General features: G+C 62.3%; 35 protein-coding genes, 1 tRNA gene and 1 riboswitch (1 of these 37 cut by a window edge). Of the genes, 25 read left to right on the top strand and 11 right to left on the bottom strand.

The genetic code is table 11. The annotated features are described in order from the left end of the window. From RUH75_RS03570 to gltB, 10 genes are all read left to right on the top strand, one after another. A partial coding sequence (locus tag RUH75_RS03570; protein WP_313802236.1) for a S41 family peptidase occupies nt 1–590 on the top strand: 590 nt, incomplete at its 5' end. Between the two features lie 78 nt (nt 591–668). Further along, nucleotides 669–1,154: a disulfide bond formation protein B gene (locus RUH75_RS03565; RefSeq protein ID WP_313802234.1), complete on the top strand. Its 486-nt coding sequence runs from the start codon at nt 669–671 to the stop codon at nt 1,152–1,154. After that, entirely contained in the window at nt 1,151–1,720 is a 570-nt protein-coding gene (locus RUH75_RS03560) for a demethoxyubiquinone hydroxylase family protein (protein WP_313802232.1), read from the top strand. The genes RUH75_RS03565 and RUH75_RS03560 overlap by 4 nt, the downstream gene beginning before the upstream one ends. Nucleotides 1,721–1,728: 8 nt before the next feature. Next, nucleotides 1,729–2,334 carry a hypothetical protein gene (locus RUH75_RS03555; RefSeq protein WP_313802230.1) on the top strand — a complete coding sequence of 202 codons (606 nt, stop codon included), beginning with the start codon at nt 1,729–1,731 and terminating at the stop codon, nt 2,332–2,334. 93 nt (nt 2,335–2,427) lie between these two features. Next, on the top strand, nt 2,428–2,820 hold the full coding sequence (locus RUH75_RS03550) for a hypothetical protein (RefSeq protein ID WP_313802228.1): 393 nt from the start codon (nt 2,428–2,430) through the stop codon (nt 2,818–2,820). Between the two features lie 32 nt (nt 2,821–2,852). Next, nucleotides 2,853–2,966, top strand: a riboswitch (yybP-ykoY riboswitch). Nucleotides 2,967–3,062: 96 nt separating this feature from the next. Next, a complete protein-coding gene (locus tag RUH75_RS03545) occupies nt 3,063–3,641 on the top strand; it encodes a TMEM165/GDT1 family protein (protein WP_313802227.1) in 579 nt (192 codons plus the stop codon). Between the two features lie 78 nt (nt 3,642–3,719). Next, nucleotides 3,720–4,658, top strand: coding sequence for a complex I NDUFA9 subunit family protein (locus RUH75_RS03540; RefSeq protein WP_313802226.1), 939 nt, complete (start codon nt 3,720–3,722; stop codon nt 4,656–4,658). 146 nt (nt 4,659–4,804) lie between these two features. Next, a complete protein-coding gene (locus tag RUH75_RS03535) occupies nt 4,805–5,614 on the top strand; it encodes an undecaprenyl-diphosphate phosphatase (RefSeq protein ID WP_313802225.1) in 810 nt (269 codons plus the stop codon). Nucleotides 5,615–5,779: 165 nt separating this feature from the next. After that, nucleotides 5,780–7,225 carry an NAD(P)-dependent oxidoreductase gene (locus tag RUH75_RS03530; RefSeq protein ID WP_313802224.1) on the top strand — a complete coding sequence of 482 codons (1,446 nt, stop codon included), beginning with the start codon at nt 5,780–5,782 and terminating at the stop codon, nt 7,223–7,225. A 96-nt stretch (nt 7,226–7,321) separates the two neighbouring features. Next, on the top strand, nt 7,322–11,860 hold the full coding sequence (gene gltB / locus RUH75_RS03525) for a glutamate synthase large subunit (RefSeq protein ID WP_313802223.1): 4,539 nt from the start codon (nt 7,322–7,324) through the stop codon (nt 11,858–11,860). A 9-nt stretch (nt 11,861–11,869) separates the two neighbouring features. On the opposite strand, the gene RUH75_RS03520 is transcribed toward gltB, so the two are convergent. Beyond that, nucleotides 11,870–12,358, bottom strand: coding sequence for a hypothetical protein (locus RUH75_RS03520; protein ID WP_313802221.1), 489 nt, complete (start codon nt 12,356–12,358; stop codon nt 11,870–11,872). Between the two features lie 146 nt (nt 12,359–12,504). On the opposite strand from RUH75_RS03520, the gene RUH75_RS03515 reads away from it, so the two are divergent. Next, nucleotides 12,505–12,591, top strand: a tRNA-Leu gene (locus tag RUH75_RS03515). 207 nt (nt 12,592–12,798) lie between these two features. Here the strand turns inward: RUH75_RS03515 and RUH75_RS03510 are convergent. Then, nucleotides 12,799–14,409, bottom strand: coding sequence for an acyl-CoA dehydrogenase (locus RUH75_RS03510; RefSeq protein ID WP_409592312.1), 1,611 nt, complete (start codon nt 14,407–14,409; stop codon nt 12,799–12,801). Between the two features lie 302 nt (nt 14,410–14,711). Between RUH75_RS03510 and RUH75_RS03500 the strand changes: the two genes are divergently transcribed. From RUH75_RS03500 to RUH75_RS03475, 6 genes are read left to right on the top strand one after another with little or no spacing between them, the layout of a single operon-like run. Continuing rightward, nucleotides 14,712–16,880: an acetate--CoA ligase family protein gene (locus RUH75_RS03500; RefSeq protein WP_313802215.1), complete on the top strand. Its 2,169-nt coding sequence runs from the start codon at nt 14,712–14,714 to the stop codon at nt 16,878–16,880. A 51-nt stretch (nt 16,881–16,931) separates the two neighbouring features. Further along, entirely contained in the window at nt 16,932–17,708 is a 777-nt protein-coding gene (locus tag RUH75_RS03495; protein WP_313802213.1) for a crotonase/enoyl-CoA hydratase family protein, read from the top strand. Nucleotides 17,709–17,742: 34 nt separating this feature from the next. Then, nucleotides 17,743–18,828: an aromatic ring-hydroxylating dioxygenase subunit alpha gene (locus RUH75_RS03490; RefSeq protein ID WP_313802211.1), complete on the top strand. Its 1,086-nt coding sequence runs from the start codon at nt 17,743–17,745 to the stop codon at nt 18,826–18,828. Beyond that, the gene (locus RUH75_RS03485) at nt 18,825–19,868 is read left to right on the top strand and encodes an aromatic ring-hydroxylating dioxygenase subunit alpha (RefSeq protein ID WP_313802209.1); all 1,044 of its coding nucleotides are present in this window, start codon (nt 18,825–18,827) and stop codon (nt 19,866–19,868) included. The genes RUH75_RS03490 and RUH75_RS03485 overlap by 4 nt, the downstream gene beginning before the upstream one ends. Nucleotides 19,869–19,904: 36 nt before the next feature. After that, nucleotides 19,905–21,503 (top strand): acyl-CoA synthetase, encoded by a 1,599-nt coding sequence (locus tag RUH75_RS03480; protein ID WP_313802207.1) that lies wholly within the window; start codon nt 19,905–19,907, stop codon nt 21,501–21,503. Continuing rightward, a complete protein-coding gene (locus tag RUH75_RS03475; protein ID WP_313802205.1) occupies nt 21,484–22,440 on the top strand; it encodes an NmrA family NAD(P)-binding protein in 957 nt (318 codons plus the stop codon). The genes RUH75_RS03480 and RUH75_RS03475 overlap by 20 nt, the downstream gene beginning before the upstream one ends. A gap of 61 nt (nt 22,441–22,501) precedes the next feature. Here the strand turns inward: RUH75_RS03475 and RUH75_RS03470 are convergent, their stop codons facing one another. Further along, nucleotides 22,502–23,254 carry a TetR/AcrR family transcriptional regulator gene (locus RUH75_RS03470; RefSeq protein ID WP_313802203.1) on the bottom strand — a complete coding sequence of 251 codons (753 nt, stop codon included), beginning with the start codon at nt 23,252–23,254 and terminating at the stop codon, nt 22,502–22,504. 411 nt (nt 23,255–23,665) lie between these two features. On the opposite strand from RUH75_RS03470, the gene RUH75_RS03465 reads away from it, so the two are divergent. The 4 genes from RUH75_RS03465 (at nt 23,666) to RUH75_RS03450 (ending at nt 29,647) form a co-directional block, all read left to right on the top strand. Further along, the gene (locus RUH75_RS03465; protein WP_313802201.1) at nt 23,666–24,829 is read left to right on the top strand and encodes an acyl-CoA dehydrogenase family protein; all 1,164 of its coding nucleotides are present in this window, start codon (nt 23,666–23,668) and stop codon (nt 24,827–24,829) included. A gap of 199 nt (nt 24,830–25,028) precedes the next feature. After that, on the top strand, nt 25,029–27,182 hold the full coding sequence (locus RUH75_RS03460; RefSeq protein ID WP_313802199.1) for a 3-hydroxyacyl-CoA dehydrogenase NAD-binding domain-containing protein: 2,154 nt from the start codon (nt 25,029–25,031) through the stop codon (nt 27,180–27,182). After that, the gene (locus tag RUH75_RS03455) at nt 27,182–28,066 is read left to right on the top strand and encodes a crotonase/enoyl-CoA hydratase family protein (protein ID WP_313802244.1); all 885 of its coding nucleotides are present in this window, start codon (nt 27,182–27,184) and stop codon (nt 28,064–28,066) included. The genes RUH75_RS03460 and RUH75_RS03455 overlap by 1 nt, the downstream gene beginning before the upstream one ends. Nucleotides 28,067–28,132: 66 nt before the next feature. Beyond that, complete coding sequence (locus RUH75_RS03450; RefSeq protein ID WP_313802197.1) at nt 28,133–29,647, top strand: class I adenylate-forming enzyme family protein; 1,515 nt, start codon at nt 28,133–28,135, stop codon at nt 29,645–29,647. An 83-nt stretch (nt 29,648–29,730) separates the two neighbouring features. Here RUH75_RS03450 and RUH75_RS03445 read toward each other — a convergent pair whose 3' ends face one another. The 4 genes from RUH75_RS03445 to RUH75_RS03430 form a co-directional block, all read right to left on the bottom strand. Beyond that, nucleotides 29,731–30,702: an NmrA family NAD(P)-binding protein gene (locus tag RUH75_RS03445; RefSeq protein ID WP_313802195.1), complete on the bottom strand. Its 972-nt coding sequence runs from the start codon at nt 30,700–30,702 to the stop codon at nt 29,731–29,733. Nucleotides 30,703–30,769: 67 nt separating this feature from the next. Further along, nucleotides 30,770–32,227, bottom strand: coding sequence for an aldehyde dehydrogenase family protein (locus tag RUH75_RS03440; RefSeq protein WP_313802193.1), 1,458 nt, complete (start codon nt 32,225–32,227; stop codon nt 30,770–30,772). Between the two features lie 130 nt (nt 32,228–32,357). Beyond that, nucleotides 32,358–33,182 (bottom strand): EthD domain-containing protein, encoded by an 825-nt coding sequence (locus RUH75_RS03435; RefSeq protein WP_313802192.1) that lies wholly within the window; start codon nt 33,180–33,182, stop codon nt 32,358–32,360. Between the two features lie 68 nt (nt 33,183–33,250). Further along, a complete protein-coding gene (locus RUH75_RS03430) occupies nt 33,251–35,578 on the bottom strand; it encodes a TonB-dependent receptor (RefSeq protein WP_313802191.1) in 2,328 nt (775 codons plus the stop codon). Nucleotides 35,579–35,982: 404 nt separating this feature from the next. Between RUH75_RS03430 and RUH75_RS03425 the strand changes: the two genes are divergently transcribed. After that, nucleotides 35,983–36,876 (top strand): alpha/beta hydrolase, encoded by an 894-nt coding sequence (locus RUH75_RS03425; protein ID WP_313802190.1) that lies wholly within the window; start codon nt 35,983–35,985, stop codon nt 36,874–36,876. A gap of 73 nt (nt 36,877–36,949) precedes the next feature. On the opposite strand, the gene RUH75_RS03420 is transcribed toward RUH75_RS03425, so the two are convergent. After that, nucleotides 36,950–38,083 carry an FAD-dependent monooxygenase gene (locus RUH75_RS03420; protein WP_313802189.1) on the bottom strand — a complete coding sequence of 378 codons (1,134 nt, stop codon included), beginning with the start codon at nt 38,081–38,083 and terminating at the stop codon, nt 36,950–36,952. Between the two features lie 144 nt (nt 38,084–38,227). Here RUH75_RS03420 and RUH75_RS03415 point away from each other — a divergent pair, with 144 nt between their 5' ends. Further along, nucleotides 38,228–38,755, top strand: coding sequence for a MarR family transcriptional regulator (locus tag RUH75_RS03415; RefSeq protein WP_313802188.1), 528 nt, complete (start codon nt 38,228–38,230; stop codon nt 38,753–38,755). Nucleotides 38,756–38,900: 145 nt separating this feature from the next. Here RUH75_RS03415 and RUH75_RS03410 read toward each other — a convergent pair whose 3' ends face one another. From RUH75_RS03410 to RUH75_RS03400, 3 genes are all read right to left on the bottom strand, one after another. Continuing rightward, on the bottom strand, nt 38,901–39,905 hold the full coding sequence (locus RUH75_RS03410) for a fumarylacetoacetate hydrolase family protein (RefSeq protein WP_313802186.1): 1,005 nt from the start codon (nt 39,903–39,905) through the stop codon (nt 38,901–38,903). A gap of 37 nt (nt 39,906–39,942) precedes the next feature. Then, a complete protein-coding gene (locus RUH75_RS03405; protein WP_313802184.1) occupies nt 39,943–41,142 on the bottom strand; it encodes a cytochrome P450 in 1,200 nt (399 codons plus the stop codon). A 101-nt stretch (nt 41,143–41,243) separates the two neighbouring features. Continuing rightward, nucleotides 41,244–41,768, bottom strand: a complete 525-nt coding sequence (locus RUH75_RS03400; protein WP_313802183.1) for a cupin domain-containing protein — start codon at nt 41,766–41,768, stop codon at nt 41,244–41,246. 272 nt (nt 41,769–42,040) lie between these two features. On the opposite strand from RUH75_RS03400, the gene RUH75_RS03395 reads away from it, so the two are divergent. Both RUH75_RS03395 and RUH75_RS03390 read left to right on the top strand, forming a co-directional pair. Then, complete coding sequence (locus RUH75_RS03395; RefSeq protein WP_313802182.1) at nt 42,041–42,694, top strand: TetR/AcrR family transcriptional regulator; 654 nt, start codon at nt 42,041–42,043, stop codon at nt 42,692–42,694. A 341-nt stretch (nt 42,695–43,035) separates the two neighbouring features. Further along, a protein-coding gene (locus RUH75_RS03390) for a VOC family protein (protein ID WP_313802180.1) crosses the window boundary here: on the top strand, nt 43,036–43,597 show its 5' portion. Its footprint extends 371 nt past the window's final position; the window shows 562 of its 933 coding nt (coding positions 1–562); it begins with the start codon at nt 43,036–43,038; the stop codon falls past the right edge of the window.

Raw genomic sequence — 43,597 nt, 5'->3', positions numbered from 1 at the left:
TCGTGTCGCAGCGCGGCCGCAACAAGGGCGATGTCGAGCGCTATTATGCCAAGCCCGGCGACGACGCCAAGGGGCTGCCGATGATCGTGCTGGTCGATGCGGGGTCTGCTTCGGCATCGGAAATCGTCGCGGGCGCGCTTCAGGACCAGCATCGCGCGCTGGTGATGGGCGAGCGCAGCTTCGGCAAGGGCAGCGTGCAGACCATGCTGCCGCTCTCCAACACCACGGCGCTCAAGCTGACCACGGCGCGCTATTACACCCCCTCCGGCCGATCCGTGCAGGAAGGCGGGATCGAACCGGATGTGAAGGTGCCGCAGCTTAGCGATCCCGATTACAAGAATCGCCCGAAATTCCGTGAAAGCGACCTGCGCCGGCACCTGATTAATGAGATCAAGACGGACAATGCCGCGCTGGAAGAGGACAGCAAGGACGATCCCCGGTTCGCCGCCACGGCAGAGGATCTGAAGAAGAAGGGGATTGAGGACTTCCAGCTCGACTATGCGCTGAAGACCCTGTCCCGTCTCGCCGCAAGGCCGGGGGCGGCTGTCGCGCAGACGCAGCCTGCCGGGCACAAGCCTGCATCGCGTTAGGACTGATCGACATTCAGCGCAGCCAGATCATGACAAGTTCAGCATGACGAAAGCCATGGGACGGTTTAAGCGAGCGCTATGAAGAGCCTGCCCCTTGCCCGCGCGCTCGCGCTGATCGTTCCCCTGGCCATGCTGGGGGGCGCCTACGCCTTTCAGTTCATCGGCGGGCTGCATCCCTGCGAAATGTGCTGGTGGCAACGTTATGCGCATATGGCGGCGATCCCGCTGGCGCTGATCGCCTATGCGACGCGGGGCAAAGCCTGCGTGAGCGCGCTGTTCACCGGACTGGCGGGACTGGCCATCGGCATCAGTGGCGGCATCGGCCTGTTCCATGCCGGGGTCGAATATGGCTGGTGGCAGGGGCTGACGGCCTGCTCGACCAGCCCCACCGGCGGTAGCTCAGCGGACATCCTCAACCAGATCATGGCGACCCCGATCACCCGCTGCGATGTCGCGCCGTGGAGCCTGTTCGGCATTTCGATGGCGGGCTATAACGGCCTCTTGTCGGGCGCGGCCGCGCTCGCCATCTTGGCCCTGTTGCTCGGCAGAGGAAGCAAGGCATGAGCGCGCCCAAGGATTTCCCCCGGCCCAATTTCCCCCAGCCCGGCCGCCGGGTTACCGACAGGCAGCGCGCGTCCATGCTGCGCGTCGACCAGGCGGGCGAGTTCGGCGCGACGCGCATCTATGCCGGGCAGCTCGCCGTGATGGGCGATCGCCATCCCGATTCCCGTCTGATCGCTGGCATGGCCGCGCAGGAAGAACGCCACCGCAAGCATTTCGACGCGATGATCGCGCGTCGGGGCGTGCGGCCGACGGCGCTGCAACCGATTTGGAATGTCGCGGGCTTTGCGCTCGGCGCGGTGACCGCGGCGATCGGCCCGCGCGCCGCCATGGCCTGTACCGCGGCGATCGAAACGGAAATAGACCGCCATTATTCGGAACAGTTGCGGGAATTGGGACAGGACGACCCGGAACTTGCCACCGCCATCGCGGATTTTCAGGCGGAGGAGGTCGAACATCGCGAAGCCGCCATCGCCCATGGCGCGGAGCAGGCGGTGGCCTATCCCCTGTTGTCGGGCATGATACGGCTGGGGTGCCGCGCCGCCATTGCGCTGTCGAAACGGATTTGAGGAGAAGCATGATGAAGACCAGCATGATCGCCGCCATGCTTTTGCTGGGCAGTGTTTCGCCCGCGCTGGCGCAGCAAGGTCCCGTGCAGGAACCGGCACCGGCATCGGCGCAATCCGGATCAGCACAGGCCGGATCAGCACAGGTCGGATCTGAACGGGTCAATCTGGTCATCGTCTATGGCAATGATCCCTGTCCGCAAAGCCAGGGCAGCGACATCGTGGTTTGCGCGCGCAAGGGCGAGGAGGAACGCTATCGGATCCCCGAACCGCTGCGCGGCGACCCGAACCAGCCCAGCCACCAGGCTTGGGGCGAGCGGGTGAAGTCGATGGAATATGTCGGCCGCAGCGGCACCGAAAGCTGCTCGCCAGTGGGCGGCGGCGGCGCGACCGGCTGTTTCGCGCAGTTGGCGCGGCTGGCCAAGGCGGAGCGGCAGGCGGCGGACAATGCCAGCTGGAAGGACCTGGTCGAGGCGGAGCGGGCCCGGCGCCTTTCGACCATCGACGCGGAGAGCAAGGCAATCGAAGCGCGCGCCGTGGCGGAGGAAAAGGCGCAGGCCGCCCAGCAGCAGAACGCGCAACCGACCCAGCAACCTGCAACGACGCCGCAACCCTGACGGCTTTTGCCGCCCTGCGGCGTCTTGCAACATAGCTGTCGGAACCGGGCAAGCCGGACGGCAGAAACGGGGGATGAACAAGGATTTGAGTCAATGCGTCTCCCCGCCCTTTCCCTTGCCGCCCTGGCGTTCGCGCCGCTGACGATCAGCGGAGCGGCCCATGCCGAACCGCCGCGGAAAATCTTCAATCTGGTCGTCTATGGCGACGATCCCTGTCCCAAGGGCGAAGGCGACGAGATCATCGTCTGCGCCCGCAAGCCCGAAGCCGAACGTTACCGCATTCCCAAGAAGCTGCGTGAAAAGCCTGAGCCCGTGGGCGGCCCCGGCTGGGGCAGTCAGGTCGCCACCATGGAGCAGGTGCAGCGGCAGACCCTGCCCGGCAGTTGCTCGGCCATCGGCAGCAACGGCTTCACCGGCTGCACCGCCAAGGCACTGGAACAATGGTTCGCGGAGCGGCGGATGCAGGAGTCGAAGGGCGAACCCTGAGACTTGCCCTCGCGCCTCAATTGAATTAAAGAACCCTCGTCATCTGGGGAGTAGCCAGCCCTCCGCCTTTTTTTGGAGGGGTCGTTCGTCAACATATTTGGCCGAGAGGCCGTGGCGGGCGGGATGTGAAGCAAGTCCTTCGCATCGGGCAAGACCAATGGCACCACCTTCTCCGTCCTGCCGGGCGGGGGAAGGCGGTGGCATTGTGTCTTCATTCTTCGCCCGGCCCTGGACTGACCTGCATGGAAGCCATTCTCACCTCCACCGCTCTCGTCGCGCTCGCTGAAATGGGCGACAAGACGCAGTTGCTGGCGATGCTGCTCGCCACCCGGTTCCGCAAGCCGGTGCCGATCATCCTGGGCATATTGGTCGCAACGCTCGCCAATCATTTCCTCGCCGCGCTGGTCGGCCATTCGGTCGCGGGCGTGCTGACCCAGACCTGGTTTCGCTATGCCGTCGCGGCCAGCTTCGTCGCCATGGCCGCCTGGACGCTGATCCCGGACACGTTCGACGAAGATGAGCCGCTGAAGGCGCCGTCCAGGGCCGGCGTATTCGTCACCACGCTGATCGCCTTCTTCCTGATCGAGATGGGCGACAAGACGCAGGTCGCGACCGTGATGCTGGGCGCCCGGTTCGACAATATCCTTGCCGTGACCGCTGGGACCACATTGGGCATGATGATCGCCAATGTGCCCGCCGTGCTGTTCGGCGACGTGCTGGCGAAGAAGGTGCCGATGCGCGCGCTTCAGGTCGGCGCGGCGCTGCTGTTCCTGGCCCTTGGCCTGTGGATGATTGCTGATTTGCAGGGCTCGATCGGCTAAAAAAGCGTAAGGCGGTTGTCAGCGGGCAGCGGCTGTTGCAAGGGGATGCCCAAGAGTCATCCCTTTCAAAAGACAGGCATGGGACGCGTGATGAAGGACAGTCTGGTTACGGTGTTCGGCGGCGGCGGCTTTCTGGGCCGGCAGGTCGCTCAGGCGCTGATGGCGCGGGGCGCCCGGGTACGCGTGGCCCAACGCGATCTCGCGACCGCACTGCGCGTCAAGCCGCTGGGCGGCCTCGGCCAGACCCAGTTCGTCGCGGCCGACATCCGCAAGCCCGAGAGCGTCGTCCGCGCCATTGCCGGCAGCGATATCGTCATCAATCTGGTTGGCGTCCTCTCCGGCGATTTCGAAGGATCGCATCATGACGGCGCCGCCAATGTCGCAAAGGCGGCGGCGGAAGCAGGCGTCAAGGCGCTGGTCCACATCTCCGCCATCGGCGCCGACGCGCAAAGCCCGTCCGCCTATGGCCGATCGAAAGCAGCGGGCGAAGCCGCGGTCAGGGCCGCTTTCCCCAATGCCACGATCATCCGTCCGTCGATCATTTTCGGCCCCGAGGATCAGTTCCTCAACCGTTTCGCCGAAATCATCCGCCTCGCCCCGGTGGTACCGGTGATCGGCGCCAGCACCAAATTCCAGCCCGTCTATGTCGCGGATGTGGCGCAGGCCGTCGCCCATGCCGCCGAAAAGCCGGGTGTTCATGGCGGCAAAACCTATGAGCTGGGCGGGCCGCAGACCTACAGCATGCTGGAGCTGAACGCCTGGATCGCCAGGACCATCGGCCGTGAGCGCAGCCTGTGCGCGGTTCCTGCTTCGCTAGCCTCGCTGATCGCCATGCTGCCGGGCGGACCGATCACCCGCGATCAGCTGGCCATGCTGGGCAAGGACAATGTCGTCGCGGCCGGCGCGAACGGGCTGGCCGATCTGGGCGTCCCGCCCACGCCCATGCCCCCCGTCGCGGAAAAATGGCTGGTTCGCTATCGCAAGCATGGCCGTTTTGCCGGGCGGGTTCAGGCCTGAGCCGGACCGACGGCGGGCCGCGACCGACCGTGCTGTCCCGCCTTTGCGTGAGCCCTTCGCTCCTGCACAATGGCTTTCCTTCCTTAGGCCCTCCCCCATCCGGGGGAGGGCTTCCCTTTGTCTGACCGCAAGGACCTGACCCGCCCATGGACCTGCATTATCTGACCGTCATCCTGCTTGGCATCGTCGAGGGACTGACCGAATTCCTGCCCGTGTCCTCGACCGGCCACCTGATCCTGGCGAGCGAATTGCTGGGCTATGACGCCTCGGTCTGGGCGATGTTCAATGTGGTGATCCAGCTGGGCGCGATCCTGGCGGTGGTGGTGCTATACTGGCGGACCTTCTGGGCTGTGGCGATGGGCCTGCTGCGCAAGGAGCCGACGAGCTGGCGTTTCCTGCGCAATCTTCTCATCGCCTTCATCCCTTCGGCAGTGATCGGCCTGGCGTTGCACGACTATATCGAAACGCTGCTGGGCGCGCCGAAGGTCGTGGCCTGGGCACTGATCGTCGGCGGCGTCGCGATCCTGCTGATCGAGCGGATGGTGAAGGAAAACCGCTTTCACGGCATTGCCGATATTCCCCTTCTGCGCGTTGTCGGCATCGGCTTCATCCAGTGCATTTCAATGATCCCGGGTGTCAGCCGCTCCGGCGCGACGATCATGGGCGCGCTGACGCTGGGGGTCGAGCGGCGCACGGCGGCGGAGTTCAGCTTCTTCCTCGCCATTCCCACCATGTTGGGCGCTTCCACGCTGGAACTGCTCAAAAAGGGCGATCAGATCACCTCGGCGCAGGTCGGCTGGAGCAGTATCGCGCTGGGTTTCGTCGTGTCGTTCATCGTCGCGCTGCTGGTGATCAAATGGTTTGTCGGCCTGGTATCGCGGCAGGGGTTCACGCCCTTCGCCTGGTATCGAATAGTTGCGGGCATTGGCGCTCTGCTCTGGCTTTCCGCCAGATAGGACCGCTACGGACTTAATTCGCGAAAGATAATTGGGGGCGACCTTCGCTTCTGCAAAATTTCGGGTATAATTAGGGCATATATGTTGACATATATACCAAAATCCGCGTGACTCTCCGGGTTTTTCTGCTATGCGCACCCTGCAATTCATTTCGTAGGACTCATCATGGCAGACAATCCAATGCTGAAATTCGTGGGAACGGGCCAGGCCTATCCCGAGAAGCGTTCGGCTGACGATCGTGCCGACGATTTCCTCGAAATCAGCCGCAGCTTCATATTGGAGAGGGCCGAAGAACAGGCGTCGCGTTGTTCGCAATGCGGCGTACCCTATTGCTCGACCCATTGTCCGCTGCACAATCATATTCCGGACTGGCTGCGCCTGACCGCCGAGGGGCGGCTGCGCGAAGCCTATGAGCTGTCGAACCTGACCAGCACCATGCCGGAAATCTGCGGCCGCATCTGCCCGCAGGATCGCCTGTGCGAAGGCAATTGCGTGATCGAATTTTCGGGCCATGGCTCCGTCACCATCGGTTCGGTCGAAAAATACATCACCGACACCGCCTGGAAGGAAGGCTGGGTCGAACCGCTGGTTCCCGGCAAGCCGCTCGGCCAGTCGGTCGGCGTGATCGGCGCGGGGCCTGCGGGTCTGACCACGGCGGAATATCTGCGCGTCGCGGGCTATGACGTGCATGTCTATGACCGGCACGACCGTGCGGGCGGCCTGCTGACTTACGGCATCCCCGGTTTCAAGCTGGAGAAGGATGTCGTCATGCGCCGCATCCAGCGCCTGAAGGACGGCGGCATCGTGTTCCATGAAAGCTTCGAGGTCGGCCGCGACGCGACGATGGAGGAACTGCGCGCCCGGCATGACGCCATCCTGATCGCAACCGGCGTGTACAAGCCGCGCGACATCAAGGCGCCGGGCGTCGGCGCGCCGGGCGTGGTGAAGGCGCTGGATTTCCTGATCGCCTCCAACAAGGCTGGGTTCGGCGACGCCGTGCCGGAGCATGAGGACGGTTCGCTGCACGCCAATGGCAAGAAGGTCGTCGTGATCGGCGGCGGCGATACCGCGATGGACTGCGTCCGCACCGCCGTCCGCCAGGGCGCGACTTCGGTGAAGTGCCTCTATCGCCGCGACCGCGACAATATGCCCGGATCGCAGCGCGAAGTCGCCAATGCCGAGGAAGAGGGCGTCGAGTTCGTCTGGCTTTCCGCGCCGATCGCTTTCGAAGGCACGGAGCATGTCACCGGCGTCAGGGTCACCAAGATGCGCCTCGGCCAACCCGACGCATCAGGCCGCCGCGCGCCGGAAGCCGATCCGGGCACGGAACACACGCTGGAAGCCGATCTCGTCATCAAGGCGCTGGGTTACGATCCGGAGGACCTGCCCAGGCTATTCGGCGCGGATGACCTGTCGGTTACCCGTTGGGGCACGCTGCGCGTCGATCACAAGACGATGATGACCAGCATGGACGGCGTGTTCGCCGCCGGCGACATTGTGCGCGGCGCTTCGCTGGTGGTGTGGGCGATCCGCGACGGCCGCGACGTGACCGAGCATATGCACCGCTATCTCAAGGCGAAGGCTGCGGCCAGCGAGAAGGTCGCCGCCTAAAGCGCAAAAATTCCGCCCGTTCGGTTCGAGCTTGTCGAGAACGTGGCAGAGGGATTTGAGACAGGCTCGAACCGACGGATTTACGAGGAGGCATCCATGGCCAACACCCCCTATATGGCGAGCCCCGAAGAGCGCGCGCGCCTTGCCGCTGAGGGCATGTATCACCCCGAAATGGAAGGCGATGCATGCGGCGTCGGCCTGGTCGCCGCGACTGACGGCCGCGCGAGCCGCCGCGTGGTCGCCAGCGCGATCGATGCGCTTAAGGCGGTGTGGCACCGTGGCGCGGTCGACGCGGACGGCAAAACCGGCGACGGCGCGGGCATCCATGTGGACCTGCCGGTGCGCTTCTTCGACGATGCGATCGCGGATTCGGGCCACAAGCCGCTGCCTAATCGCCTGGCCGTCGGCATGATCTTCCTGCCGCGCACGGACCTCTCCGCGCAGGAAACCTGCCGCACCATCGTCGAGGCCGAGATCATCGACGCGGGCTACACCATCTATGGCTGGCGTCAGGTGCCGGTCGACGTCTCCGTCATCGGCGAGAAGGCGCAGCGCACCCGCCCCGAGATCGAGCAGATCATGATCGCCGGGCCGATGCCGGAGGAACGCGATCAGGCCGAGTTCGAAAAGGACCTCTACCTCATCCGCCGCCGGATCGAGAAGAAGGTCATCGCCGCGCAGATCCAGGACTTCTATGTCTGCTCGCTGAGCTGCCGCTCGATCATCTACAAGGGCCTGTTCCTCGCGGAATCGCTGTCGGTCTTCTACCCCGACCTGCAGGACGAGCGGTTCGAGAGCCGGGTGGCTATCTTCCACCAGCGCTATTCGACCAACACCTTCCCGCAATGGTGGCTGGCCCAGCCGTTCCGCACGCTCGCGCATAATGGTGAGATCAACACCATTCGCGGCAACAAGAACTGGATGAAGAGCCACGAGATCAAGATGGCCTCGCTTGCCTTTGGCGAGCAGTCGGAGGACATCAAGCCCGTGATCCCGGCGGGCGCGTCCGACACCGCTGCGCTCGACGCCGTGTTCGAGGCGATCTGCCGCTCCGGCCGCGATGCGCCGACCGCGAAGCTGATGCTCGTGCCCGAAGCCTATCAGTCGGCCGCCGCCGAACTGCCGCAGGCGCATTCGGACATGTATGAATATCTCGCCTCCGTGATGGAGCCGTGGGATGGCCCCGCCGCGCTGGCGATGACCGATGGCCGCTGGGTCGTGGCGGGCGTCGACCGCAATGCGCTGCGTCCGCTGCGCTACACGCTGACTGGCGACAATCTGCTGATCGTGGGTTCGGAAACCGGCATGGTCGTGGTTCCCGAAACCACCATCGTCCGGAAGGGCCGCATGGGTCCGGGCCAGATGATCGCCGTCGACCTGCAGGAAGGCGTGATCTTCGACGATCATGAGATCAAGGACCAGATTGCGGGCGAGCGCCCCTATTCGGAACTGATCAAGGACTTCATGACGGTCAATGATCTGGCCGACGCGCCGTCTGCCCTGCCCAGCTGGGACAAGGCCGAGCTGACGCGCCGCCAAGTCGCCGCCAACATGACGCTGGAGGATATGGAGCTGATCCTCGCGCCGATGGTCGAGGATGCGAAGGAAGCCGTCGGATCGATGGGCGATGACACGCCGCTGGCCGTCATTTCCGACAAGCCGCGCACCGTCAGCCATTTCTTCCGCCAGAATTTCAGCCAGGTCACCAACCCGCCGATCGATCCACTGCGCGAGCGGTACGTGATGAGCCTGAAGACGCGCTTTTCCAACCTCCACAATATCCTGGAGCAGGACACACAGAACAGCCATGTGCTGGTGCTGGATTCGCCGGTGCTGACCTCGGCCGAATGGGCGAAGCTGAAAGGGCATTTCGGTCCGGCCGTCGCGGAAATCGACTGCACTTTCCCCGCCGAGGGCGGGCAGGAGCAGCTGCGCGCCGCCATCGCCCGCATCCGGGAGGAAGCCGAGCAGGCCGTCCGCGAAGGCCGCACCGAAATCTTCCTGACCGACGAGCATGTCAATGCCGACCGCATCGCCATTGCCGGCGTGCTGGCGGCGGCGGCGGTGCACACGCATCTCGTCCGCAAGGGGCTGCGCAGCTATGCGTCGATCAACGTACGCTGCGCAGAAGCGCTCGACACCCATTATTTCGCGGTGCTGATCGGCGTCGGCGCAACCACGGTGAACGCCTATCTGGCCGAAGCCAGCATCGCCGACCGCCATGCGCGCGGCCTGTTCGGCAATCTGTCGCTCGATCAGTGTTTCGAACGCTTCCGCGTCGCGATCAACGAAGGCCTGCTGAAGATCATGTCCAAAATGGGCATCGCGGTCATCAGCTCCTATCGCGGCGGCTATAATTTCGAAGCCGTGGGTCTGTCCCGCGCATTGGTCAACGATCTCTTCCCCGGCATGCCGGCGAAGATTTCGGGCGAGGGCTATCAGTCACTCCATTACAGCGCGAAGCTGCGCCATGACGCCGCCTATGACAGCGCCGTGGTGCGCCTGCCGGTCGGCGGCTTCTACCGCCAACGCAATGGCGGCGAGACGCATGCCTATTCGGCGCAGCTGATGCATCTGTTGCAGACGTCGGTCGCGACCGACAGCTATTCGACCTATCTGCAATTCTCGCGCGGCGTGCGCGACTTGCCGCCGGTCTATCTGCGCGACCTGCTGGAGTTCAACTTCGCCCGCGAGGCGGTGCCGATCGACGAGGTCGAGGCAACCACCGAAATCCGCAAGCGTTTCGTGACGCCGGGCATGTCGCTGGGCGCGCTCTCTCCGGAGGCGCATGAGACGCTGGCGATCGCCATGAACCGCATCGGCGCCAAGGCCGTTTCGGGCGAAGGCGGCGAGGATGCGAACCGCTTCAAGCCCTATGAGAATGGCGACAATGCCAACTCGGTGATCAAGCAGATCGCGTCCGGCCGCTTCGGCGTCCATGCCGAATATCTGGGGTCGGCCGAAGAAATCGAGATCAAGGTGGCCCAAGGCGCCAAGCCCGGCGAGGGTGGCCAGCTGCCCGGTTTCAAGGTGACCGAGTTCATCGCCAAGCTGCGCCATGCGACGCCTGGCGTGACTTTGATCTCGCCGCCGCCGCACCATGACATCTATTCGATCGAGGATCTCGCACAGCTCATCTACGACTGCAAAATGATCAACCCGCGCGCGCGCGTTTGCGTGAAGCTGGTCAGCCAGGCCGGCATCGGCACCGTGGCGGCGGGCGTGGCGAAGGCGCATGCCGACGTCATCCTGGTCGCGGGCCATGTCGGCGGCACCGGCGCTTCACCGCAGACGTCGGTGAAATATGCCGGCACGCCATGGGAAATGGGCCTGTCGGAAGCCAATCAGGTGCTCACACTCAACGGCCTGCGCCATCGCGTGAAGCTGCGCACCGATGGCGGACTCAAGACCGGCCGCGACATCGTGATCGCGGCGATCCTGGGCGCCGAGGAGTTCGGCATCGGCACGCTGTCGCTGGTGGCCATGGGTTGCATCATGGTGCGTCAGTGCCACAGCAACACCTGTCCCGTCGGCGTCTGCGTGCAGGACGAGAAGCTGCGCGAGAAGTTCACCGGCACGCCGGAGAAGGTCATCAACCTCATGACCTTCATCGCGGAAGAGGTTCGCGAGATCCTGGCGCGTCTGGGCTATCGCAGCCTGGACGAGGTGATCGGCCGCACCGAGCTGCTGAAGCAGGTCAATCGCGGCGCCGAACATCTGGACGATCTCGACCTCAACCCGATCCTCGCCAAGGTGGACGCGCCCGACGATCAGCGCCGTTTCAGCCTGACCGAATGGCGCAATGCCGTGCCGGACAGCCTCGACGCGCAGATGATGAAGGATGCCCGCGCGGTGTTCGAGCGTGGCGAGAAGATGCAGCTCACCTACACGGTGCGCAACACGCATCGAGCCGTGGGCACGCGTCTGTCGGCCGCCGTGACCGAGAAGTTCGGCATGTCGAGCCTGGCGGACGGCCATCTGACCGTGCGGCTGCGCGGGTCGGCAGGCCAGTCGCTGGGCGCCTTCCTCTGCAAGGGCATCAAGCTCGAAGTATTCGGCGATGCCAACGACTATGTCGGCAAGGGCCTGTCGGGCGGCATCATCACGGTGCGCACGACCGTCTCCTCGCCGCTGTCGAGCAAGGACAATACCATCATCGGCAACACCGTCCTCTACGGCGCGACCAGCGGCAAGCTGTTCGCCGCGGGTCAGGCCGGGGAACGCTTCGCCGTCCGCAACTCGGGCGCGCAGGTGGTGGTCGAGGGCTGCGGCGCCAATGGCTGCGAATATATGACCGGCGGCACGGCGGTCATCCTGGGCAAGACCGGCGCGAACTTCGGCGCAGGCATGACCGGCGGCATGGCCTTCATCCTCGATGAGGATGGCAGCTTCCCGACGCGCGCCAACCCGGAGAGCATCGTCTGGCAGCGGCTGGAAAGCGCCCATTGGGAAGCGGAGCTGAAGTCGCTGATCGCCCAGCACGCGGTGGCGACCGACAGCAAATGGTCGAACACCATCCTGGATGATTGGGATCGCTGGCGCCGTTACTTCTGGCAGGTCTGTCCGAAGGAAATGGTCAGCCGCCTCGCCCATCCTCTGAGCGACACGCCTGCGGAAGTGGTGGCCGCCGAATAAGCGTTTCGCTCAGTAAGAGACAGCGACGTCCGCCGGGGCTTCCTCGGCGGGCGTTTTGTCATTCTGGACCTGCGCAACCCTGACAGAGCCCCAAGCGTCCTCCCCCTCCCCGGCCGCGAATCGCTCGATCGATTCGGGCAGCGTTCGCACCGCCGGCGGCGGCTCGGCTTCATCAGTGGGGATGACCTCATCCTGCGCGGCATAATCGCGCATCATCGGATCGTTCGTGCCGTCCCCGCCCGCCATGTCCACCATGTCCACCGCCATCCGGCGATCAGCGAGCGTCGGGCCACAACCCTTGCAATGGATGATCGCCGGGCCGGTCAGATCGGTGGACGTCAGGTCATGATCTGATCCGTCCGGGGGGACGGCTTCGGGCAGCACCGTTTCCGTGCCGATTTTCGGCGGCGTCGTGGCGTAGAACCCCAGTCCGAAGCCGCCCGTCAACGCCGCCCCCGCACAAGCCAATGAAAATAACCAGAAGCGCGCGGACATCATCAACCCTTCCCTTATCCTTCGCTCGCTCCCCCGACTTTCTCTGTCCAAAATAACGCGCATACAGATAGGTTGTTGCACGACCCAAAAGCCTTTGCTAAGGGCGCCTCCTACCAAGGCACCGGCCCCGCCGGTTCCCTAGGAAATGTGCGGTCGTGGCGGAATTGGTAGACGCGCAACGTTGAGGTCGTTGTGGCCGAAAGGCCGTGGAAGTTCGAGTCTTCTCGACCGCACCATATTTCTGACGGAAACTGATTTTTGCCTTCGGGCTCAACCTCGAAGGCATTGCCCATCAAATCGACAAGCCGGCGCTCAAGGGTTTCCTATCTGGAGCATCGAAACCGGGTTTCGTTTTTTCGAAACGGCTTGCGAGCGGAACATGGGCTATGCCGGCGCTCCGCTGATGGAACATTCGGTCCCAAGCGCACTCGTCTCGCCGGATGTTAGCGCCATGTCGATGCGTCCCCGGCATCGAACGCCAGATTCGCACACTTCATGCGTTCAAGGAGGCTGCCACTCAGCACTGCATGACGAACCGCCCATTGTTCCGCCAGGAGCCTCTTGTGCGTGAACAACTCCTCGCCGACATGGCGGGCGATGGTGGCCGAAACCGCCAGACGCCAACCCACCAGCACCAAGCCGAACAATTCCAGAAGATCGGTTGAACAGGTGAGCAGGATATCAGGACGCGCGGAACGATAGTCATTTGCAAGCGCGACCGCGGCTTCGAGATGCATCGTCGCCTGCTTCAGGCCGTTCATGATGATGTTGGGTCCTGAATTCGACTGGGCGTCCAGAAAAGCGTCGATTTGCCCGAGCAACACGCGAACGGCCATGCCGTCCCCAACGGTCATCCGGCGCATCACCAGATCCTGCGCCTGTATCCCGTTGGCGCCTTCGTAAATCCTGGTGATCCGGACGTCCCTGACGAACTGCTCTATGCCGGTTTCGCGAACATAGCCGTGGCCGCCGTGAATCTGGATGCAATCATCGCAAACGGCATGAGCGTGATCGGTCAGGAACGCCTTTATGATCGGCGTAAGCAGTTGCGCCAGCAGGGCGCTTTCCTGACGCACATCCGGATCAGGATGATGCCGTGCCTCTTCGATCAGCAAGGCCGTCCAGGAGATCATGGCGCGCCCCCCTTCGACGAACGCCCAGCCGGACATGACCATCCTCCGGACATCCGGGTGAAGAATGATGGGGTCGGCCGGAGCGCTGCGGACAGCGGCCGAACCCATGGCTCTGCCGGAGCGGCGCTCCGTTGCATATTGATGGGCCATTTCCATCGCAGCGGCGGCCACCCCAAGCGCACCGATGCCGGTCGAAAGGCGCGCATGGTTCATCATCTCGAAAAGCGGAGCCATGCCCGCCGCGCTGCCATGTTTGCCCGGAGCCAGGAGATGGCCGACAGCATTTTCGAACTCGACGGCGCAGGTCGGATTGCCGTGAAGACCCATTTTATGTTCGATCGCGACAACCTCGACACCATTACGGGCGCCGTCCCGGAAGCTCCATTTCGGCACCGCGAAGACATTGAGGCCGGCCAGCCCCGGTCGCTCCTGCCCCTCCAGGTCCCGGGCGCGCGCCAGGACGATGTGGACGATGTTATCCGTGAGATCATGATCAGCCGCGGATATGAATATCTTGCTCCCGGAAATCCTGTAGGTGCCATCAGCCTGGACGACTGCGCGGGTCCGCACATTTGTCAGGTCCGATCCCGCTTCCGGTTCGGTCAGGCACATCGTCGCCGACCATTTCCCCGCCACCAGCTTCGGATTGACGAGATTGGCCAGCCATGACTCGCCAAACAGGCGGACGACGTGAATCGCGGACGCGGTGAAGCCATGGAACATTTGAAAGGCGATGTTTGCGCCGGCGCCCATTTCCTCAATGCATTGGCTGATCAGGGTCGAAAGACCGATCCCTCCCTCCTCTTCGGGAACCGGGCTTGCGTGCCATCCTCCTTCAATGAGCTGTTCGTAGGCGGCCCTGAAGCCCGAAGGCGTGACGACCCGTCCATCTTCGAATCGCGTCCCCTCGGCATCCCCCACTATCCGCAAGGGGGCGATGGTTTTGCGAAAAAAGCCATCGGCCTGATCGAGAAGAAGCGCGCGCGTATCGGGCGTCTGAATTCCCGGCAGCCAGGGCCGATCTTCGACCTGAAGCACATGACCGAGAAGGAATGCGAAATCGGCAAGCCGATCCAGCGGTTTAAAGTTGACCTTCAACACCAATCAATTCTCCCTGTTCCCGGATCTCCATGACATTGCATATAAATTGTCCACATGGAATATTCTTCTGGAATTTGTTATCTGATTGGGTCATTCAGCGATCTGAGAAAGCGTAGAGGATGATGAAGGGTATGAAAGTGGATGCTACCGTGCGGCCTGCCGAAGGGCTTCCTCGAATCGGATTGCGAAAGGATCTGGTCGCCCGCCTGCTGCGACCGCAATCAGTGGCGGTGATCGGCGCGTCGGCGCGCCCCGGATCGCCAAGTGGCATTCTGGTCGGACTGCTGGATCAGAACGATTTTGCTGGCGACGTGCATCTGGTGGGACGAAGCGGTGGCGAGATTGGTGGGCGTCCTATTCTGACGAGCATGAGCGACCTGCCCGCGGGGATCGACCTTGCCGTCCTGACGCTACCGGCAGCCGGGGTCGAGGAGGCTATAGAAGGCTGCATCGAGAGGGAGATCGCGGCAGCGGTCGTGTTCGCCTCCGGCTTTGCGGAAACAGGCGAAGGGGCACGCGGTGCGCAGGAGGAGCTGACGCGACGTGTGGAGGAAGCTGGCGTGGGAATCGTCGGCCCCAATTGCCTTGGCTTTACCAATTACATCGATCGTATCGACATCGGCTTCATTCCCGTGCCGCCTGCCGAAGCGCCGCCCTCCGACAGTTTGCCCGCCCTGGCCATCGTCTCCCAAAGCGGCGGACTCATGGGGCATGCGTTCTGGGGGTTTGAGGAACGCAACCTCCCCGTGGCCTATCGCATCTCGACCGGCAATGAGGCCGGGCTCGGCCTCTCGGACTATATCGCGTTCATGGCAGACGATCCGGCGGTCAGCGTCATTGCGCTGTATGCCGAACATATCAGGCGGCCGGCCGAGTTTCTGGAAGCCGTTGCGATGGCGCGCGCGTCAGGCAAGACATTGGTGCTTTATCACACCGGCCGCGGCGCAAAGGCGCAACAGGCGGCGGCTTCGCATACCGGAGCGCTGGCCGGTGATTATGCGACCATGAAGGTGTTGGCGTCCCGGGCAGGCGTTCTGGTGGTGGACACGCTGGAAGAGTGGATCGACGCTACCGAATTGCTTGTGCGCAATCCCCGTCCGCCCGTGCTGGCCCCGGCTGTCATCACCACCTCAGGCGCCTTCTGCGCGATTGCACATGACTATTTCGAAACACTGGGACTGGAGCTGCCTCCGCTTTCGGCTGCAAGCGAGGCCTTGCTCACGCCGCGTCTTCCCGAATTCACGCCGCCGAAAAATCCTCTCGATCTTACGACCCAGGCAGCGTTCGATATTCCCCTGACGGCGGACGCGCTGCGGGTGCTGGTTCAGGATCCAGCCATCGGTTCGGTCGCGGTAGCCGTGCCGGCGCTCGGCCCGGATGCCGCGAAATGGCTGGCCCCGTTCGTTGAGGTGGTGAAGGACACGGACAAGCCGGTCCTCTTGACGGCACTGGGCGAGGATTCGAAAATTCCGGCCGATTTCGTCGCGCTTGCCCGCGAACACGGCATTCTGCTGTCGCGTTCGCCCGAGCGGGCGCTACGGACCGTGGCGGCGGTAACGCATTATGGCCGTAATCTGGCTCGTGGCACTGCCGGGTTCGCGACACTCGATGGCTTGCCGGCGCTTCGACCGGGACCACAGCCGGAATGGCTGGGCAAGGAGGTTCTGGGCGCCCTTGGCATCGGCCGGCCAGCGGGCGGGCTGACGCGCAACGTCAATGAAGCTGTCGGGATGGCGAACGCTATCGGTTATCCGGTCGCCATCAAGGTTCAGGCAGCCGAACTCGCCCACAAAACGGAAATCGGAGGGGTCATCCTCAACCTGAAGGACGAGGCGGCCCTGCGCGAGGCCTATGTCGAACTGCTCGACCGAGTCGGGAAAGCCCGATCCGGAACCGTGCTCGACGGTATTCTGGTCGAAGCGATGGCGCCCAAGGGACTGGAGTTGGTGGTCGGCGCCAAGCGCGATCCGCTATGGGGGCCGGTCCTTCTGGCGGGTCTTGGCGGCATCATGGTGGAGGCGCTGAACGACGTGCGCCTCCTTCCGGCCGACCTTGCGCCCGCTGAGATCGAGGCGGAATTGCGGAAGCTCAACTCGGCCAAACTGCTGGATGCGTTTCGCGGCGCGCCAGCTGTCGATGTCCCGGCGGTGGCCGAAGCGATCGCCGCGATCGGACGCCTCATGCTGGCCCGTCCGGATATCGTGGAAATCGACATCAATCCTCTGCTGGCCCTGCCCGAAGGGCAAGGCGTGCTCGCCCTCGACGCCCTGATCGTAACGGCAGCCGTCTGAAACGATCATGCGAAGTGCAAGCATATCAAGCACCAGAAAATGGATGACGACGTGACTGACTCCTATGTGACCTACGAACTCGATGGGGACATCGCCCTTATCGGCATCAACCGTCCCAGCAAGCGCAACGCCTTGAGCAGCGAGGCCGCCAACCAGCTGATCCGGGCCGCCGAACGCGCCGGGTTGGAGGCCAGGGCGGGCGTGATCTTCGGTCATGGCGACCACTTCTCCGCCGGCCTCGACCTTGTGGACATGGGAGTCCGGCGGCGGGCGGGAGTTTCCGACGATCAGAAGCGCGATCGGCATGAAGGCCATCAGGGTTTCGATGCCATTGCCAGAGGACGCATTCCCTTTGTTGCCGCCTTGCGCGGAGCGGTGATCGGATATGGTCTGGAACTCGCTGCCGCCGCGCAGATTCGCGTCGCCGACCGGACCACCTATTTCGGGCTGCCGGAGGCCATGCGAGGCATCTTCGTGGGTGGCGGCGGTTCGGTCCGTATTCAGCGCCTGCTGGGTTATGCCCGAATGGCCGACATGATGCTGACCCGCCGCATTCTCTCCGCAGAAGAGGGACATGGGCTGAATCTGTGCCAATATCTTGTCGAGCCGGATGAAGCCCTTGAAAAGGCCAAGGAACTGGCGAGAACGATCAGCGAGAATGTCGCGCTGTCCAACTGGACGATCTGCAATGTCCTGCCGCGCATGTTCGACCTTGGCCAGGACGATGGCTTCATGCTGGAGCAGATGGCGGCCCATTACACGTTCGGCAACGAGTCCCAGGAGCGTCTGGATCAGTTCGCCCGGAAACAGGGTCCCCGCTTCAAATAACCGGGCCACGCAAGCCAAAAAACGGAGAGGCGCAATGACACAATCGCTGGCGGATCATACGACGCCATTCGTACGCGACGAATGGTATGTCGCCGCATTGTCGAGCGAGATCGACCGGCGCCTGCAGGATCGCAAGATCCTGGGCATCGGCGTTCTGCTTTACCGCTGCGAGGATGGAACGGCTGTCGCCCTGCACAACCGCTGCCCTCATCGCTCCTTTCCGCTCTCGAGCGGAAAGCTTGTCGGTGACACCGTGACATGCGGGTATCATGGACTGGCATTCGGCAGCGATGGTCGATGCATCGCAGTGCCATCGCAATCCACCGTTCCCAAGGGATTGGGCACGCCAGCTTATCCGCTGGTCGAGCGTGCGCTCTTCCTGTGGATATGGATGGGCGATCCCGCGCATGCCGATCCAGCAACGATCCCCGATCATCACTGGCTGTCCGATCCCGACCATGCCGGCTTCACCGGATATATCCATTGCCGCAGCAACTATATTCGGTTGCACGAGAATGTGCTCGACCTCACCCATTTCCCCTATCTTCATGGCGATGCCGTGGGGGACGTCACTTTCAGCCAGCTCCCCTTCAGGACGGAGCGCAAAGGGCATCAGGTCGTCGTCACCCGCAAGGATGAGGGCCGGGTCATTAATGGCGCCAATGCGCTGATCATCGGCAATGAAGGCCACCGCTGCAATCGCCTGTCGGAAAGCTGGTTCACGTCACCTGCCTTTCACATCGCCCATACGATGATCGAGGACCTGGATGGCGGCGTGAATGGACGGGCCGAGTTTCACAACAAGATCATCCACTGTTTCACGCCGGAAACGCAGCATAGCTGCCATTATTTCTATGCGCAGGCCCGCGATGTCGCCATCGACCGGCCGGATGTGACGGATGCCATAGCGCGGGTCGCCTACAAGGCTTTCATGGAGGACGAAGAGGCGCTCGAACTGGTCGAGCGGACCTGGACCGACGAGGATCTGGCTGATTACCGGGAACTGAGTGTCCGCGGCGACCTTCCCGGCCTTCACATGCGTCACATCATCTTCGAACGCGCCATGATCGAGAAGGCGGCTTCCTTGCCCTCGCGGCAAGCAGAGAAGCAACCAGCATGACCATTTTCGCGCGCAACCAATGGTATGTGATTGCCTGGAGTCATGAGGTTGGCCGCAAGCCGCTCGCCCGGTTGATCTGCGACGAACCAGTCATGCTCTACCGGCGCGAGGACGGCACGGTCGTCGCGTTGGAAGACGCCTGCCCGCATCGGCTGCTGCCCCTGTCGATGGGCACGGTGATCGGTGATGCCATTCAGTGCCGCTATCATGGGCTTCTGCTTGATTCCGCCGGGCAATGCCTCGAAATGCCCGGCGGCGATCCTGTCAACCGCGCGGTTTGCGCGCGCGCCTATCCCATCGTGGAGCGGCAGAAGTTCGTTTGGGTTTGGATAGGCGATGCCGACCGCGCCGACCCCTCGCTATTGCCGCATCTCTGGATGAACGAAGCCGAAGGCTGGCGCGTCGATGGGGGCGTGTTCGAGGTCAGATGCGATTACCGGCTGTTCATCGACAATCTGATGGATCTCACCCATGAGACGACCGTGCACGCCAGCAGCATCGGCCAAAAGGAACTGCATCAGTTTCCGATCGAAACACAGGTCTTCCCGGATCGGGTAGTCACTTCGCGCTGGATGCCCGCGGTTGTGCCGGCCCCGCTCTATCGATCACTGATGGGCGGTCATGACGGGCCGGTCGATCGCTGGCAGATCATCACCTATCTCCCGCCGGCCGGCGTCCTGATCGACGTCGGCGTGGCCCGGGTCGAGCATGAAGTGACGCTCGAAGACCATGGCAAGGCGGAAATACAATCATTCATCCTCGATTTCATCACGCCCGCCACCGCGAAGACATGCCATTATTTCTGGGGGTCGGCGCGCAATTTCGACATCGATGATGATGAAGCCTTCAATCGCCTGACGGCCGCTCAGGGCAAGGTTTTCGAAGAAGATGTCGAGGTACTCGAGGCGCAGCAGCTTTCGATCGACCGGATGCCGCATCGTAAACTCCGCGCTTATGGCGTCGATGCCGGCGGCGTGAAGGCCCGGTTGCTGCTCGACAAACTCATTCGCGCGGCAGCCGCAAACCCCGAGAGCGCCTGAACGGCGCCCAATGCTTGCAAGGTGGAGAAGTGAATAATGGAGCCAGCCCTCTGCCAGAACCTGTCCATGATGCTGCGCCGCAGCGCCGCGCGGAACGGAAACCGGCGGGCCATAGTCTGTGGCTCCGTGACATGGACTTACGCCGAACTTGACAGTCTTGCCGACAGCCTGTGCCGAGGCCTTGCGATGCGGGGGTTTGGAAAGGGCGATCGCATCGCCATCCTGGCACGAAACAGCCACAGCTTCATGGCCGTCCGCTTCGCGGTCGCGCGGCTTGGCGCGGTGCTGGTGCCGGTCAACTTCCTGCTGAACAGCGATGAGGTGCGATACATCCTTGAACATTCCGGCGCGCGCCTGCTGTTCGCGGATGCAACGACACGCTCCATCGCAAGCGACGCCGCGCCAGCGGCCATAGAGGCGATCTATGGTCTGGACGGGGAAACCGATCCGGCGCCTCATGAATTTCCCTCCTGGCGCGAAATCCTGACGAACGGCCCGCCGCCGGAGGAAAGCGCCAGCGCGGAAGACCTGCTCCAGCTCATCTATACGAGCGGCACGGAATCCCGGCCAAAGGGGGCCATGCTGACGCACGCATCGCTATTGTGGGAATATCAATCCTGCATCGTCGATTGCGAATGGACAGCCGATGTCGTGGCGCTCCATGCCCTGCCGCTGTTCCACTGCGCCCAACTCGACGCGATGATGGGGCCGGCATTGCAGGTGGGGGCCACCAACATCATTACGGCGACGCCCTCTCCCGACAATCTCCTTCCGCTTCTCGCGCGGCACAAGGTCACGTCCTTTTTCGCCCCGCCGACCGTGTGGATCAGCTTGCTGCGCTCGCCGCTGTTCGATCAACATGATCTGTCGCATATCGCCAAGGGCTATTATGGCGCGTCGATCATGCCGGTCGAGGTCTTGCGGGAACTTCAGCGCAGGCTGCCGGGGCTTCGGCTCTGGAACCTCTATGGCCAGACGGAAATCGCTCCGGTCGCGACCATCCTGTTTCCTCATGAGCAGGAAGCGCGGGCCGGATCGGCGGGACGTCCCGCATTGCACGTTTCGACCCGTGTCGTCGACGAGCGGATGCGCGACGTCGCTCCGGGGGAAACCGGCGAGATCGTGCATCGCTCTCCGCAATTGATGAAAGGCTATTGGAATGATCCGGTACGAACCGCAGAGGCCTTCGCAGGTGGGTGGTTCCACAGCGGCGACCTCGCGACGATTGACGAGGATGGCTATATCACCGTCGTCGACCGCAAGAAGGACATGATCAAGACGGGCGGGGAGAATGTCTCCTCACGCGAAGTCGAGGAGGCGATCTATGCCCACCCCCATGTCGCCGAAGTCGCCGTGATCGGCCTGCCTGATCCGCGCTGGATCGAAATGGTTGCCGCTGTCGTGGCCCCCCGGGACGGCATGACGGTCGAGGAAACCACGCTGATCGCCCATTGTCGCGCGCATCTTGCCGCGTTCAAGGTGCCCAAGCGGGTGATCATAGTCGATGCACTGCCCCGTAACGCCAGTGGCAAGATATTGAAACGTGAACTGCGGAGCCTGGCCCGATCTTCCCGGGCCTTCCTTTCATACGACCTTCTTCAGGGATTTTGCGATCATGACAACGACGCCCTATAATCGGAAACCCATCCCCAAATCCGTGCTCATTTTCGGCGCGGCAGCACGCATCGGGGGACCACTGGCCGATTTCCTGAGCAGGGAAGCGCCCTCGATCCGCCTGCGCCTCGCATCGAGCAGCCCGGAAAAGGCCGAACAACTTCGCCAAATCCATCCCGGCGCTGAGGTCGTGCTTGCGAGCTACGCTGATCTTCCCTCGCTCAAGGCTGCGGTCGCTGACATGGAGGGCATCTTTGTCGTTGCTCCGAGCGGGACGGACGAAGAGATCGCGACCGGCAATATGATCGAGGCGCTGAAGGGGACTTCCCGGCTGATCCAGTTGATCCGGATCGTCGGGCTTCAGCCGGAAGCGAACAATCATCGCATCCCGTCCGAGATCGCCCGGCTGAGCCTGCCGATCCAGCACGCGCTTGCAAAGAAGATGCTGGACGACAGTTTCCTGCCGGTCACCTATCTCAATTGTGGCGCGACCTTCATGAACAACTTCCTGTTGTTCGGCTCATACCGGGCCTTGCAGCGCGACCGCAAGCTGATCTGGCCAGAGCGCAAGATTCCCTATATCGATCCGGCCGAAGTGGGCGAGGTTGCGGGCAGGTTGTTCCTTTCGGACAATCACCGGCACATCGGACAATTCCATACCATCAACAACGGTCACGATATTCTTCGCTTCAGCGAGGTCGCCGAACTGATGAGCGAAGTCTGGGGCGAACCGATCGCGCATGACGGTTCGAAAGAAGCCTTCTTCGCCGAATATCCCCATCTGGGTCCCGCCGCCCAGAGGCTCTGGGACTTCTTCCAATATGAACAGGATAATGAGGAGGTCTGGGCTCGCAACGACTTCGCCGAACGCATGCTCGGGCGCAAGCCCAGGACGTTACGGGAATGGCTGATCGAAAATCGCGACCCATTGTTGGGAGGACCGGACAAGACGTCGTAGCAGGCGGCGTCTTTGGGCCATCGCCGCTATCGTTGTGGCTCCCGCGACGCCCCCGACCTTTTCAGGGCTGCTGGTCGCTCCGATCGGAGGACATGGCAGCGAGGCGGGCCCGGGCATCGGCGATGAGCCCGGCATGATAGCCGGAATCGCCACGCCATCGAACAAAGGCGTCACGAACCGTCGATAGTGCGACGCCCTTGGCCGCGCCCGCAAGATGAATCAGGACCGCATCGATTGTTCGGTCCTGAAACTCCTCATTGCTGAGGATGCCCAATCCCCATTCATGCACTTTCGCGAACAGCAGGTTGGACAGATCGATCAGAAGCGTTTCGCCATCGACACCCTTCTGCAACTGCCGGTGCAGCACCAGCGTCTGTATCCAGGGCTTCCAGGCCCTGCCACCGATCGTCAGCAGAACCTCCCTGATGCGGGGGTGGAGCGACGGCGAAAAGTAGAGTGCGGCCACGGCCTTGAGATAGTTCGGTATCTGTTGGTTGCGCAGCGTGGTGGTGATCTGCTGCTGGATCGCGCTTTCCAACGATGCCGGATGCCTGTCGAATTGGAGCCGCCGCTCGAACTCCTCGAAATAGCTGCCGATGGCCAGGGCGATGATGTTCTCCTTGCTGTCGAAGGCATAATAGAGCGTGCGCGAAGCCACCCCGGCCCGCTTGCACAATTCCCGGATGCTAAAGGCATCCAGGCCACCGCTGCCGATCATCTTGCGTGCTTCGTTCAGAATGCGCCGACGCCGCTCGAACATGGCCGAGCTGCTGTTGGTCATATTACCCAATGCGTAGAGTGCGATATCGTCCATGCCAAGCCTGTACCGTTTGTGACGGGAAGATCAAAGCCGGCGGGCGCGGCGGCGTGGTCTGTTGGCAGTGGCGCTCGGTTGCGCCAGCCATCAGTCTGGCCCTGAACATCGGATCTTGATGGATCAAGAACCCACATCTTCTGCTCGCGGCCTCGATTCGCTGACCTTGAGGCTGCGGAGCGGATTAATATGATGTCACATAAATTGCAATATGTATGCGTTTATATATATCATTGCCCCAATGTATTAAATATTAATCCTGTATTTACAGTATATTAGATATAAATCGCGGATGGATTTCAGAAATTTAAATTGCTACATGTGATAAAAAATTGATATTCGTCAGCGAACGCCCGCTTGCCGCTGCCATCAATCGATGGCGGTTACTTCCGGGCTGCGCAGGGAGGATTCATGTCGGTTCTGAGCGTTCCAACGCCGGCCTATCTGGCGGAGGACGAGTTCGCGATGTTCGGTCGCAGCGTTGGCCGCTTTCTGGATCAGCACGCTTCCGCTGAAACCGTTGCGCAATGGCGCGAAAGCGGCATCGTGCCCCGCGGCGCTTGGGAAGAGGCGGGCAAGGCAGGCCTGCTCGGCCTGTCCACGCCGGTCGACCATGGCGGCGTCGGTGGCGATTTCCGTCACGAGGTCGTCCTCATGCGCGAGATCGGCTTGCGAGGCATAGAGGGCTGGGATTTGACCCTGCACAATGCGATCATCACCCCCTATATTCAGGCCTTCGGATCGGAGGAGCAAAAGGCGCGCTGGCTCCCCCGCATGGCGACCGGGGAGGTGATAAGCGCGATCGCCATGACGGAGCCGGGCGCCGGGTCGGACCTGCAGGGCGTGCGCACCACGGCGCGCCGGGACGGTGATACTTATGTGATCAACGGGTCCAAGACCTTCATCACCAATGGGCAGAACGCGGACCTGATCCTGGTGGTCGCCAAGACGGATCCTGCGGCCGGGTCGAGGGGCATCTCGCTGTTCCTGGTCGACACGGCTGACGCGCCGGGGTTCGAGCGCGGCCGCAATCTTGACAAGATCGGCCGCAGCATGGCCGACACCTCGGAACTGTTCTTCAACGACGTCCGCGTGCCTGCCGGAAACCTGCTAGGTCCGGTTGAAGGCCAGGGTTTCGTCCAGCTCATGGAGAAACTGCCGCAGGAGCGCCTGATCATCGCCGTGCAATGCATGGCGGCTATTGAATATGCGCTCGGGATCACCCTGGATTATGTCAAGCAACGGCGCGCCTTCGGCAAGCCGATCATCGAATTCCAGAACACCCAGTTCAAGCTTGCGGAGCTGAAGACCGAGGCGACGATCGCCCGCATATTCGTTGATCACTGCATCGGCCTTCATCTCGAAGGCAGGCTCGACAGTTCAACCGCGTCCATGGCCAAATATTGGATATCGGATCTGCATTGCAAGGTCGTCGACGAATGCCTGCAACTTCATGGCGGTTACGGCTATATGAACGAATATCCGATCGCGCAGGCCTATAAGGATGCGCGGGTCAATCGCATCTATGGCGGCACCAACGAAATCATGAAACTCCTGATCGCACGGACGCTCTAGGGTGTGTGGGGATTTGGCCTGATGGTAATATTGGCCATTTGTGGACATTCCTACCCTCGTCACCCCAATCTTGCCTTTCCAAGCCAAATCCCCACACGTCCTAGACGATGGACATCCCGTCCTTCTTCGACATCAGGGGGTAAGACCGCGCTGGTCACGGGCACCGTCAGACCTGTCTGCATTTTCTGAGGAAGACATCATGAACCTTGTCGTCAATTCTGTCGTCTCGCTCGAGACTGAAGGGGAAATCGCCATCGTCGCGGTGGACTCCCCGCCGGTCAACGCGCTCGGGCAGCGCGTGCGTGAGGGCGTCCTACTGGGCATCCGGAAGGCGATCGGGCAGAAGGCAAAGGCGGTGGTGCTGCTTTGCAAGGGGCCGACCTTCTTCGCGGGCGCCGATATTTCCGAGTTGGACAGACCCATATTGGAGCCGACGCTGGACGTGGTCGAGGCGGCGATCGAGGATTCTCCGATCCCGGTGGTGGCGGCGATCCACGGAACCGCGCTGGGCGGAGGGCTGGAAGTGGCGATGGCCTGTCACTATCGCGTCGCCGTCCCATCCGCCCGGCTGGGCTTGCCCGAAGTGGCCCTTGGCCTGTTGCCGGGAGCCGGCGGCACGCAGCGCGCCCCTCGGCTGATGGGAATCGAGGCGGCGATTGGCATGATCGCCGGCGGCAAGCCAGTCATGGCGGCCGAAGGCATCAGGCTGGGCCTGCTTGATGCGCTGGTGGATGAAGGCGAACTGCGCGGGCAGGCCATCGCCTTCGCGCGGGAACTGCTGGTGAAAGGCGCGCCGCTCAAGCGCGCGCGCGATCTGCCGGTCGATCTGTCGCCTGAAGAGGCGCAGGCTGCGGCCGACCGTTACCGGGCGAAGAACCCGGCGCAGTTCAGGGGATTCAAGGCGCCGGGCAACATCCTGAAGGCAGTCGTCGCCGCCGCCGAATTGCCCTTCGATCAAGGTATCGCGCGCGAATGGGAGCTATTCTCGGAGCTGCTGAGTTCCGAGGAGTCCGAGGCGCAACGCTACGCATTCTTTGCCGAGCGCATCGCCGGCAAGGTCCCCGGCCTCGACAAGACCGTCAGGCCGCGCGCAATCGCGACAACCGGCGTCGTCGGCGCGGGCACGATGGGCACCGGCATCGCCATCGCCCTGCTGAACGCCGGCTTCCCCGTCACGCTGGTGGACCTGAACGCCGAAGCGCTGGACAAGGCCAGAGCGCGGATCGCCGGAACCATTCAGGGACAGGCCGACAAGGGACGCATCCCATCCGATGCCGCCGCTGCCCGCATCGCGGCGCTGTCCTCCGCCGGCGATCTGTCCGCCCTGACCGGGACCGATCTCGTCATAGAGGCCGTCTTCGAGCGTCCCGACCTCAAAAAGACCATTTTCGCGCAACTCGACGCCGTCATGAAGCCCGGCGCGATTCTCGCCACCAACACCTCGTTCCTTGATGTCAACGAAATCGCCGCCGCCACCGCCCGGCCCCATGACGTGGTTGGCCTGCATTTCTTCGCCCCGGCGAACATCATGCGCCTGCTCGAAATCGTGCGGGGGGACAAGACGGCTGGCGACGTGCTGGCCACGGCGCTCTGGCTGGGCCGCAAGCTGGGCAAGCTCGCCGTGGTGTCCGGCGTCTGCGACGGTTTCATCGCCAACCGCCTGATGGCCCGGCGCGGCGAAACCGCCGATCGCCTGATCCTGAATGGGCCGCCACCGGCCGATATCGACCGGGTGATGGTGGATTACGGCTTTCCGATGGGCCCCTTCCAGATGGTTGACCTCGTCGGGCTGGACGTCATCGGCTGGGATCGCGAGAACAGCGCCGGTCGGACGGTGCAGGAGATTCTCTGCGAGGCCGGCCACTGGGGGCAGAAGACCGGCAGCGGCTATTATGATTATTCGCAAGGCACAGCGGCGCCAGCGGCGGACGCGCTGGCGGCGATCGCCGCGATCCGCGAGCGAAACAGGATTGAGCCGCGCTCCTATGACGATGCGCAATTGCTTCATGCGCTGCTCGATCCGGTGGTGAATGAAGGCGCCAAACTGGTGGACGAGGGCATCGTCTATCGCGCGTCGGACATCGATATGGCGCTGATCGCCGGCTATGGCTGGCCAGTCTATCGCGGCGGCCCCATGTTCTGGGGCGACAGCGTGGGCTTGCCCGGCGTGGTCGAACGGCTGAAAGCGCGCGTCGCCGCCGGCGAGGACATCGTCATTTCACCACTGCTGGAGCGCTACGCCATTGAAGGCCGGCGCTTCGTGCACGATGATCGTCAACGAGGCCGCGCTCAAGGCCCGCGCGGCATTGGCGAGCCCGGCAAAGGGACGCTGACCGCAGGAGGGCACGGGTGATGGGCCATGAAATGATACGATATGAGGTGGAGGACGGAATCGCGACGCTGACGCTGACGCGCCCCGACAGGCTGAATGCGTTCACCACGGCCATGATGCGCGAGATGCTCGATGCCTTCGACCGGATCGATGCCGACGACGCGGTGCGCGCTGTCGTGGTCACCGGGGAAGGCAGGGCCTTTTGCGCGGGCGCCGATATCGCTGGCGGCGCCGAAGGCTTCCATGATGGCGACGAAGGAAGTCTGCGCCGCGCCGATGGCACGCTCGACTACGCCTCGCCACTGGCGCGCGATGGCGGCGGCCTGCTCGCGTTGCGGATCTTCGAACTCAAAAAGCCGATCATCGCCGCGATCAACGGCGTCGCCGTCGGCATCGGCGCGACCATGACGCTGCCCATGGACATCCGGCTCGCCAGCGACCGGGCGCGCATCGGCTTTGTCTTCACGCGCCGCGGGATCGTGCCGGAAGCCGCATCCTCCTATTTCCTGCCACGGGTGGTGGGTGTCAGCAAGGCACTGGAATGGTGCTATTCGGGGCGCGTGTTCGATGCGCAGGAGGCGCTGGCGGGGGGCCTCGTCCGCTCGATTCACCCCGGCGATGATCTTCTGCCCGCCGCCTATGCCCTGGCGCGCGAGATTGCCGACAACAGCGCGCCGGTTTCGATCGCGCTGACGCGGCAGATGATCTGGCGCGGGCTCGGCATGGCGCATCCGATGGAGGCGCACCGCATCGACAGCCGTGGGGTGCTGACGCGCAGCCTCAGCGGGGACGCGCGTGAAGGCGTCGCCTCGTTCCTCGAAAAGCGCGCCGCCCATTTCCCCGACCGCGTATCGGCCGACATGCCCGATTATTTCCCCTGGTGGGAAGAGCCGCAATATTCGTGATCCGCGCCATGTTGAGAGAGGCTGACCGTGCCTGACTGCACCAATTTCAGAGCCCTGGTCGATCATATGGCCAGACTCGACACCGGCGAGCCTATGTTCGCCGATCTGATCTCAGGCCGTACCGCCACCTCGGCGGAATTCGCGCGCGCCGCGAAGCGGAAGGCGGCGGCGCTACGGGCGCTGGGACTACGCAAGGGAGAGAGCGTCGCCATCATGGCGCTCAATTCCACCGAAACGCTGTGCACGATCCTTGCCGCCTTCGCTGCGGGTTCCGTCGCGGTTCCGCTGAACCTGCGATGGTCCGGCGCCGAACAGGCTTTCGCGCTATCGGACGCCGGCGTGAAGATCGTGCTCCACGACAAAGCCTGTCAGCCGGCCGCGGAAAAACTGGCCGGCCTGGCCGATGCCGCCGTCCGCTTCCTCGACATGGGCGAAGTCGAAGCCCGCGTCGCCGTCCCCGACCTTGTCGGGGCCTTCGACGCACATGGGGATTGGCCTTCGGGCGAGGATGATTGCGCGATCCTCTATACCGGCGGCACGACGGGCCGCTCGAAAGGCGTCGTCCATTCGCACCGTTCGCTGCTCGCCACGGGGCGGACGATGGCGCTGTCCGGCGTTCCGCTGCCGTGCCGCGTTTTTGCCTGCTGCTTTCCGCTGTTCCACATTGGCGGTCTGGCGCCGATGCTCGGGCGGTTTTTCCAGCAGTCGCCGACGGTTTTCATCCCGACGTTCGATCCGGCGCAGATCGCGCGCTGTCTGCGTGAGTGGGGTGTCGAAGAGCTTGGGCTCGCGCCTACGATGATCCAGCTTCTCCTCGATTGGGAGGGCTTCGATCCCCTCGCTTTCGCTGGTCTGGAGCGCATGCTCTACGGCTCTTCGCCGATTGCGCCCAGCCTGCTGGCGGCGATACGCGAGAAGCTGCCGGGCGTTAAGCTGACCCAGGCCTATGGCATGTCGGAAGCAGGCGTGTTCGCGTTCCTCGGAGCGAAGCTGCACGATCTCAGCCCACGTTACGACGTCGCGGCTGGACAGATTCTCTGCCCGGACGTGATCGTCCGCATCGAGGACAGCGAGGGCGCGCCGTTGCCGCCCGGCGAGATGGGCGAGGTCGTGGTGTATGGCGACAGCCTGATGTCGCGCTATCATAACCTGCCCGACGCAACCGGGGAGGCCATGCGCAACGGCGGCTATCATACGGGCGATCTAGGCGAGATGGATGACGCAGGCGTCCTGACCATTCGCGACCGGTTGAAGGACATGATCATCACCGGTGGCGAGAACGTCTATTCGCTTGAAGTGGAAAGCGCCGTTTCCATGCATCCGGCCGTGCTCAAGGTCGCCGTGATTGGCGTACCGCACAAGTTGTGGGGAGAAACTGTGCACGCCGTGATCGTGCCGCGCGACCGGGAAGCCCTGTCGCTGGACGGCCTGATCGCATTCCTGCGGCCCACGATCGCTGGCTACAAGATACCCCGCGGACTGACGATCATGACCGATCTACCCCTGACCGCGCTTGGCAAGATTGCGAAACAGGAGCTTCGTCGCGCCGTGATCGAGAGCCCAAATGATGGCGAACCCTGAGGCCGGGGGCGGATAGGAAGTCATAACGCCTACCCGCCAAAACCGACAACGATGTTATTGCGGGAGCCTGGCTTTCATCATCGTCAGAAAGCGGCCGATACCGGCTGTAGCCGCTGCCTCAGGGCGTCCTGATGCTCCCGCAGCCAGGAACGCATCGTCACGGGCTGCCGCCCCAGAATGCGTTCGAGGCAGTCGTTCATGGACCACGCCACATCATTCTCATCTTCGTAGCGGAAGAAGTTCCACAGCATGTCGGGCATCGTCGGGGGAGCCTTGCCGGCCTGCACCGCCGGTTCGAACACTTTCCTCAGGCCCTCAAGACTTGAATCATATTCGATATCCATAAGGAGCGTGTCGCTCATCATCTTCACGATGTCTTCCATGACAAGGCTGTCATGGCCGTTGTTGAGGGTGTGGAACTGATGGATATGACGGGCATTGCCATCGATCAGGATGCGCGCCGCGGCTTCTCCGATATCTCGCGGATCAATGAACGGCACGCGTCGGCTGGGCCATGTGAGCTTGCCGGGGGACAGCATCGGCATGACGAAAAAATTGTCCATGAAACTGGCGCCGATGTTCAGATAAGTCACGGGAAGTTCGGAATCATGGAGAATCCGGGCCGCAATCGGGTGCTGAGTCTCAATTCCCCGCCCCGAACCGACAGCATATTCCGGCACCCTTCGCGGATTTGGCGAGGGATAGGCGGAGAGTTGCCTGACAAGATGAACGAGGTCGGCACCATCGCCGATAGCCGCCACCAGATTGCCCATCGCCGCCGTTTCGTCAGTGCCGCCGGGCGTGTTGACGAACAATCCCTCCATCCCCCGAACGGCGGGAACCAGCGAAGACTGGTCGTAATAGTTGGCGACCATGACCTCGGCAGCCGGAAACGCCTTTTGCAGGTCCGCCACTTTTTGCGGATTGCTGGTGATCAGACGCAAGCTGATGTCGGGCGCATGATAGCTCAGCCAGCGCGCCATTGGCTTTCCGATATGACCGCTCGCACCAAAAATGGCGATGCTGGCTGGAATCTTCTTTTTGAATTTGTCCATGCTCATCTCCCGGCAGAATAGGGGCTATCTGGGCCGCAGGTAACGGATGCTTCCGTTGGTTTCCGCTTTACGAAAGCTTGATCCACGTGGTCTTGATCTGCGTATATTTGTCGAGCGCATGCAGCGACTTGTCGCGGCCATAACCGGACTGCCTGTAGCCGCCGAACGGCACCAGCGTCGAATTCGCATCCTCGCCATAGCTGTTGACGCCCACAGCACCCAGCCGCAACCGGCGAGACACATTGAGGGCAGTATTGAGATCACTTGTCCACAATCCGCCGGCAAGGCCGTAGGCGGTGCCATTGGCAATCGCCACCGCCTCATCCACCGTGTCGAAGGTCAGCACCGACAAGACGGGGCCGAATATTTCTTCGCGCGCCACGCGCATGTCCGGCGACACGCCATCGATCACGGTCGGCTGAAGATAGCTGCCGCCCGTATCGACGAGCGCTCGTTCGCCGCCGGTCACGATCCTGCCGCCCTGGTCGCGGGCAATGCCGATATAGTCCGCGACGCGATCAAGGTGCCTGGCGCTCGACATTGTCCCCATCATCGTGGTTTCGACGCGCGGGTCGGCGGGTTGCAGCGCCGCTGCGACGCCGCTCAGCACCTCGACCACCGCATCCTTGATGCTGTGGTGGACGATCAGGCGCGATCCGGCGGCGCAGACCTGCCCCGAATTGAGGAAGATCGCGAACGCGGACGCCTGCGCTGCCGCGACGATGTCGGGCGCGTCGGGAAAGACGATGTTGGGGCCCTTGCCCCCGCATTCGAGCCAGACCGCCTTCATGTTCGATTCCCCGGCATAGCGCTGGAACGATCGGCCCACCTCGCCCGAACCGGTGAAGGCGATGACGTCGACATCGCCATGACGCCCCAGCGCCTCGCCCACGCGCGGGCCGCCCAGAACCACTTCCAGCACGCCTTCAGGAAGGCCCGCCTCCAAGCCCAGCGCGGCGGCGTGCAGCAGCGACAGGGGCGTCGTTTCGTCCGGCTTGACCACGACCGAACAGCCCACGGCCAGCGCGGGCGCCAGTTTCCAGCCGGCAAGGCCGATCGGCCAGTTCCATGGCAACACGACCCCGACCACGCCCACCGGCTCCCGCGTCACCATGGCGAGGACCGCGTCGCCGGTGGGCGCGATTTCGTCCTGCACCTTGTCGATCGCCTCGCCATAATAACGCAGCGCGTCGATGAACCATTGCACGCCGTGGTTGACTGACAGCGCCCGTGGCATGCCCATGGCCAGTGTGTCCATTTGCCCGATGCGTTCACGATCGCGCTCCATCAGGTCGGCCCAGCGCAGCAGCACCCGTTTGCGCTCCGTCGGGGTCAGCCCCGTCCAAGCGCCCTGCTCGAACGCCGCGCGCGCACGGCTCACCGCCGCATCCACGTCGCGCTCGTCATGGTCGGCGACCTCTGTGAAGGCCTCGCCGTCGATCGGGGAAGTGAGCGAACGGCGGCCACTTCCGGCACGACCCTGAGGCAGGTTCAACGTTTCGGCGGCTGCCATCCAGTCGGTCATCTACTTGCCTTTTCAGAAGGGGTTGCGGGCAATGCCGTTCGACGTGACGCCTGCCGCTAAGCTAACACCCGTCAGCACCGGCTCATCCGGTGGCGATGAATTGCCTGATAGTTCGGAAGACGCATGGGTTTCAGGGATTCGCCGCATCCATCAATTTCACCTCCCGCACAGGACCGCCATAGGACCGCCCGGCATTGGAGAAGTTCGGCTCGTCGGGGGCGAGCACCTGCTTGTAATAATCATCCGCCATAGCCGTCTGAAAGGCAGGGCCACCCTCGAACTGGATTGTCGCCAGCCCATCATAGGCCGCTGCCGGCAACGGGCCATTGGCGATCGGGTCCAGAGGGCAATATTCGATGCGACGGTGACGCTCACGGGCGCCCGGACTTGCCATGACCAGTCCGCCATGATGGTTGATCCAATAGTCGCGAAAGGCGGGCGTGCTCATCTGCTCGCGACGGACGGAGAGGATGAGGATTTTGGGACCGACGCTCGATTGGGCGCGCTCCGCCTCCCAGACAATGTGTCCGCGCCCGCCGGCAATCATCGAGTTCTGGCGATCGACAAGCGACCATGGTTCCGACGCGGATTCGAAGTGCCTCTTCAGGACGGCCAGATACGCCTTGGCCGCTGCATGATCGACGAACCAGTTCTCCTCTATGCCGTCGAAGTGCTGCGTCGCCCCTGTCTTGATCGGCATGCCCGATCCCAGCGGTATGTTATAGACCCGTCGCAACAGGCCGGCTGCGTCCGCTGCCGTGCGCGCTGCGATCCACTTCTGCTGGAAACTGTCTTCGTCGACATCGGCGCGCCGCTGGAGGATGAGGGCGAGCTTATACTCGCCCCCCTGCGTCCCCTTTGACTGCCGTTCGCCAAACGACGCGCCTTCAACCTTCCCCGCCAGCGCCGTTCCGATGGTCGCGACCGTGGCCTGAATGGCGCTTCTTCGGTTCATCATATAATTCTTCAACCTCCTGTTCGTTCGAACCGACGATGCCATGCCGTCCGCCGCCTTGCGCTTCGTCAGAATGTATAGCGGACCCGGATGCCATAGGTCCGCGGGCTACCAAGATAGGCGCTTTCGGAGCCAGGCTGCGCCGGGCGGATCACGTCATAGGTGACATAGGCCTTGTTGGTGAGATTCCGGCCATAGGCTTCGATCAGGAAGCCGCGCCCCACGGAAGCCAGCCCAAGATTGGCGTTGAGCAGAGCGAACCCGTCCTGCGTCGCGTTCGTGCTTGTCGTCGTATAGTAACGCCCGCGATACTCCACCTGGATGCGTCCCGTGACGTTGATATCCGGCGTGACCGGCACCGTCAGGTCGAGGCCCGCATTGCCGGTGAATTTGGACGCCGTTGGGAACCGGCGGCCCGAGAGAATGCCCAGATCGCTCGACACGCCATAACTGGCTTCGGGAAGATATTGACCGCCGAGCGAAAGGCTGAGGAAGCTGTTGAATCGCTGCGTGTGATCGAATTCAATTCCGTAGCTTTGTGCCTTTGGCGAATTGAGGACATTGAAATTAAGGCCAAGGAAACGGCCGACCTGCAGATCGGAGATGTGATTGTAAAATATCGCGGCATTGGTATTCGCTCGACCGCCCATCCAATTGACCTTGGTTCCGAGTTCAAACGCATCGACTTTTTCGGGCCTGTATACCGGCGACAGCGGGACCGCATCGAAAATAGTCCCGGCGCCGCTGACGTCTATCGTAACGCCGCCCGCCTTCGCTCCGCGATTGTAAGAGGCATAGACCATAGCATTGCGGTTCGGCTTATATTGCAGTCCAAGCGTGCCGCTCAGGATGTTGTCATGCGATCCCTGGTCATATGGCCTGCCCGGCTGGGCCCGAAAAAGGGCAAGCGGGTCAAGGGCACTATCGCGGAAATAGGGGTTGGTGAAGGCCGCCCGCTTGACCTCGCGCGAGAAACGGATGCCGGCAATCAAATTGATCTTGTCGGTCAATCCCACGGTCCAGTGCGTGAATGCAGCCATTGAATTGGCGCGAGCCCGGAAGCGTTCGTCGGTCGCAAGCCCTGACGCAGCGTTGGAAAAGCCGGGAGGGGCAAAGACGAATAGCTGGTCGAAAAAGGCCTGCGCCTGCTCGCCCCAGTAGATTTGCCGTTGAAGGGCAAGATTCTCGTCGGAGAAAAAGACGCCGAAAGCATATTTCGTCTTCGATGACCCATCCAGTTCGCCGGTATAAGTCAGTTCCTGAGAAATGAAACGGGACTCGAACAATGTGCGCACGCGAAGGATATCCGCGCCCGTGTAATCGGCGTCGGTGAAAAGATCTTCCTTGAACTTGCGAACGCCCGTGATCGACGTGAGCGTCCCGCTCCCAAGGGCCGCTTCCGCGATCAGCGTGCCGCCATAGTCCTCAATGTCGGTATTCCGCCCCACATCGTTAAGATTGGCCTGCCGATCCCCCAATCTGCGTGAAGGCGTTTGGAAGCCGTTGGCCAGCTCAAGCTGATCGAGGACAGGTTGAAATACCGGGGCAACGCGCAATACCGTGCCGTAACAGCAATCGCCGCCCGTCTTGGAATAATCGCCGATGAGTTTGATGGTGAGAACATCGGACGGCTCGTAAAGGAGATAGGCTCGGCCAGCGCGCGTGTTGACGCGGTCGATATCCTGCCCCTTGGTTGTTGTGAAATAGCCGTCGCGGCGATCGTAGAGGCCCGACACCCTCAACGCCAGCTTGTCCGTCAATGGGACGTTGACCGCGGCCCGTCCGGTGACGGTATCATAATTGCCGTAGAGGAATTCGGCATAGCCCTCCGTGTTGGCGAGTGACGGGACGGCACTCGTCACCAGGATCGCTCCGGCCGAGGTGTTTTTGCCAAACAGGGTGCCCTGCGGACCACGGAGAACCTGAAGCGAACCGATGTCGAGGAAAGTGGATAATGCCTGCCCGGCACGGGTGCGGTAGACCCCATCGATGAACACGCCTACCGCGCCTTCGAACGAGGATGCGGTGCCGGTCGTGCCGACGCCGCGAATCTGGATATTTGCCGAAGATGTCGCATCCTTGTTGGAATGGAAGCTGACGCCCGGGCTCACTGTCCCTATCGATTGGATATTGGTCACGCCATTGCGGAGAAGGGACGGTCCATCGGCGGCGGTTATCGCGATCGGCACATCGATCGCGCGCTCGGAACGGCGTTGTGCCGTCACGATGATCTCCGCATGGGGATCACTCGCGGCGCCGGCCCCTTCTCCGGCCGGAGCCGCAGGTGATGTCGCCTGCACTGGCGCCGCCTGTGCGGCGGCCGCCACGGGCGATGCGCCTGTCAGCAGCAGGCCTGCCAGCGTGATCCGCCGACCCACGCAAGTGATGTGCCTCATGATATCCTCCCCATTTTGCCAACGATTCGTCAGTCATTTTGGCGCATCCTAATTTAGATACGCTCCGTAGCGTATTTATCGCACCCAGCTGGAATGGAGTCAAGCATCTTGGCGTTGAACTCGGAGCGACGGGCGAACACGCGCCATCTCTGGTCTTTTCCCGGCGTTTCCCAAAAATCTGCGACAATCCAGGCCAGCAAACGGTTTACCCCCGGTCGGGCTATCGATCGCCAATATCTTGCAAATCCGGACTAAAAACGATACGTATCGAACCTGTTATTTCCTAGTCTCATTTGAGCGGGCTGAAAGAGCGGGGTGCCCTGCTTCCCGGCGTGCGGTTCGGCTGCGTGGGAACCAGCCTGAACAATTGAATATCTGGCCATTGATGAATTGGAGTCATTCTGATGAAGCCTCGTGAAGTGCGCGAACACAGGATCGACCTGGGGAACGGAGCGCAGCTGTTCTGCCATGAATGGCCGGGCGAGGGGCCGACACTCATCCTGCTGCATCCGTCCGGCGGATATGGATTCATGTGGGAATGGGTGGCGGAAGCATTGGGCGATCGCTACCATATCTATGCCCCCGACCAGCGCGGCCACGGACGTTCCAGTCGCCCTGACGGTGATTATTCGGCCGACGAATATGCAGCCGATCTTGCGGTTTTCATGGATCGACTTGGTATCGGGAAGGCCGTGGTGGTCGGGCATTCGCTGGGCGGGCGCGCGGCACAGGCCTTTGCGGGCAATCACCCGGACAGGGCGCAGGCGCTGGTCCTGGTCGGCGGCCCTCATGCCAGCAACTTCCGTGGCACGCGCGAATCAGCGCAGGCAATCCTTGAAAATGCATACAGCATCCTGAGCCACGCGCAGCGGTTCGACACTCGGGAAGAGCTTGTGGCGTTCATGCAGATCACGCATCCCACGGCGCTGGACCCGGAAGCAGGCCGGGAACACCGGCTCACCCACAATTATGTGCAACAGGCGGACGGCAGTATCATGCCACGCTACGATGCCCTCCGGGTTGCGCAGGGGCTTATTCATCAGACGGTGAACCTGCGGCCCCACGCCGGGCGTGTCATTTGCCCGGTGCTGATCCTGCGCGGCGCGCAAAGCCGCGCCCTGAGCCGTGAGCAGGCGGAGGAAATGGCGCGCTGCTGGAAGGATGCGAGAGTGGTGGACGTCGAGGGCCGCTATACCCTCCAGTTCGAGGACCCCGTCGGCACCGCGAATGCGATCACGGCGTTCCTTGACGAGATTGACGTCCGATGCTCCGATTCCAACCGTGCGAGGATGGCCTGAAGAGGCGCGCTTCAGGCCATCCCGGCGTTATGCCTCCCGCAAGATGTGATAACGGGGTCGCCGTGGTCCCGCGTCACCAGGGTTGGCTGAGCAAGGCGAAGCTCCTGAGCATCAATTCACTCGATTCCGCACCGTTCGGCGTCGCCGACTGTTCGATCTCGGAGATGCGCAGGCTGCAATTGAACACGGTCTGCACACGTTCCTGACGCCGCTCGCAATAGGCGCGTAGCGCGGCTTCCGCCGTCTGGCCGCGCCCGAGTTCTTCGACCAGCACCACGGCATCCTCGATCGCCAGACCGGCACCGGATGTGAGCTGGGGCGTGGGAGCATGGGCAGCGTCGCCAATCAGGACGACCCGACCGATATTCCACGGAGGAGGCATCAGCAGGACGTCGAACCAGCGGAAGCTGATATGGCAATGTTCGTCCATGACCTCGATTGCGCGACGGATCTGCGGGGCGGAGAAATGCGACAGGCGTTCGCGCAGCGCCGACTGTAGCTCCTCGCGGGAAAAGCGTTTCGGGGCGGGCGCATTTTCCAGAATGAAGAGATAGGACTGCGTGTCGGACAGCGGCAGATATCCCACTGCCGGACGATCCGGGGCACGAAACAGGGTGAAGCCGTCAAGGGTTTCATCCCGCGGGATGGTGTAGCGCCAGACACCCTGACCGGCGTAGGACGGCACATGCTCGTTCCCGAAGATGGCAGCTCGCGTGGGCGAGTAAACGCCATCAGCTCCGACGAGTATATCGCTGCGCCGTCGCGTTCCGTCCGACAATGTGACCGACACGCCGTCTGCATCCTGTGAGATGTCTGATACGGTCGTGCCATAACGGACCACCACGCCGGCCTTACCCGCCCTCACCGCCAGAATATCCGCCAGATCGGTGCGCATGATACCCAGTGCCTTGGGAATTTCCGCATCGGGCGGCCAGGGCAGAGGCTGCCGGGAAATCGGCGCACCATCGGCAGCGCGCACGTCGATCGTGTCCCAGGCGAAACCGCGCGCAACGCACTCTTCCAACAGGCCCAGGGCCCTGAGCGCGCGCAACGCGTTGTTCTGCAGGTTGATCCCGGTGCCCAACTGGTCTTCGGGCCTGTTCTTTTCCACGACCATGACGTCGACACCTGCCGATGCCAGCGCCGATGCCAAGATCAGCCCGCTAATGCCCGCGCCTATGATCGTGACAGACCCAATCGCCGCCATAACAACCTCTCCATTGGATGGCCGGTCGAAGTGACGAACCATTTGCCAAATTTAATGATCGATGCGTATCGTAATTGTCAATGCAGTTCCTGTCGCTTGCGGCTCTTTGACCGTGAGCCACGCGGACTCTAATATGACCCGCCTATGCAACGCATAAAGGAGATGATGGTGGAACCGAAGGTCGAGGAAGAACTGAATGCATTCGCGAATCTGTCGGCACAGTTCAACCGCGATCTCGACGGCAACCAGCATCTGGCGAGCAGCATCGTATGGCATCTCATTCGCCTCGCCCATCATGCCGAGCAGCGGCTGGAGCTTGAAGTACATCGCCCACGCGGCTGGAGTTGGGCCGGGTTCCGCATCATGGTCAACACCCTCGCCCTCGGTTCCAGCGAACCCAGCCAGCTCGCGGACATATTGGGCGTGACGCGCCCGACCGTTACCAGCAATCTCGATCGGCTCGAACGCGACGGACTGCTGGTGCGGGAGACGGACCCCACCAATCGCCGGCGCACCAAGATATTTCTGACGGCGAAGGGGCGGGCAGCGGTGAAAGGCGTGATGCCCGCCCATATGCAGGTCGAGGCGCAATATGTGGCCGGCATCTCGCTCGAGCAGCAAGCTCAGTTGGGTGAGATGCTCCATTCCCTTCTCAGATCCCTGCAAATCTGAAGCATCTTCTTGTCAGGCGGCAACCGCCGACGATTCAGGGAATAAGAAAAGCATAGACAATCAGAACATGATCCGGGTCAAATCGCCCGGGTCATGCTCCAACATGGCAGTCAGGCCCACCAATGCTGTCCGCTGCCGCCATGCATCATATGTGGACGACCCGATTGGACAGGCGGCCAAGTCCTTCAATCTCGACATCGACAACAGGTGTCATGCGGCTCATGTCGATTTCATGATGCGCGCGCGGGAATCGGTCGTTCCCACGGGCTGCCGTGCCGCAAGTGATGATGTCGCCGGGTTGAAGCGTGAAGTAACGGCTGGCATGCGCCAGTATCCGTCGAACCGGATAACTGTAATTCGCCGTCGTATCGCTCGCAAATTCCTCACCGTCGGCATAGCCCCGGACGACCAGCGCATCGGGGTTGGCGATTTCATCCGCGGTCGTGATGTAGGGACCGGTCGGTCCGAAGGTGTCCGCGCCCTTCGAACGCGCATGATAGGTGAAATAGACGGCCATGTCGTCTTCGCCGCGCTCGTTCCGCCAGGTGAAATAGTCGGCATATCCGGGCGATGCCTTCTGCTGCGGCGTGATGTCCACGGCGATCGAATCGCCATGTTTCAGACCCTGCGAGGTGATGTCGTTGACCACCATGTATCCGAATACATAATCCAGCGCGTCCGCCTCGCTGATCCGGCGTGCTTTCTTCCCGATTACGACGCCCAGTTCCAGTTCTGGGAAGGTAAAGCCATAATCGTCGGCGATCTCGATATTCTCCTTGTGGCCAATGAGGCAGGATGACGGCTTGAGGAAGAACATCGGTCCCGCCGGCTCGACATGGGCGGTGTTATTCAGCCGATTATTATTCATGGCGACGCCGATGAACTTGCTCGGGTCGGGAATCGGCGGCAGCCAGCGGATCGCCTGTTCGGTCAGGCGGGAAACGGACGCGCCAGCCTGGACCGACGCCATCGCGCGCCGCACCTTTTCAAGAACGTCCACTCCACCCGCGATCAGCGCCTTCATGGTCTGCGGGGCAGCCCCCTGCCCTGCTGCCGCAAAGGCTTCGTCGAGCGGGATTAATCCCTGGCCTTCGGGAGAGAGGAAGGCGAGCCTGGGGGTTCCGCCGTCCAGCACGGTGGCAAATTTCATATGTTTTTCCTTTCCTCTGGGGATTCCTGCGTGCCCTTCAGGGTCGCGCGTGGGTGGGAAGGCGGCGAAAACCGCGGAAGTTGAGCGAATTGACGCGCTCCGCCCGATCGAGATCCAGTTCGAAATGGCCCAGACGCGGCAGCAATTGCTCGAAGGCGATCCGCATCTCCAGTCGCGCGAGCGAGGAACCCAGGCAATGGTGGATGCCGGTACTGAAAGAGATGTGCCGCTTGTTCGCGCGATCGATGCGGAACGATTCGGGGTCCTCGATCTTCCTTTCATCACGATTGGCGGAGGAAAGCAGCAGCATGACGCGCGAATTGGCAGGGATGGTGACGCCGTGCAGCTCCACATCGCGCGTCGTCTGCCGCGCGAAGCTCATGGTGCTCACGTCATGGCGCAGACCTTCCTCAATGGCGGCCGTGGTCAGCGAAGGATCGTCAAGCAGCATCTGCCTCTGCTCCGGCGTGCGTTGAAGCGCGAGCATGATGTTTCCCATCTGATGCGCGGTCGAGAGGAAGCCAGCCCCAAGGATGGAGCCGCAAAGCACGGCGACATCCACATCGCCCACTGGAACCCCGTTCTCCTCGCCCTTGAGGAAAGCGGTCAGCATGTCATCGCGCGGGTCGTTTCGGCGCACCTCGATGAGACGCATCATGAATTCGAAGACATCGGTGAGGCCCCTCCCCTCCGGATGACCGTCAACGGGCGTGAACGCTTCGTCCACCGCGATCCGCAACTCCTCCAGATTCTCTTCCGGCACGCCGATCAGCGATCCGATGACGCCTCCCGTCAGCGGCGAGGCGAATTGCGTGATGAAATCGAAATTCTCCAGATCAATGCGATCGATCAGATTTGCCACGAGGTCGCGGATGCGCCCCTCATGCGCCTTCACCCGGCCCGGCGTGTAACCCGAACCCACCAGTCGGCGCAGCGCATCATGGCGAGGCGGATCATTGGTGGTCATCGTGCGGCCTACACGGCGGGGATCGTCATAGACCATGTTACCCTTCGCCGAAGAGAAGGTCTGCCAGTCAAGCATTGCAGCTTCGATGTCGGCGAAACGCGACAGCACCCATACCGGATCGTCAGGCAGCTGATATACAGCCGCCTCGTCGCGCAGTCGGCGAAAAGCGGGGAACGGATCGTCCACCGTGGCCGGATCGCGCGGATCATAGAGACAATCCGATGCCGGCACGCTTGTGCTCAGCTCGTCCGCCTGCCTGTTCGGCTGCATCTTCCTCTCCCTTTCAAGCAATCGAGCCTCGCATTTTATTTAGACGTCTAATCAAATAGCATCAAGTGGGGAAAGCCAGCGCGCGCGCCAGTGGCGATCCGTCATGCTTCGGCGATGAGAACGAAAGCCATCCGGCAGAACCGGTTGGAGCGATTGGACCAGCTGTGGCTGGTCGCGCGCTGAATCAGCACATCGCCCGCCCGCATCAACGTTTCGCCCTCGTCCATCATCGCGTAAATCTCGCCCTCGAGCACGATCGCATAGTCAAGCGATTCAGTACGATGGAACATGAAGTGGCGCGCCTTGTCGTCATGACGCACCTTGTTTTCCTCCAGAAATGCTATCGTCATGTCCGTGTTCTGGGCATCGTCCGGCGCGAAATCCACGATGCGAAGGATTGTGCCGTTGGGACTGTGGAAGCCGAATGGATGCCCGGCCGGCGCGGGATCAGCACCCTGCGCAGCGGAATCCCCGGTCGCCCAGACCACCTGGGCCGCGCTGCCGCCGGCTTTGGGCCTCACCCAATTTGGGGTGTCGCCGTCAGACAGGATCACGGAGCGCCCCTCCGCATTCTCCCCGGTGACGATGCGGCGCACCGGACGAATGTCTTGGCCAAATTCGGTCATCTTCCCTCCCGATCATAAATCGATACGGGACGTACCGTATTACGTGTGATCTTGTCTACCCCTATTGCCAGCCGGGGCAGCTGACCGTGGAAACTCGTCCGCTTGCGTTAATCGATGCCCCCAATATATATCGGACGGATCGTATCGTTACCTTTTTTCGAAAGATGGCATCGCGGCAAAGCGGTCCATGCGGATTGGACATATGCTTGCGAAGGCGTTGCATGACAGAAGAGTCGATTGTCTGTACCAATGATACGCGATAGTGGGGAAGCATGTCGGGTCTGAAGAAACGAAGCCGGGGAGCGACGGTCGGTGTTGCGCCTGCCGAGACGCGCCGTATCGGTCGTCCTCGCAATGAAGAAACGCGGAAAGTCATTCTCGCCACCACGCTGAAATTGCTCGAAAGCGAGACTCTGCAATCGATCTCCATCGAGGGCATTGCGCGCGAAGCAGGCGTCAGCAAGGCCACCATCTATCGCTGGTGGTCTTCGAAAGCCTCGATCGTGCTGGACGCCTTCATGGAACATCATCTGGTAAGAACCCCGATGCGGCATGATCTGCCGCCAGCTGAAGCATTGGTCGACCATATCGCTGCGCTGATCGACAGCTATTCGGGGTGGGCCGGGCGCATCGTCGCGCAGATCATCGCGGAGGGTCAGTCCGACGCCGCCCTGCTGCGGGAATTTCGCGAACGCTTTCAATATGGGCGGCGGGCAGCCGTAAGGGAGGTCCTGGAAAGCTGGCGGCAGCAGGGCGGCATCCCGGCCCATGTCGACCTCGAATTGCTGACGGAAGTTCTCTATGGGCCGATCTATGCGCGGCTGCTTCTGGGTTCGGCAGCGCTCCATCGGGATTTCGCGGATCAGCTCGCATCCCTGGTCTTCTCCATGTTCGGGCTTGATAACGCTTCGGGCAGGCGCCCTTGAAACGTGCAGTACGCAGGTGAGCGGTTGCCTGGGGGAACATATGATACACCCGGTATCGGAATCGCGGAAACCCATTGACATAATTGATTAGACATCTAATCTTATCGTATGAAGATGGACGTTCTGCGGGGCCGCGCCTTGCGCGAAAAAAATAGCTTCGCCTCTGCGGCTACTCAGCCGAAGCACCTGGCCGATTCGGATGAAGAAAATCGGCATGCAGGGCCGTGACGGCTTGTCAGGTTAATTACGATACTATACGTTTCGATTATAAGTCTGGAGGCCGGATTGCGGAAGGCTAATGCCCGCTCCTGCCTGCCGACCTGCAGGAACAAGAGGATGCCATGAATATCATCGGACCTGATGAGCTGATTTTCGGGGTGGAGGATATCGATGTCTGCGCGACGTTTCTGACAGACTACGGATTGACCGACGTTGGCAATGGCCAGTTCGAAGCAATGGATGGCACTTGCATCACGTTGAAGGCGATTGATGATCCGCTCCTTCCACCGGCGCTGCCGAGCGGTTCCACGCTGCGCAGGACGGTCTGGGGCGTTGCCGATGCCGCGACTCTTGACGGGATCGAGATCGAGTTGGGCAGGGACCGCCAGGTCGTTCGGGCGGCGGACGGGTCGCTGTCCACGGTCGATGATCTGGGTTTTGCCATCGGCTTTCAGCTCACGCGCCGCCGCGCGTTCCAGGCCGATGCGGAATATGTCAATTCGCCCGGTCATGCCGACGGCAGGCCGATGAACGAGATTGGCTCGAACGAACAGGCCGATGCGCGCCCCGTCACGCTAAGTCATGTCGTCTATTTTGTTCCTGACGCCGAAAGGATGACCCGTTTCTACATCGAACGGCTCAAATTCATCGAAACCGACCGCTTTCTCAAAATGGGTCCGTTCC

Source organism: Sphingobium sp. (assembly GCF_032153725.1).
Taxonomy (GTDB): Bacteria; Pseudomonadota; Alphaproteobacteria; order Sphingomonadales; family Sphingomonadaceae; genus Sphingobium.
This window is presented reverse-complemented; position numbering and strand designations above follow the sequence as displayed.

What these genes read in the sequence shown, in the direction of transcription:
- RUH75_RS03565 (WP_313802234.1), top strand. Translation starts at nt 669, where the DNA reads ATGAAGAGCCTGCCCCTTGCCCGCGCGCTCGCGCTGATCGTTCCCCTG.
- RUH75_RS03560 (WP_313802232.1), top strand. Translation starts at nt 1,151, where the DNA reads ATGAGCGCGCCCAAGGATTTCCCCCGGCCCAATTTCCCCCAGCCCGGC.
- RUH75_RS03555 (WP_313802230.1), top strand. Translation starts at nt 1,729, where the DNA reads ATGATGAAGACCAGCATGATCGCCGCCATGCTTTTGCTGGGCAGTGTT.
- RUH75_RS03550 (WP_313802228.1), top strand. Translation starts at nt 2,428, where the DNA reads ATGCGTCTCCCCGCCCTTTCCCTTGCCGCCCTGGCGTTCGCGCCGCTG.
- RUH75_RS03545 (WP_313802227.1), top strand. Translation starts at nt 3,063, where the DNA reads ATGGAAGCCATTCTCACCTCCACCGCTCTCGTCGCGCTCGCTGAAATG.
- RUH75_RS03540 (WP_313802226.1), top strand. Translation starts at nt 3,720, where the DNA reads ATGGGACGCGTGATGAAGGACAGTCTGGTTACGGTGTTCGGCGGCGGC.
- RUH75_RS03535 (WP_313802225.1), top strand. Translation starts at nt 4,805, where the DNA reads ATGGACCTGCATTATCTGACCGTCATCCTGCTTGGCATCGTCGAGGGA.
- RUH75_RS03530 (WP_313802224.1), top strand. Translation starts at nt 5,780, where the DNA reads ATGGCAGACAATCCAATGCTGAAATTCGTGGGAACGGGCCAGGCCTAT.
- gltB (WP_313802223.1), top strand. Translation starts at nt 7,322, where the DNA reads ATGGCCAACACCCCCTATATGGCGAGCCCCGAAGAGCGCGCGCGCCTT.
- RUH75_RS03520 (WP_313802221.1), bottom strand. Translation starts at nt 12,358, where the DNA reads ATGATGTCCGCGCGCTTCTGGTTATTTTCATTGGCTTGTGCGGGGGCG.
- RUH75_RS03500 (WP_313802215.1), top strand. Translation starts at nt 14,712, where the DNA reads ATGAAGGGTATGAAAGTGGATGCTACCGTGCGGCCTGCCGAAGGGCTT.
- RUH75_RS03490 (WP_313802211.1), top strand. Translation starts at nt 17,743, where the DNA reads ATGACACAATCGCTGGCGGATCATACGACGCCATTCGTACGCGACGAA.
- RUH75_RS03485 (WP_313802209.1), top strand. Translation starts at nt 18,825, where the DNA reads ATGACCATTTTCGCGCGCAACCAATGGTATGTGATTGCCTGGAGTCAT.
- RUH75_RS03480 (WP_313802207.1), top strand. Translation starts at nt 19,905, where the DNA reads ATGGAGCCAGCCCTCTGCCAGAACCTGTCCATGATGCTGCGCCGCAGC.
- RUH75_RS03475 (WP_313802205.1), top strand. Translation starts at nt 21,484, where the DNA reads ATGACAACGACGCCCTATAATCGGAAACCCATCCCCAAATCCGTGCTC.
- RUH75_RS03470 (WP_313802203.1), bottom strand. Translation starts at nt 23,254, where the DNA reads ATGGACGATATCGCACTCTACGCATTGGGTAATATGACCAACAGCAGC.
- RUH75_RS03465 (WP_313802201.1), top strand. Translation starts at nt 23,666, where the DNA reads ATGTCGGTTCTGAGCGTTCCAACGCCGGCCTATCTGGCGGAGGACGAG.
- RUH75_RS03460 (WP_313802199.1), top strand. Translation starts at nt 25,029, where the DNA reads ATGAACCTTGTCGTCAATTCTGTCGTCTCGCTCGAGACTGAAGGGGAA.
- RUH75_RS03455 (WP_313802244.1), top strand. Translation starts at nt 27,182, where the DNA reads ATGGGCCATGAAATGATACGATATGAGGTGGAGGACGGAATCGCGACG.
- RUH75_RS03450 (WP_313802197.1), top strand. Translation starts at nt 28,133, where the DNA reads ATGGCCAGACTCGACACCGGCGAGCCTATGTTCGCCGATCTGATCTCA.
- RUH75_RS03445 (WP_313802195.1), bottom strand. Translation starts at nt 30,702, where the DNA reads ATGGACAAATTCAAAAAGAAGATTCCAGCCAGCATCGCCATTTTTGGT.
- RUH75_RS03440 (WP_313802193.1), bottom strand. Translation starts at nt 32,227, where the DNA reads ATGACCGACTGGATGGCAGCCGCCGAAACGTTGAACCTGCCTCAGGGT.
- RUH75_RS03435 (WP_313802192.1), bottom strand. Translation starts at nt 33,182, where the DNA reads ATGAACCGAAGAAGCGCCATTCAGGCCACGGTCGCGACCATCGGAACG.
- RUH75_RS03430 (WP_313802191.1), bottom strand. Translation starts at nt 35,578, where the DNA reads ATGAGGCACATCACTTGCGTGGGTCGGCGGATCACGCTGGCAGGCCTG.
- RUH75_RS03425 (WP_313802190.1), top strand. Translation starts at nt 35,983, where the DNA reads ATGAAGCCTCGTGAAGTGCGCGAACACAGGATCGACCTGGGGAACGGA.
- RUH75_RS03420 (WP_313802189.1), bottom strand. Translation starts at nt 38,083, where the DNA reads ATGGCGGCGATTGGGTCTGTCACGATCATAGGCGCGGGCATTAGCGGG.
- RUH75_RS03415 (WP_313802188.1), top strand. Translation starts at nt 38,228, where the DNA reads ATGCAACGCATAAAGGAGATGATGGTGGAACCGAAGGTCGAGGAAGAA.
- RUH75_RS03410 (WP_313802186.1), bottom strand. Translation starts at nt 39,905, where the DNA reads ATGAAATTTGCCACCGTGCTGGACGGCGGAACCCCCAGGCTCGCCTTC.
- RUH75_RS03405 (WP_313802184.1), bottom strand. Translation starts at nt 41,142, where the DNA reads ATGCAGCCGAACAGGCAGGCGGACGAGCTGAGCACAAGCGTGCCGGCA.
- RUH75_RS03400 (WP_313802183.1), bottom strand. Translation starts at nt 41,768, where the DNA reads ATGACCGAATTTGGCCAAGACATTCGTCCGGTGCGCCGCATCGTCACC.
- RUH75_RS03395 (WP_313802182.1), top strand. Translation starts at nt 42,041, where the DNA reads ATGTCGGGTCTGAAGAAACGAAGCCGGGGAGCGACGGTCGGTGTTGCG.